At 54.5% G+C, this 40,673-nt stretch carries 38 protein-coding genes and 1 pseudogene; 22 read left to right on the plus strand and 17 right to left on the minus strand.

Annotated elements, in window-relative coordinates:
• Positions 1-584: 584 nt before the first annotated feature.
• Positions 585-728, plus strand: a pseudogene (locus tag CKW15_RS25720) (transposase domain-containing protein); the annotation flags it as partial.
• 221 nt (positions 729-949) lie between these two features.
• Here the strand turns inward: CKW15_RS25720 and CKW15_RS25725 are convergent.
• From CKW15_RS25725 to CKW15_RS25765, 10 genes are all read right to left on the minus strand, one after another.
• Entirely contained in the window at positions 950-2,125 is a 1,176-nt protein-coding gene (locus CKW15_RS25725; RefSeq protein WP_095152887.1) for a glycosyltransferase, read from the minus strand.
• 44 nt (positions 2,126-2,169) lie between these two features.
• Positions 2,170-4,197 carry a hypothetical protein gene (locus CKW15_RS28285; protein ID WP_143498518.1) on the minus strand — a complete coding sequence of 676 codons (2,028 nt, stop codon included), beginning with the start codon at positions 4,195-4,197 and terminating at the stop codon, positions 2,170-2,172.
• A 21-nt stretch (positions 4,198-4,218) separates the two neighbouring features.
• On the minus strand, positions 4,219-5,271 hold the full coding sequence (locus CKW15_RS25730; protein WP_095152888.1) for an FkbM family methyltransferase: 1,053 nt from the start codon (positions 5,269-5,271) through the stop codon (positions 4,219-4,221).
• A gap of 12 nt (positions 5,272-5,283) precedes the next feature.
• Positions 5,284-5,607 (minus strand): hypothetical protein, encoded by a 324-nt coding sequence (locus CKW15_RS25735; RefSeq protein ID WP_095152889.1) that lies wholly within the window; start codon positions 5,605-5,607, stop codon positions 5,284-5,286.
• 3 nt (positions 5,608-5,610) lie between these two features.
• Positions 5,611-6,342: a glycosyltransferase family 2 protein gene (locus CKW15_RS25740; protein WP_095152890.1), complete on the minus strand. Its 732-nt coding sequence runs from the start codon at positions 6,340-6,342 to the stop codon at positions 5,611-5,613.
• Positions 6,335-6,967, minus strand: coding sequence for an HAD family phosphatase (locus CKW15_RS25745; protein WP_095152891.1), 633 nt, complete (start codon positions 6,965-6,967; stop codon positions 6,335-6,337). Before CKW15_RS25745 ends, CKW15_RS25740 begins: the two co-directional genes overlap by 8 nt.
• Entirely contained in the window at positions 6,964-7,593 is a 630-nt protein-coding gene (locus CKW15_RS25750) for a phosphodiesterase (RefSeq protein WP_095152892.1), read from the minus strand. The genes CKW15_RS25745 and CKW15_RS25750 overlap by 4 nt, the downstream gene beginning before the upstream one ends.
• Positions 7,584-8,348 (minus strand): glycosyltransferase family 2 protein, encoded by a 765-nt coding sequence (locus tag CKW15_RS25755; protein WP_095152893.1) that lies wholly within the window; start codon positions 8,346-8,348, stop codon positions 7,584-7,586. The genes CKW15_RS25750 and CKW15_RS25755 overlap by 10 nt, the downstream gene beginning before the upstream one ends.
• Before the next feature lie 103 nt (positions 8,349-8,451).
• The gene (locus CKW15_RS25760) at positions 8,452-9,195 is read right to left on the minus strand and encodes an ABC transporter ATP-binding protein (RefSeq protein ID WP_095152894.1); all 744 of its coding nucleotides are present in this window, start codon (positions 9,193-9,195) and stop codon (positions 8,452-8,454) included.
• Positions 9,196-9,210: 15 nt separating this feature from the next.
• A complete protein-coding gene (locus tag CKW15_RS25765) occupies positions 9,211-10,011 on the minus strand; it encodes an ABC transporter permease (protein ID WP_095152895.1) in 801 nt (266 codons plus the stop codon).
• Between the two features lie 731 nt (positions 10,012-10,742).
• On the opposite strand from CKW15_RS25765, the gene gmd reads away from it, so the two are divergent.
• The 10 genes from gmd (at position 10,743) to fabF (ending at position 21,866) form a co-directional block, all read left to right on the plus strand.
• The gene (gene gmd / locus CKW15_RS25770) at positions 10,743-11,774 is read left to right on the plus strand and encodes a GDP-mannose 4,6-dehydratase (protein ID WP_095152896.1); all 1,032 of its coding nucleotides are present in this window, start codon (positions 10,743-10,745) and stop codon (positions 11,772-11,774) included.
• Positions 11,774-12,670, plus strand: a complete 897-nt coding sequence (locus CKW15_RS25775; protein WP_095152897.1) for a GDP-mannose 4,6-dehydratase — start codon at positions 11,774-11,776, stop codon at positions 12,668-12,670. The genes gmd and CKW15_RS25775 overlap by 1 nt, the downstream gene beginning before the upstream one ends.
• On the plus strand, positions 12,671-13,813 hold the full coding sequence (locus CKW15_RS25780) for a glycosyltransferase family 1 protein (protein ID WP_095152898.1): 1,143 nt from the start codon (positions 12,671-12,673) through the stop codon (positions 13,811-13,813). It abuts the gene before it with no gap.
• Positions 13,813-14,922 (plus strand): glycosyltransferase family 4 protein, encoded by a 1,110-nt coding sequence (locus tag CKW15_RS25785; RefSeq protein ID WP_095152899.1) that lies wholly within the window; start codon positions 13,813-13,815, stop codon positions 14,920-14,922. Before CKW15_RS25780 ends, CKW15_RS25785 begins: the two co-directional genes overlap by 1 nt.
• Before the next feature lie 56 nt (positions 14,923-14,978).
• Positions 14,979-15,950 (plus strand): SDR family oxidoreductase, encoded by a 972-nt coding sequence (locus CKW15_RS25790; protein WP_095152900.1) that lies wholly within the window; start codon positions 14,979-14,981, stop codon positions 15,948-15,950.
• Positions 15,947-16,975: a glycosyltransferase family 4 protein gene (locus CKW15_RS25795; protein ID WP_095152901.1), complete on the plus strand. Its 1,029-nt coding sequence runs from the start codon at positions 15,947-15,949 to the stop codon at positions 16,973-16,975. Before CKW15_RS25790 ends, CKW15_RS25795 begins: the two co-directional genes overlap by 4 nt.
• Positions 16,976-17,080: 105 nt before the next feature.
• Positions 17,081-19,075, plus strand: coding sequence for a nucleoside-diphosphate sugar epimerase/dehydratase (locus CKW15_RS25800; protein WP_095152916.1), 1,995 nt, complete (start codon positions 17,081-17,083; stop codon positions 19,073-19,075).
• Between the two features lie 112 nt (positions 19,076-19,187).
• Complete coding sequence (locus CKW15_RS25805) at positions 19,188-19,523, plus strand: helix-hairpin-helix domain-containing protein (RefSeq protein ID WP_095056699.1); 336 nt, start codon at positions 19,188-19,190, stop codon at positions 19,521-19,523.
• 240 nt (positions 19,524-19,763) lie between these two features.
• Complete coding sequence (locus CKW15_RS25810) at positions 19,764-20,558, plus strand: SDR family oxidoreductase (protein WP_095152902.1); 795 nt, start codon at positions 19,764-19,766, stop codon at positions 20,556-20,558.
• Positions 20,559-20,591: 33 nt separating this feature from the next.
• Positions 20,592-21,866, plus strand: coding sequence for a beta-ketoacyl-ACP synthase II (fabF, locus tag CKW15_RS25815; protein ID WP_095152903.1), 1,275 nt, complete (start codon positions 20,592-20,594; stop codon positions 21,864-21,866).
• On the opposite strand, the gene CKW15_RS25820 is transcribed toward fabF, so the two are convergent.
• From CKW15_RS25820 to rfbC, 3 genes are all read right to left on the minus strand, one after another.
• Positions 21,863-22,420 (minus strand): TetR/AcrR family transcriptional regulator, encoded by a 558-nt coding sequence (locus tag CKW15_RS25820; protein ID WP_095152904.1) that lies wholly within the window; start codon positions 22,418-22,420, stop codon positions 21,863-21,865. The genes fabF and CKW15_RS25820 overlap by 4 nt on opposite strands.
• 266 nt (positions 22,421-22,686) lie before the next feature.
• A complete protein-coding gene (locus CKW15_RS25825) occupies positions 22,687-22,854 on the minus strand; it encodes a DUF2897 family protein (RefSeq protein WP_095056703.1) in 168 nt (55 codons plus the stop codon).
• Positions 22,855-23,003: 149 nt separating this feature from the next.
• Entirely contained in the window at positions 23,004-23,549 is a 546-nt protein-coding gene (rfbC, locus tag CKW15_RS25830; protein ID WP_095152905.1) for a dTDP-4-dehydrorhamnose 3,5-epimerase, read from the minus strand.
• Between the two features lie 193 nt (positions 23,550-23,742).
• Here rfbC and kdpF point away from each other — a divergent pair, with 193 nt between their 5' ends.
• The 6 genes from kdpF to CKW15_RS25860 all read left to right on the plus strand — a co-directional run bounded on the left by kdpF (position 23,743) and on the right by CKW15_RS25860 (position 31,794).
• On the plus strand, positions 23,743-23,832 hold the full coding sequence (gene kdpF, locus CKW15_RS25835) for a K(+)-transporting ATPase subunit F (RefSeq protein WP_007899818.1): 90 nt from the start codon (positions 23,743-23,745) through the stop codon (positions 23,830-23,832).
• Positions 23,833-23,840: 8 nt separating this feature from the next.
• Positions 23,841-25,535, plus strand: a complete 1,695-nt coding sequence (gene kdpA, locus CKW15_RS25840; protein ID WP_095056705.1) for a potassium-transporting ATPase subunit KdpA — start codon at positions 23,841-23,843, stop codon at positions 25,533-25,535.
• A 10-nt stretch (positions 25,536-25,545) separates the two neighbouring features.
• Positions 25,546-27,603, plus strand: coding sequence for a potassium-transporting ATPase subunit KdpB (kdpB, locus tag CKW15_RS25845; protein ID WP_095152906.1), 2,058 nt, complete (start codon positions 25,546-25,548; stop codon positions 27,601-27,603).
• Between the two features lie 195 nt (positions 27,604-27,798).
• A complete protein-coding gene (kdpC, locus tag CKW15_RS25850) occupies positions 27,799-28,344 on the plus strand; it encodes a potassium-transporting ATPase subunit KdpC (RefSeq protein ID WP_095152907.1) in 546 nt (181 codons plus the stop codon).
• A 51-nt stretch (positions 28,345-28,395) separates the two neighbouring features.
• Positions 28,396-31,047 carry a sensor histidine kinase KdpD gene (locus tag CKW15_RS25855; protein ID WP_095152908.1) on the plus strand — a complete coding sequence of 884 codons (2,652 nt, stop codon included), beginning with the start codon at positions 28,396-28,398 and terminating at the stop codon, positions 31,045-31,047.
• A gap of 48 nt (positions 31,048-31,095) precedes the next feature.
• Positions 31,096-31,794, plus strand: a complete 699-nt coding sequence (locus CKW15_RS25860) for a response regulator (RefSeq protein ID WP_095056709.1) — start codon at positions 31,096-31,098, stop codon at positions 31,792-31,794.
• A 143-nt stretch (positions 31,795-31,937) separates the two neighbouring features.
• Here CKW15_RS25860 and CKW15_RS25865 read toward each other — a convergent pair whose 3' ends face one another.
• Positions 31,938-32,984, minus strand: coding sequence for a patatin-like phospholipase family protein (locus CKW15_RS25865; protein ID WP_095152909.1), 1,047 nt, complete (start codon positions 32,982-32,984; stop codon positions 31,938-31,940).
• Positions 32,985-33,206: 222 nt separating this feature from the next.
• On the opposite strand from CKW15_RS25865, the gene CKW15_RS25870 reads away from it, so the two are divergent.
• The 3 genes from CKW15_RS25870 (at position 33,207) to CKW15_RS25880 (ending at position 35,372) form a co-directional block, all read left to right on the plus strand.
• The gene (locus tag CKW15_RS25870) at positions 33,207-33,485 is read left to right on the plus strand and encodes a hypothetical protein (RefSeq protein WP_095056711.1); all 279 of its coding nucleotides are present in this window, start codon (positions 33,207-33,209) and stop codon (positions 33,483-33,485) included.
• Positions 33,486-33,598: 113 nt separating this feature from the next.
• Complete coding sequence (locus CKW15_RS25875; protein WP_095152910.1) at positions 33,599-34,357, plus strand: CHAD domain-containing protein; 759 nt, start codon at positions 33,599-33,601, stop codon at positions 34,355-34,357.
• A gap of 217 nt (positions 34,358-34,574) precedes the next feature.
• Positions 34,575-35,372 (plus strand): acyl-CoA thioesterase II, encoded by a 798-nt coding sequence (locus tag CKW15_RS25880; protein ID WP_095152911.1) that lies wholly within the window; start codon positions 34,575-34,577, stop codon positions 35,370-35,372.
• Here CKW15_RS25880 and CKW15_RS25885 read toward each other — a convergent pair whose 3' ends face one another.
• From CKW15_RS25885 to CKW15_RS25895, 3 genes are all read right to left on the minus strand, one after another.
• Positions 35,373-35,738: an Mpo1-like protein gene (locus tag CKW15_RS25885; protein WP_095152912.1), complete on the minus strand. Its 366-nt coding sequence runs from the start codon at positions 35,736-35,738 to the stop codon at positions 35,373-35,375.
• Between the two features lie 161 nt (positions 35,739-35,899).
• Positions 35,900-37,381: a methyl-accepting chemotaxis protein gene (locus CKW15_RS25890; RefSeq protein ID WP_095152913.1), complete on the minus strand. Its 1,482-nt coding sequence runs from the start codon at positions 37,379-37,381 to the stop codon at positions 35,900-35,902.
• 126 nt (positions 37,382-37,507) lie between these two features.
• Entirely contained in the window at positions 37,508-38,317 is an 810-nt protein-coding gene (locus CKW15_RS25895; RefSeq protein ID WP_095152914.1) for a TatD family hydrolase, read from the minus strand.
• A 234-nt stretch (positions 38,318-38,551) separates the two neighbouring features.
• Here CKW15_RS25895 and CKW15_RS25900 point away from each other — a divergent pair, with 234 nt between their 5' ends.
• Both CKW15_RS25900 and CKW15_RS25905 read left to right on the plus strand, forming a co-directional pair.
• Positions 38,552-39,973 (plus strand): transglycosylase SLT domain-containing protein, encoded by a 1,422-nt coding sequence (locus CKW15_RS25900; protein WP_095152915.1) that lies wholly within the window; start codon positions 38,552-38,554, stop codon positions 39,971-39,973.
• A gap of 104 nt (positions 39,974-40,077) precedes the next feature.
• On the plus strand, positions 40,078-40,512 hold the full coding sequence (locus CKW15_RS25905; RefSeq protein ID WP_095056718.1) for a DoxX family protein: 435 nt from the start codon (positions 40,078-40,080) through the stop codon (positions 40,510-40,512).
• The last annotated feature ends 161 nt before the right edge of the window (positions 40,513-40,673 follow it).

Consider the following 40,673-nt stretch of genomic DNA (forward strand, 5'->3'; position numbering starts at 1 on the left):
CACTTGAATGGCTGCCACAGGTAATCTCAGTTGAAGATTACGAAGCCTTGATCCCTTGGAACTGCTCACTTACATCGCCTCGCTAAGCGCGCCTATTTTGAATGGGTGGGGTTCATGGAGCGCTTACGGTTTATGTGTATTTTCAGCGCGTATAAATTCATATGCAAGTAAGAATTGGCTGCTGTGGCTAGGTGCAATATCATACCCGTTGTATGCTATTCATACTGCGGTAGTTGAGTTGATGATTTTTTTAAGCCCCGCCGCAACCCCTAGTGCTTTAGTGCTTCGCTCATTAGTAATCTCGTTGGCTGTAGCTTATGCGCTTCATTTGTTTATCGAGATGCCCATCCAAGCTTGGTCGAAAAGAATAACAAGAAAATTTTAATTTGCTTTTCTATCCGTCATTCTAAAAAACGGTAAGCGCTCCATAAACCCCACATTCAAAGCGCTTAGCTGATCCCGGATGCTGTGCTCCCGATTCCTTCAGGAGCCAGCTCGCCATGATGCGACCCGATGCCAAAGTCGAAAAAGTGTATCTGTACCCCAAGCCGGTCGACTTCCGAAAATCCATCGACGGCTTGGCGGCGCTGGTCGAGCTGGATAAAGCCAACGGCCAAGAACCCTATGCGTGGCTGCGCCACGCACTTGAACGGTTACCGCAAGCCGCCGCAGTAGAAGACTTCGAAGCCTTGCTGCCGTGGAACTGCACACCGCAAATACCAAGATAGCTATACACCCCACCTTTAAAATGTGGGGTTCATGGATCGCATACTTTGAAGAACTCAACATGCACTGGATCAAACTCCGCGACTTTGACGTCCAGTTCGTCATCAGGTGCGGGCTCCATAAAGGTGTCGGGAGCACAGCATTGAGTATCGGTATTTACGTTTTCTGGATGTGTATATTTTCTACTGTGGTTGGATGTGTTTTTGATTGAAATTTATTCTACTTAAAATACGTTAAGGCTGTTGACGGTGTTTAAAAATGTGATTTGCGCAGAGCGTAACTCCTCACCTTTAAGTACAGTTCGAGATCCTGTCAGGACCTCCTTCAATAGAACTGCAAATTTAGAATGATCAGATGGTTCAGCAGTTAGCTCTGGGTTTAAATTTATTTCTTTGCAAGATGAGTTGTTTGAGGATATTACAGGCAATCCTTTTGCTTGTGCTTCTAGAATAGGAAGCCCCAGGCCCTCGTAGAAAGAGGGGAAAAAAAGTATATTTGATTTTGACATCAATTGCTCTAGTTGTATGTCGTTTGGAGATCTAAACCATTCAACAGTCTCGCAAGTTGAAGATATTTCATCAAAGAAGTCTGTTACATCCTTAAGAGACATTCTCTCTTTGCCAACTATAATCAGTTTGAGTGGTATTTTGCTGCTCGCGGATTTGATTGCACTTGCCACGGCTGTAAAGTTCTTTCGGTGGTCCAGTACGTTAATAAGTAGTACCGTATTAGATGGAGTATTACTAACAATGCCATTGCCAAAGTCTTCGAAAGGGATAGACACAGTTAGCGGGCTGGCTATCCGGTCCTGATAGAAGCTTATGAAGTCGTTTTTTGTGCTTTCGCTAATGCATACTATTTTTTCTACATGTTTCAAATAGAAATCATATCCCAAGCTATGTCTATAGGCAAACTCGTAGGCATTCACGAAGCGAGGCATTCTGAGCGCCCCTATAGCTAATAGGTTTGGCACCATATCATATACTATACCGATTGAGTATTTCGCTTCTGGCAAGTTATCAATCCCTGTACACATCCATGGTGTAGTAATAATTGATATGGTGTATTCCTCTGGTGATATGTTGTCAGAAGAGTTCCAAATGTCATCTGAGTATTTTAAGAGGGGTGGATCTGTTTCTGTTATTACGATTTCAGATGTTGGGTATGTGGACCTCCATGTCGGCTTTAGATTGATGCTACTGATGGATTCTTTTTTCATCAAATCATAAGCAACGGTTTGACAGCAAGACGACAGCTTCCCATTAATGGGTGAGGCGAGAGTTACGCTGTAACCTTCCTGCAACAGAAGGTGCCAGTAATGGTGTATGACCCTTTTAACACCAACATGAGTTTGAAAGAAATTTCTCTCGACGATCAATAAAGCTGATTTGCTGTTCATACGTTAGTTTCGCAATGAGATGTAGTTGGGCTAGTAGGTGTTTGTTAAATGGTTCTTAGCCTTTTGGCATCTATACTTATTATTCCTATGCCGAGTAGACGATTGTCTTTGGATGCATTTTGCTCTGCTGGTGAAGATGGGTGCTGTATCTTAAGCTTAATATGAACAAAGCCTCGCTCATTAATCAATGTCCTCGGAATTCGAAACTTCATCTTCTTTGAGCGTTTGCTTTTTTTTAATTTTATTAGAGTAATAGGCAAGCCGTTGCACTCAACTCCAACTAATTGTGTTTCAATGCTTTTCGGTGCGTATGCTATAGCGTTGAGTGTAAACTCTATATCAGTATTGCGTCCTGATTCTGGTATTGGGAGATACAGCTCGGACTCTTTTCCGTCGGACCAACCTCCCCATGTTTCTCGCACACACCACCCAGTTCCAAATATGGAATGAGGTAGCTCTCTTTTACTGGAAAAAGATATAGGGTAGTCAATGTGGGTAGGATAAGTGGAGGAAGTCGAAGTTGGTTTTTCATTAGAAGATAGTATTTTTTGCAGGATATAATTTTTGCTAGTGTTAATTGTTAGATTTGTGTTTCTGCATGTGTTGCTGTTCTCTATTGCCTCCGATAGGGAAATGCCTACAGAGTGGGAGTCAACTTTGTATAGTTCAAAAGCTATTGATTTTCCATTCAAAGATAAGGCTAAGTCGGCTTTTTTTAACTCTCCCAATAGAATTAGCGATAGAGTAAATTTTTCATTTTGTAAAGGTTCAATTCCAAACGCAAGATCAACACTATCCTTTTTTGGGATAAGACCGTCAGGAGTATAAAAAAAACAATCCTTACTGGGATTAATCCCATGCATAGCTAGTTGGGCGATGGTTAAATGTTTGAGTTCTAAGCTGATGCCCGTAGAGAATGCCCCCATAGTAAATTGAGTTGATTTAGGGCTCCCATTAGGGGAGGTGTAGGCATTGTCAATAGATGCCAAGTTTGCAAAATCGTATGTATAGCCTGGTCGCGCGTCAGTTGCTCTGAGTGTGACTACCCTCGATAGCCGAGGTGTAATTCCATTTTCGATTAAGCATCTCGATAGTTCAATGTCTTCACCTTGGTTCCAAAACAAAAGATCATTCCAGGGTGTCTCGATTAGCACTGATCGTTTACTGATAATTACTCCACCATTTATGTAAATATTGGGGTTATAGTCATCATAGCTCAACATCCCGCATGGAGCCCAAGACCATTGACTACCAAAGGAAACCCAGTCTGGGAAACGATTTCCTTTTTGGTCAATTTGGGCAGGCACTAATACAGAAAAATCTGGTCCGTATTCGAACATGGCGTCGAGAAAGTCTGGCGGAATTTCATACCGATCATGTGCAATGATTAGGTTTTCTGATCTTGAAGTTTCAACTATTAAATTTTTTTTGCGCGTTATCCATCCCTTTTCAGCGTGAGACAAAGGTGCATCGATATAACGAACTCGATTTGAAAGTGCTTCCGTCTGTTGGCGGGTGCCTATGGGGCCACATATAGCGATGGTCCAATCTATATTGTCAATGCCTCTGATGTTAGCAACGCTTTCAATGAAGCGTTTGACATGGGTGGGTCGCTGTCCATTTGTAATGAGAGCAAATTCAAACGTAGACAGAGATGGAGGAGGGGAAGATCGATGGCATTCTAGACTATAGATGTATGTGCCATTTGGGTCCTGCTCTTGATAGTTGAGCAGGATCTTAAAGTCGCTCTTTTTTCTGAGAAATGCAGTTAAAGCAAATATGCTTAAAAGATCATTTTGGGTAAATCTAATGAATAGTAACGTTTTTCCACCATGTGCCAATAGTCTTAACGCTTCATCCATAATTAACGGCCACTGCTTTATTTGGCCGAGATCAATTTCAGTTAAATAAACAGCGCTATATTTTCCGTGATCGTTTGGTAATTGCCGAAAGTCATACCTCTCATCAAGAATTCGAGTCGAGGATTTAAAGGCGCTCGTAGGGGGGAATAGTCCTGCCCAGAATACTAGTTTGGAGTCGCATATTTCGCTCAGTAATTTTGAGTCAAACATTTTGTTTATTGCGCCTCTGTATCAAAAAAGTTTTCTTAGTGTTCGAAGAAAGGCTGTGAGTCGCCAGCTCGTGGATCTGTGAATGGCTTCAATTTGTGATTTGAGGCTATTATTTTCGCTTAGTAAATTATTGTATTCACTTGTGTTCACTTGGAGTTGGCTGCTTGGCGATTGGTGTAGGTTGTTTAAGCCTAAGGAGGTTCCTTTAGCTTCTAGGGAGAGAGCTTGTGCTTTTTCCTTGAAGAAATTAGCTTCAGCCTGCCAGTGAGCGACCCTAGTCCAAGCAGCAGAGTTTTCGGCAGATAGAGTAGATATGACAGACATCGTAGCTGAGTCGCCAGCAGGATCTGTCGGAGATGAAGACGGTGTGTGCCAATAATGCTTTCCGTCGTAAATAGGTATTCCCCGTAAGTTAAGACGACTTTCTATCTCTTGCCAATCTAAGCCGACACGGTTGAAAAAAATATTAACCTCGGCACATGCAGGGTCATTTGGTTTTATTGCATAAGGCTCAAAGTTGTTTCTTTCTAGAAAAATTAAAACGTCTTTAAGTGTTGGTTCGTTGCAGTAAAGTGCTGAATTGGGAGTTGTCGGTGCCTCTAACATTCCAGCGTCAACATTTTTTAGTAGGTCTCCTAGTGACTCGAGTACCTTGATGTCAACGCCTTGCGCATCTATTTTTATAAAGTCAATATGGCTGTAGCCAGCTTCTTTTAAATATGCGTCTAAGCGCGTGACTTCAACTTCTATTTCGTCCTCAAAGTAAAGATCAGATCGTTGTGACCAGTACTCATTTTTTGTTAAGTTTTCACTGTCGAAATTTAACAGACTGGAAACCCCCCAGTCAGCATGACGAGCTACGTGAAAGTTTTCGAAACCTTCATTTGTATTGATCGCTTTTTTTAGAAGCTCGACGTTGAACAGGTTTAGCGACTCTTTTTTTACTTTGAGCTGGTCATACAGCTCAGGGATAGGTTCTATGCCTATAACTGCCATAGAGGGGGAACGGGCCGCCACCTGAAAAAGAAAATCTCCTCCATTTGCCCCTACGTCGATTATGCAGGTTTTAGTCATTTGTGCGCTCAGTTAATCTGCTAGGTATTTGTCGTTCAATGCCCCAGGGTGCTTAACCACAACTGTAAGGGTATCTGTAAGTGCCAGGAAGTCAGTTTTCTCTCCGGGGTTAATAGTTATAATGTCACCTGAGGTCCACTCCTTACCACACATTCTGACAGAACCTTCTACTATTACCGTTATCTCAGTAGCAACTTTGTGATAGTGACTACTTTCTGCCTCGCCTTTTGAATAGCGCTTAATTGCGACTTCACAAGCTTGAGTGTCGAAAGCGGTTGGGCTAAAGCCGCCTATGAACCACCCTTTCACCATGTTTTCTAGTTTATCGTGTTTCATTTTTCAGTGTTTTCCAGAGTCAATTAGTGTCTCAAGACGCTCAATCTGTCTTTCGGATTTCAATGGATGAAATTTCTGAGTGTCTATGCGGTATACGCCTAACTTCAATTGACGTAAAATTAATTCATTCATCGTTGGGCAGATGTAATACTGACCATCAACGTGTGCGCTCTTAATTATTGCTTGTTGAGCCGCTTTGACAAAGTCACTGCCGTGTTTAAACCAGTAAAAACCGACGGTGGCGTTGTTGCTTATAGGGTTCTTTTCAGCGCACTCAACAACTAGATCTTCTTCGCTCAATCGTACGTATGAATAGCGAGGGTGGACGGAAGGGAAAATGATGACACCAGCATCAAAATTTGAGTTTACAAAGCCAGAAATTACTGTCGAGAAATCGATATCAATAAGCTCATTGCCATTGATAATCAACAGTGGTTCTTCACTGTTTATAGTCGCTATAGCCAATAGTGCCGTGCAAGCCGCTCCACCAGTTTTACGGCGGACATTTAGAACTTTTGCATCTGGTGATAACAATCGCAGCACGTTATCTAGATGCCAGCGCTTGCAATCCAGGTCTCGTACGGCAAGTGTCAATTTTACGTTGGGAATGGCATTGCATTTTTCGCTGAGATGTTGAATAAGTGGTTTTCCATCGACCTCAGTCAAACAAAGCGGGTAGCCGCTGTCACGATCATCATGCGGTTCATTAGCAGCTAGAATAAGTACATTAGTCATTTGATTTACCTTCAGCACGTTTAATGGCGTTCATAATGTTGTTGTAGTTAACGTCGCTTACATCACTTACAACAAGCACGTGCGCGCCCGAGGCTCGTGCAGCCTGAATGCCATGTTCATTGTCTTCCACGATCAAGCATTGCGATGGTTCAAGCTGAAGTTGTTGCATGGCTTTGATATAAATATCAGGAGACGGTTTCGGTTCTTTCACGTCTTCGTTCGACAGCATAGTATCCAAATAACGCTCGAGATCTGCCTTTTGCATCATCGTTTGAACAGTGGCTCTAATCGAATTCGAGGCCACGCCCAACTTATAGCCCTGAGCCTTTAAGGTGGAAAGTGCATACTCGTGGATAAAAGTTGGCCGGCATTTTTCAAATACCATATCCATGGTGTAGTTTTGTTTTAATGTGTTGATAAAGCCATGTAGCTCGTGAGGTAGATTACTCGTCTTGCTTAACATGTTTAGTTTTTTGCTGGTTGGTAGACCATCGAAGGTTGTCAGATGATCATATCGGGATATTTCAAACCCGAACAACGCCAACGCTTTATTCAGAGCTTCGTAATGCCATTCTTTAGCATCAATCAGGACTCCATCCATATCAAATATAATCGCCTGAATCATGCTTTCACCTTAAAAAAATCAACCGCTTGTTCGGGAATGTCTGTGCAGAGCACGACAAGATCGCTGTTATGTAAGCCGCTATTTTTAAGCAGCAGCCAAAAATCACCGTGATCACGTTTATGTAGTTCTGGAGATACAATGCAAACTTTGATGTTTGCAGTAATTAATCGCCGAAGCTCTTCGATTCGCCATTCATCGGACTTGAATGCGTCAAGCCAGACACCCGCTGCGTGCGGTTGCATTGGTGACTCTGTTTCAAATTCGCTAATTCTGAGATAGGTCGGATTACCGGCAGCGAGTTGTCCGCGAGTATCGGGTACTGACATATCGAACACGAACCAATTTTTATAGTCGTGGCGTCTCATAGTCTCTTTTAGGGTATCAGCCAAACCATCGGATTTAATATTGATGGCAAGTGTTGGTTGTGCAGATCCTGCCAACATCAGGAGTTCGTCCAAGGTAAGCTCTTCGCCTTTAGGCGGATCGTGTGAGATAACCAGGGTGCCAGCCAAGTCCCGAACGTCGGTTTCCGTACCGAACCCGAGAGAGAATGATCGCTTGAAGGCCTCAACGGTGTTTTTTTCACTCGCCTTTAACCAATATCCCCGATGGCTGATTATTTCCACTTGATCTGCTCCACACGCTCTAGGGATAAGGGTTGTTTAAGAAAGGCTGCCAAGTCCTGAGGTGTACCAAGACCATACATTCCCTCACCATCTGTACCGATACCGTAAACACCTATTTTACTGCCGTTTGAGATCATTCGATTATATACGGGGGCTACATAAAATTCGTTATTGACGCGCTCGTTGGCTTCAATCATGGCTTCCGCGGCGCTTACAAAATCCGATCCCTTGAAGAAGTTGTATATGCCAACAGTTGCGTCTTCGGATATAGGATTTTTTTCTGCAACCAGGGTTACGTGCCCTTCGGCATCAGTGGCAGCAAAAGACCATTTAGGGTCGGTAGCGGTCATAGTCATGATCAAACCGTCTAAGGATCGTTGCTCCATTTCTCTCAAATAAGCATCGATTGAGGTATCGACGTATTGATCGCTATTCGCAATCATCAGCGGGTCACTGCTGTTGATGAGGTGCTTGGCGGCCAAGACAGTGCAAGCTGCGCCTTGGGTGATACCGTCAAGTAAGACGACTTCGAAATTTTTTGTCCACTGTGGAAGCAAGACGTCTAAACCGTATTCGGAAAAGTGCTCGCGTTGGCAAACAAAAATAAAACGGTGCTCTACCTTAGGGCTAAGGTTTTCGATGACCAATCGGATCATTGGGATTCCATGAATAGGAATCAGTGGCTTAGGATCGATAAAACCAGCGTTTGCGAAGCGGCTACCGCGTCCTGCCATCGGAATGATGATGTTTAGCATTTTCGAAGTCTGTCTTCTAGGTCGGTCTAAATGAAAGTGGGTTCTTCACGAACCCAGTCGGATCATCAGCTTAACTTAGATAGCAGGGGGGCAGACAAGCATTTTAGTTACCGAAATAGGCTCGTGTGACCGTTTCGGGATCAGAATCCATCCGTATTTTTCCGTGTTCGAGCCAAATCACACGATTGCATGTATGCATTACCAGTTCGCGCGAATGGCTAGCGATGACCAGAATATTGGTAGCTTTGACTAGCTCTGCCATTCTAGCCTCCGCTTTGTGTTTAAAGCCTTCATCGCCCACGGAGAGCCATTCATCCATAATGAGGATTTCTGGTCTGACAGTGGTGGAAACGGCAAAGGCCAAGCGAAGATGCATGCCTGTAGAGTAGGTTCTGACCGGCATTTCAACGAACTCACCGAGCTCAGAAAACTCAATGATTTCATCGAGTTTTTCCGATATTTCACCTTTGCTCATTCCCAGGAGTGCGCCGCGAATAAAGATATTTTCCTTGCCTGTTGCTTCAGGGTCAATTCCCAGAGAAATATCGATGAGTGAGCCAATCTCGCCGCAGATTTTGGTGGTGCCAGATGAAGGGGCGTAAACGCCGCTCAGTAACCTTAATAGGCTACTTTTGCCAGCACCATTATGGCCTAGCAAACCGACTCGGTCGCCGTCCGTCATTGTAAATGTTAAGTTTTCCAAAGCTCGAACGATGACGCGACCCTGGTCATTCGCTCCGAGTTGCCCGCCTGTCGCTACTTGGACCAGGCGCTTTTTTAGCGAGCGTCCACTAGCGTTGTAAATCGGAAAGTCAACGCACGCGTTGTGAAATTCAATAGAAGCCATTGTATATATTCTTCTTCAAAGCCAATAAGCAATGCGGCGCTTATAACGCCCGTAAAAAATTATTGCTGCGCTCCACCCTAGTAATGCCATCACTCCGGATATGCCCCAGCTAAGGGTGCTTACCTCTTGGCCTAGCAATGGCGCTCTGACAACCTGTATCAGGTGGTAAATTGGATTAAAATCAAGAAGGTAAGTGGTTGATTTTTGAGGTAAAAGGCTTGGTAGCCACATAATAGGGGTAAGATAAAAAGCAATTTGAAGAAGGCTGCTCACAATTTGTGCAAGGTCGCGATAGCGCGCGCAGAGAATAGCTAATATCAGGCTAATCCAAGCTAAATTAAAAATTAGAAGGGCAAAGCCAAAAATGCTAAGTAGAGAGTAAAACCCTAGCGGCTGTTGAACAGCTAAAAGCACCAGCGGAAAAATTATAATATTGTGGCCAAGTATTATTATATTTCGCCAGAGTGTTCGTAGTATGTGAACGAATAAAGGGATCGGAAGTTGTTTGATAATGCCTTCCGCAGCAATAAGGCTGGCACAGGCCTCGGTAATACTAGTTGCGATAAAACCCCACAGAATCATCCCGGCAGCGAGGAAAGGGAGGAACTCTTTGATGGGGGCGTTAAATATTTGCCCGAATACTATACCAATCGTCCCGATCATCACACCCATACTGATGGTGAGCCAGAATGGCCCGATTGCGGATCGTCGGTAGCGCTGACGGACATCCTGCCATCCGAGCATTCCCACAAGGGAGTAGCGCTTTACTGCTGCGGCTACGTCCATCAGGGCAACGTTTATTGTGCTGTAGAGCATTCGAAACACCGGGTTGTAAAATCAGCTGCTGATTGTAACCTTGATGGGGGTGGTGATGTCACCCTATTCGTGCTCGCTCCTAATGTCCGAAAGCGCGGGGTCTCCTTGAGTGGGCTCGTCCCCGCTGGGCGCGATTTTTTAGTAACGGCTCGTTGGGGTGGCGGTGCGACGCGGTGCATGATTTTTGTTGTGTGGCGAGCTGAGCGGTTCTTGGAAAGGAGGTGGCTTTCGTGACTACCTTTTTTGTTTTTTTGAGGGGGGGGGGGAGGGGGTTGCGAAGTGGTGGCGATTTGCAGTCCGCTATAAAGTTCTATCGCTAGTTTGTTTGAGCTTGGTCAATTAGGTGTGTGCTTTGAGTGTTATAAAAAATTATTAGTTTCTTAATTTATGGGTGTTGGCATGATATTACTGATATTAGATTGGGGTTAATGCATGTTTCTTATTTTGTTTTTTGGGGCTAAAGTTTCGTGGTAATTGCTTTCCTTGTGATGGCTTCTTTTTCAAGTTTCTCTGTTAGCGTGATTGCTTGATGAAATACGAGCTTTAACAAGTCCCATTGGTCGGGCTCGGTGAGCAACCCGATTTATCGAAATGCTGGTAGTGTGCTCTGACAGGCGAGGATGTATGATGGGGCGGCCACTGAGGGGCTTCGCAGCTTGATAAGCCAAACTCAGTTTGATCGGTAAAAGGTGTGCCCGCTTGGGCCTTCAAATGGAGTTTAGAGGATTCGCATGAAAGCAATCGTTACTGGCATCACTGGTCAAGACGGCGCCTACCTGGCGGAACTGCTGCTGGAGAAGGGGTACACCGTTTACGGTACCTACCGTCGTACCAGTTCTGTCAATTTCTGGCGTATCGAGGAGTTGGGCATTCAGTCCAACCCTAACCTGCATTTGGTCGAATACGATCTGACCGACCTGTCGGCCAGCATCCGTCTGCTGCAAACCACCGAAGCCGCCGAGGTCTACAACCTTGCTGCGCAGAGTTTCGTGGGTGTTTCGTTTGAACAGCCGCTGACCACCGCGGAAATCACCGGTCTCGGCGCGGTAAACCTGCTTGAAGCGATTCGAATCGTTAACCCGAAGGTTCGTTTCTACCAAGCCTCTACCTCCGAGATGTTCGGCAAGGTTCAAGCGATTCCGCAGATCGAAAGTACGCCTTTCTATCCGCGCAGCCCTTATGGCGTGGCCAAGCTCTACGCTCACTGGATGACCATCAACTATCGTGAGTCGTACGGGATTTTCGCTACCAGCGGCATCTTGTTCAACCACGAGTCTCCGCTGCGTGGCCGTGAGTTTGTGACCCGCAAAATCACCGACTCCGTCGCCAAGATCAAGCTGGGTTTGTTGGACAAGATGGAACTGGGCAACCTCGACGCCAAGCGCGATTGGGGTTTTGCCAAGGAATACGTTGAAGGCATGTGGCGCATGCTGCAGGCCGATGAGCCGGATACTTTCGTTTTGGCGACCAATCGTACCGAAACTGTTCGCGATTTCGTTTCCATGGCGTTTAAGGCAGTGGGGATCACCATTTCCTGGGCGGGCACGGCAGAAGACGAGCAGGGCACTGATGCAGCAACCGGTAAGGTGCTGGTCACGATCAACCCGAAATTCTACCGCCCAACGGAGGTTGAGTTGCTGATCGGTAACCCTGCCAAGGCCAAGGAAGTTCTTGGTTGGGAGCCAAAAACTTCCCTGGAAGAGCTGTGCCGCATGATGGTCGAAGCTGACCTGCGTCGTAATGAACAAGGATTCTCGTTCTGATGACCATTGCTGGCAAACGCGCGCTGATTACGGGTATTCAAGGCTTCACCGGTCGTTACATGGCTGATGAACTTCGGGCACAGGGCTACGAGGTTGTCGGGTTGGGCAGTCAGCCTTCCGATGAGCCTAATTATCATCAGGTCGACTTGGCTGATGGCCCGGGCTTACGCGCGTTGCTGGCAAAGATTCAGCCCGACGTTGTGGTGCATCTCGCCGCATTGGCGTTTGTCGGCCATGGTGCCGCGGATGCGTTCTATCAGGTCAACCTGATTGGCACGCGCAATTTGCTGGAAGCCGTCGCAGCTAGTGGCAAATCGCTGGATTGCGTATTGATCGCCAGCAGTGCCAATGTCTATGGCAATGCTTCAGGTGGGCTGCTGGCGGAGACTACTTCACCATCACCAGCCAACGATTATGCGGTCAGTAAGTTGGCCATGGAGTACATGGCCAACCTTTGGCATGACCGTTTACCCATTGTCATCACTCGTCCTTTCAACTACACAGGTGTTGGCCAGGCTGAGAACTTCCTGCTACCAAAAATTGTTTCACATTTCCGTCGCAAGGCGCAGAAAATCGAGCTGGGCAACCTTGATGTCTGGCGCGACTTCAGTGATGTTCGTGCGTTGGTTGCTGCCTATCGAGGATTGATCGAGGCGAAGCCGCTAGGTCAGACGATCAATGTCAGTTCGGGGCAAACCCATTCGCTGCGTGAAGTGATCGAAATGTGCAAAGGATCTACCGGGCACGATATCGAGGTTGAGGTGAACCCTGCCTTTGTACGGGCCAATGAGGTGAAAACCCTTTGCGGAGACAACAGCAAATTGCGGGCGCTGGTACCTGGTTGGGCAACTCCATCCTTGGGTGAAACCCTGAGCTGGATGCTGACGGCCGATTAAATGAAGTTAATTCTCTCTGTTGAGCCGGTTCGCTTCCCGCTAACCGGTATTGGTCGCTACACCTATGAATTGGCGCTGCGACTGCAGCAGAGTCCGGAAATCGCCGACCTGCTGTTTTTTGCTGGTCGACGATTTTTACCTGCGTTGCCGACGGCTGCCGAAGCGTCGGGTAGCGGTTACGGCCTGAAACGAGCGGTGCAAAAAAACTTCCTGGCTGTCGAGGCCTATCGGCTTCTTATGCCATTGCTAAGGAAGCATGCTTTAAAGGGACATGGTGATTTTCTTTACCACAGCCCTAATTACTATCTGCCGCCTTTTGCCGGCCGCAGCGTTGCCACGTTCCACGATTTGTCGCCCTTTACCTGGTCTCACTGCCATGCGCCGCAGCTTGTGCGTTATTTGCAGAAAGAGCTTAAAACCACTCTGGTAAGAGCGGATGCGCTGATCACTGATTCTGAATACACGCGTAAAGAATTAGCTGATTACTTTTCCTGGCCTATCGAGCGTATCCATACGGTGCCGCTCGCCAGTTCCGCCGAGTTTTATCCTCGGAGGGTAGAAGAGCTCAAAAGAACTCTTTTGCGCCACGGACTGGAAGTGGGTGGTTACAGTCTGTTTGTAGGGACAATAGAGCCTCGCAAGAACATCGAGACGTTGCTTGATGCCTACTCCCGGCTTCCGCTCGAAGTTCGCAAGCGCTGGCCGTTGGTGTTGACCGGTTATCATGGATGGCGAAACGAGACCATTCATCAGCGTCTGGAAAGTGCTAAACGTGAAGGCTGGGCTTATTACCTGGGTTTTGTACCCAGTGAAGATCTTCCGTTGTTGTTTGCGGGTGCCCGCCTTTTTACCTTTCCGTCGCTTTATGAAGGGTTTGGATTGCCGGTACTTGAAGCGATGAGCTCTGGTGTACCGGTGGTCTGCTCAAACAGTTCTTCGTTACCGGAGGTCGCCGGAGAAGCCGCCTTGATGTGTGATGCCAAGGATACGGAAGCGCTGACCTCGCTTATTCAGCGAGGCCTGGAAGATGATTTGTGGCGTGCCAGTGCCATCGAGCAAGGCTTGCTGCATGCAGCCAGGTTTTCGTGGGAACGTTGTGCAATGGAAACTCTTGAGGTTTACCAGAAGGTGGTCAGGGGATAATGATCAAGGTTCTGCACTTCTTCAAGACGTACTACCCGGAGACCATGGGTGGTATTGAACAAGTCATTTTTCAGATTGCCGAGGGCGGGATTCGCCACGGATTCGAATCTGAAGTGCTGTATCTCAGCGAACGAGGTGCGGCACGTAATGAGAAGGTTGGGCACCATCTGACTCACCGCTCAAAACTCGATCTGCATGTGGCCTCCACCGGTTTCTCGCTATCGGCGTTCAAAGATTTTGCCGAGTTGGCAAAAAAGGCAGACATAGTTCACTACCACTTCCCGTGGCCTTACATGGATCTGGTGCATTTTCTCAGTCGTATCCAAAAGCCAGCCGTCGTCAGTTATCACTCGGATATCGTCAAGCAAAAAACGCTTCTCAAGCTTTATCAGCCGTTGATGAATCGCTTCTTGTCCAGTGTTGACTGTGTCGTCGCTTCTTCACCGAACTATGCTCAAAGCAGTCCCGTGTTAACGCGTTTTAAAGACAAAGTCCGAGTTGTGCCCTACGGCTTGGACCGCGAAACTTACCCGACGCCTTCTGCGGAGAAGCTTGCCTTGTGGCGATCGCGTCTGGGTGAACGTTTTTTTCTGTTTGTCGGCGCATTGCGTTACTACAAGGGGTTGGATTACCTGCTTGAGGCCGCCAAAACGACTCAACTCCCCGTTGTCATTCTCGGGGGCGGGCATCTGGAAGCGGAGCTCAAAGCTCAGGCCGATCAATTGGGAGTGACCAATGTCCATTTCCTTGGCGGATTACCCGACGAGGACAAGGCTGCTCTTTTGACGCTGTGCTACGCGTTTGTTTTTCCTTCACACCTGCGATCCGAGTCTTTCGGCATTTCCTTGCTTGAAGGGGCGATGTACGGCAAACCGATGATTTCTTGTGAAATAGGCTCTGGCACCACTTACATCAACATCGCAGGGGAGACCGGCCTGGTTGTTCCTCCCCGTGATTCCGTCGCGCTGGCAGCGGCAATGACGCAACTCTGGAATCAACCGGAAGTTGCCGCATCGATGGGAGAGGCAGCCGGACGGCGTTTTGAAGCGGTGTTCTCCTCCGATTCGATGGCTAAGTCCTATGCCGAGATTTATCGCTCTCTGCTTTGACAGGTTGCGGCACAGTGCCCAGGCATTGATGTACTTTTGTATTCCAAGGGCCACTCATGAGAGCTAAGGCATTTCTGGTTACTGGCGGCAGCGGCTTTTTGGGGCGGGCGCTGATCAATCGATTGGTGCTGTTTCCCGGGTATTCCGTTGTTGCGCCGCTGCGTACTCTGTCGGTGCCGTTCGCCGCGAGTGTGCGTTCAGTGCCGATGGGCAACCTCGATGGCACAAATGATTGGTCGGCAGCCCTGACTGGCGTCGATGTGGTTATCCATGCGGCTGCCCGTGTTCATGTCATGAAAGAAGTGGCTCTCGACCCGTTGACGGCGTTTCGTGAAGTCAATGTCGAGGCGACATTGAACCTCGCCCGTCAGGCTGCGGCGTGCGGCGTGCGGCGTTTCATTTTTATCAGTTCAATCAAGGTAAATGGGGAAAAAACCAAACCTGGCACAGTATTCCGTGCTGATGATGTGCCCGAGCCCATTGACCCTTACGGGATTACCAAGCTAGAGGCCGAACAAGGATTGCAGGCGCTCGCTGCTGCCACAGGCTTGGAGTTGGTCATCATCCGGCCGGTACTGGTCTATGGCCCTGGTGTCAAAGCGAACTTCCTCAGCATGATGCACTGGCTGAATCGTGGCGTTCCGCTGCCTTTTGGCGCGATTCACAACCAGCGTAGCCTCATTGGCATAGACAATCTGGTGGACTTGATCGTGACCTGCTCCGATCATCCGGCGGCTGCCAATCAAGTGTTCCTGGCCAGCGATGGTGAAGATGTTTCGACCACTCAATTGTTGCGAAAGCTTGCGGCATCCTTGGGGAAAGGTGCGAGATTGTTGCCTGTGCCAGCCGGACTCATGATGGGTGCAGCATCGTTAATAGGCCAGCAAGCACTGGCTGACCGTATTCTCGGGTCCTTGCAGGTCGACATCAGCAAGAACCAACAAGTACTGGGCTGGAAACCTCCGGTCACTCTCGATCAAGCGTTGGCCCTGACTGCGCAACATTTTTTGGACTCCCGTAAATCATGAGTTTTGGCTGGTTTATCCCTGTCATTGTCGCCGTGTCTTTTTTACTGACCTGGGCTCTGCGTCGTTATGCGCTTTCGCGGAGCCTGATGGACATACCCAACGCCCGTAGCTCTCACTCGATCCCGACACCTCGAGGGGGCGGTGTGGCAATTGTCCTCGCCTTTACGTTGGCGCTGTTCATGCTCCTGTTTGCAGGACTGATGACTTTTTCGGTGTTTCTGGCTATTGCCGGGGCCGGCGCACTCATCGCCATTATCGGATTTATGGATGACCACGGACACATTCCCGCCCGTTGGCGTTTGTTAGGTCATTTCGCCGCTTCGGCAGGGTTGCTGTTCTGGATCGGTGGCTTGCCCGTTATCGAGTTCTTTGGGCATACATTTGACCTGGGGTGGTTTGGTCATGTGTTGGCGGCGTTTTACCTGGTGTGGTTGCTTAACTTGTATAACTTCATGGATGGAATTGACGGTATAGCCAGCGTCGAGGCGATCTGCGTGTGCCTTGGGGCTTGTCTTCTGTACTGGGTATCGGGAGAGCTCACGCTGATTTGGGCTCCTTTGTTACTGGCGGCTGCCGTGGCGGGGTTCCTTTGCTGGAATTTCCCGCCTGCGAAAATTTTCATGGGTGATGCCGGAAGCGGCTTTCTCGGGATTGTGCTGGGTGGACTTTCACTTCAAGCCGCTTGGATCTCCACCGATTTTTTGTGGGGGTGGTTGATCCTGCTTGGCGTGTTTATTGTCGATGCTACGTTCACTTTGTTTCGGCGTCTGCTCAGGGGGGATAGGGTCTACGAAGCGCACCGTAGTCACGCCTACCAATATGCCTCTCGTCTGTTTGGCAGTCATTTGAAGATTACTTTTGTCGTTTCGTTGATCAATTTGCTTTGGCTGTTGCCAATCGCATTAGGCGTCGTGCAATTTGGCTTGAATCCAGGCTGGGGGCTGATCCTGGCCTATGCTCCTTTGACTGCGTTGGCAATCAAGTACCGCGCAGGTGAATTGGAAGGTCCACCGGTGAAAAACTGAGACACGACTCTGTCATTCGGTTTTGAATTGGACGAGATGTGTTTATAAAGCCCCACCAAGGTCATTCGGCAGTTGAGGGAGAAAACTGAGGTGTTTGAAGAGTTTATGGAGAAGGTCAGAGCACGCTTGTTAGCGCTTCCCCGGCGTCGTAAACGCCTGATTCAAGTTACGACAGACATCGTTCTGGTCTGGGTAGCTCTGTGGCTCGCGTTCATCGTGCGTTTGGGCATCGACGATATGTACAACCCCTTCCGCGTGCATTTCTGGCTCTTTGTCAGCGCTCCGGTGGTGGCCATTCCTCTGTTTATCCGCTTCGGCATGTACCGGGCGGTCATGCGCTATTTTGGTAATGATGCGCTGATCGCGATCATCAAGGCTGTCAGCCTGTCATCACTGATTTTGGTCGTGGTGGTTTATTGGTACAGCAACCACCAAGCTGTCGTCCCGCGTTCCATTATCTTCAACTACTGGTGGTTAAGCCTCGTCATCATTGGCGGTCTGCGCCTGTGCATGCGTCAGTACTTCATGGGCGACTGGTTCACGGGGGCTCAGCACGTATTCTTTACCAGTCGCGATGACGGTCTGACCAAGGTTGCGATTTACGGTGCAGGCGTGGCCGGTAATCAGTTGGCCGCTGCGCTTCGCATGGGCCGGGTCATGCGCCCCGTGGCTTTTATCGATGATGATTCGAGCATCGCAGATCGGATAATTGCCGGGCTGCAAGTCTACAAGCCCAAGCATATTCAACAGATGATCAAAGAAACCGGGGCGCAGGAAATCTTGCTGGCGCTGCCGTCATCGACCCGCGCCCGTCGTCGGGAGATCCTGACTGTTCTCGAGCGTTTCCCGCTGCATATTCGCAGCGTTCCAAACTTCACCGACTTGGCCAGTGGACGGGTGAAGGTCGAGGACATCCAGGAAGTGGATATCGCCGATTTGCTCGGACGCGATTCGGTGCCGGCGCAGCCGGATCTGCTGGAGCGTTGCATCAAAGGCAAGGTGGTCATGGTCACCGGTGCCGGTGGTTCGATCGGTGCTGAGCTTTGCCGGCAGATTTTTGCCTTGGGTCCCACCACGCTGTTGCTGTTCGACCACAGTGAATTCAATCTCTACAGCATTCTGACGGAGTTGGAGCAACGCAGTTCTCGGGAGGCAGTTCCCGTGCAGCTACTGCCGATTCTTGGTTCCGTCCGCCACCCGCACAAGCTGTTGGATGTCATGAAGACCTGGGGCGTGGACACCGTCTATCACGCCGCCGCGTATAAACACGTGCCCATGGTCGAGCACAACATTGCGGAAGGTGTGCTGAACAACGTCATTGGCACGCTCAACACTGCCCAGGCAGCATTGCAATCGGGTGTTACCAACTTCGTACTCATCTCCACCGACAAGGCGGTTCGTCCCACGAATGTGATGGGCAGTACCAAACGCTTGGCCGAATTGACCCTTCAGGCCTTGAGTCGCGAGATCGCGCCGGTGCTGTTCGGCGACAAGGCCAATGTGTCCCGGGTCAACAAGACCCGATTCACGATGGTTCGTTTCGGCAATGTTCTGGGGTCGTCCGGCTCGGTGATTCCGCTGTTCCATAGTCAGATCAAGGCCGGTGGGCCGTTGACTGTGACTCACCCTAAAATCACCCGCTACTTCATGACCATCCCCGAAGCCGCGCAATTGGTGATCCAGGCCGGTTCCATGGGGCAGGGCGGTGACGTGTTCGTGCTCGACATGGGTGAGCCGGTAAAGATCGTCGAGTTGGCGGAGAAGATGATTCACCTGTCAGGCCTGAGCGTTCGCTCCGAAAAGAATGTGCAGGGCGATATAGCCATTGAATTCACTGGCCTGCGTCCTGGCGAGAAGCTTTATGAGGAGTTGCTGATCGGTGACAACGTGTCGGCAACGCAGCACCCAATGATCATGAGCGCCAGCGAAGATCATTTGCCTTGGGATGTTCTCAAGGGGCGTTTGACCGAGTTGCTGGCGGCTGTAGAGGAGGACGATTACTCTCGTGTCCGCCAACTCCTTCGCGACACCGTTAGCGGCTATACCCCCGATGGCGAGATCGTTGACTGGATCTACCAGCAACGCCGTCTCGAACCCTGATTGTTTCACATCCTGTAACGGACACATTTTTGACAGGCTCCAGACATCGCCTAAGTTTGGAAGGCAGCTTTGGAAAAGCTGCTTTCTCAATCGATGTCATGGAGCGTCATTTATGCGTACTGGCTATTTCAATTCTCTGCTTTTTGCCCTGCTGACCAGCGTCTCAATTGCTGCGGCCGCCGCGCCTTCGGTGAAACCAGAAGTGAACACTCCGCCGGTGGGGTTGGAGGTTTCTGCGAAGGAGCAGTCCGGCAAGATCGATCTCAATACGGCCGATGCAGTGGTCCTCCAGCGGGAGTTGTCCGGTGTCGGGGAAGCGAAGGCCAAGGCGATTGTTGCTTATCGTGAGGGGAATGGGCCGTTTGCCTCTGTCGATGAACTGCTCGAAGTGAAGGGGATAGGGAAAGCGATTCTGGATAAAAATCGCGAGAAGCTTGAGGTGCACTAAGCTTGTAATTCAGCGCCAAGGGGCCGGTCATTGACCGGCCTTTTTCGCATCTGGCGAGTGGAGTCTCCTTGCACAATCCCAGGCATGTAGAGGTGTGAACAACACGCACCTTTCGTCGGCGCCACTAAAATTACGGCTATCATATTAATAATGGATTATGCCTATAATAAAATCTCCATCGACACTGCGCCGGGTTTTTCAGACGCAGGTCATTCATGAGTCAATTCCAGGAGTACCGTCATGAACGCTGTCCAATCCCAGGGTACCGCCCTCGTCACTGGCGCTTCATCGGGCATCGGGGCGATTTACGCCGAGCGTTTGGCTGCCCGCGGCTTTGATTTGTTGTTGGTCGCTCGCGATCAGGATCGCCTGGAAGCCGCTGCCGGCAAGTTGCGCGTCGAACATGGGGTTCAGGTGGAAGTGCTCAGGGCCGATCTGACGCAAAGCGAAGATGTTCTGAAGCTGGAGCAACGGTTACGCAGTGACTCGAGTATCAGCCTGTTGCTCAACAACGCGGGCGTCGCGGCGGACGGGTTACTGGCCAATGCCGATCTGGATCAGATGGAACGCTTGATTCAGTTGAACGTCACAACTGTCACGCGGCTTGCCTCTGCGGCTGCGGCGAGTTTTGCCAAGGCGGGGCGAGGGACGATTATCAATATCGCTTCAGTCGTGGCGCTCTTTCCCGAGCGCTTCAACGCCATTTACAGCGCGAGCAAGGCGTACGTCCTGAGCCTGACTCAATCGTTGAACGCGGAGCTGGATGGCACGGGTGTCAGGGTTCAAGCGGTTTTGCCAGGTGTCACGCGCACGGAGATCTGGGAACGCTCTGGTATCGATGCTTCACAGATTCCAGCGGAGATGGTCATGGACGCGGGGGAGATGGTCGATGCGGCGTTGTCGGGCCTGGATCAGGGGGAGTTGGTCACGATTCCTTCGTTGCCGGATGCGGCCGATTGGGACGCTTTCGTGGCTGCGCGCCATGTTTTGGCGCCGAACCTTTCCAAAAGCAAAGCGGCCCCACGTTACAAGTGAGGCGCCATTCAATGGGTTTGAGGTGTGAGCGGTATGAGTGATCGTCGAGTGGTTGTAACGGGGATGGGTCTGGTCTCTCCCTTGGGCAGTGGCGTTGGAGCCGTCTGGGCGCGTCTGTTGGCGGGACGTTCAGGTCTGCGAAACTTGCCTGACGACGTGGTTGCCGATTTGCCGGCCAAGGTCGGCGGCGTGGTGCCGACGCTGGCAGAGGATGCCGAGGCGGGTTTCGACCCGGACCTCGCGACGTCGCCCAAAGAGCAGAAAAAAATGGATCGATTCATTCTGTTCGCCATGGAAGCGGCGCGTCAGGCGCTGGAACAGGCGGGCTGGAAGGCGCGGGATGCCGAGGGTCAGGAGCGCACCGCGACCATTATCGGTTCCGGTGTCGGTGGTTTCGGCGCGATTGCGGATGCCGTACGCACAACGGATAGCCGTGGGCCGAGACGTTTGTCACCTTTTACAATTCCTTCATTTCTGGTCAATCTTGCCGCTGGCCATGTCTCGATCGAGCATGGTTTCAAAGGCCCCTTGGGTGCGCCGGTCACGGCGTGCGCGGCCGGGGTACAGGCGATTGGCGATGCTGCCCGCTTGATTCGTGCCGGTGAGGCAGACATTGCTGTATGTGGCGGTGCGGAAGCAGCGATTGATCGGGTCAGCCTGGCCGGGTTCGCGGCGGCTCGTGCCCTGTCGAGCGGCTACAACGAAACCCCGGAGCGTGCCTCTCGACCCTTCGACAGCGCACGTGATGGCTTTGTGATGGGCGAGGGTGCCGGCTTGTTGGTGATTGAATCTCTGGATCACGCGCTGGCCCGCGGTGCGCTGCCGCTCGCAGAGTTGGTCGGGTACGGCACCAGTGCCGACGCCTATCATCTGACGGCCGGACCTGAAGACGGCAGCGGTGCTCGCCGGGCGATGTCGCTGGCGTTGGCTCAGGCCGGAGTCACGCCGGCGCAGGTGCAGCATCTCAATGCCCATGCAACGTCGACACCGGTGGGGGATCTCGGCGAGTTGGCGGCCATCAAGTCGTTGTTTGGTTCAGACAACAAGATTGCGGTCACGTCGACCAAATCGGCGACTGGTCATTTGCTCGGCGCAGCAGGCGGGATTGAGGCGATCTTCACGCTGTTGGCCATTCGCGATCAGATCGTTCCGGCCACGCTCAATCTCGATAACCCCGACCCTGCGGCTGAAGGTGTTGACATTGTTCATGGCAAACCGCGGCCTATGGCCATCGAGTACGCCCTGTCCAATGGCTTCGGATTCGGCGGGGTGAACGCCAGCGTTTTATTCAAGCGTTGGCAGGGTTAATCCTGTGGTTGTTTGAGATGGTCGCGTGCGACGTCGAGTATTCGTTGGGCAAACTCGACGTCGGCAACGCTGCGCGATAGCAGTAAAGCGCCGACCAGTGTCGACATGATGACGACGCTGCGATCGGCGGCGTTCTCTCCTTTGAGGGTGCTTTCGATCTGATCAAGGCGGGCCTTGAGCACCACATCGCTGGTCGGGCTGGGTTGACCGCGCAATCCCAGCTCCGAAGAAATGGTCAGCAGCGGGCAACCTTCATGGGGGGAGGTCTGGTGCCATTCGGAGAGGTACGTGTCGATAAAGGTTTCGAGGGGATGTTCCTCGGAGAAAATTTGCGCGCACAAGCCGTCGACTTGCTCGCCGGCTTCTTGCAGGGCCTTTTCTACCAGTTCGTCCTTGGACTTGAAGTGCGAGTAAAAGCCACCGTGGGTCAAGCCCAGTGCTTTCATCAAAGGTTGCAGGCCGGTCGCACCGATACCGTCGCGTCGAAATCGCGCGGAAGCTTCCTTGATAATGCGTTTGTGGGTCTGGGCTTTATGGTCCTGCGAGTAACGCATTTGATATCTCCACATCAATGCGCAACATATTAACCAATGAAAATTTGATGGTGACTGTACTTCTACTTCTAAAAAGCATGCAGATGCTTCGATCTTGATCCAAACCGGTCATGAGAGTGACACGAACGGTGATTTCGACCGGATGATAAAAGGCTCGATCCGCCCAGAAACCGGCTGATAAAAGGCAGCAGGGGCTGAGGATTGGATATGGCCATGCACACGTGTGAAAAAACAAACCCCGCCAATGTTGACGGGGTTTTTTTCTGTCAGCGGTCCTGCGCTTCCTTGGCGTCCATTTCCGCATTGCGTTCGGCGACGCGTTTACGTTGCTCTTCGGTCAGTTCGACTTTGTTGGCCGTGTCGCGCAGCAGCAACAAGCCACCCACGATCGAGCCAATGGCAACGACCAGAATTAACCAGGCATACCAGGGCATAGGACTCTCCTTGAAGGCAGGTGGGCGAGGGTTCGCCAACCGATCGTGCATATCGTTTTGAGTGATGGGGTTTCACCGCAGTTCCATCGCTATCACCCCATTCTATGCCGGTTGTTCAAGGTTCACTCGAACGCTTTAGACATCGTGGATCAGGAAAAAACCTCTGCCTCTTTGAAGTACGCCGCTGCCAGGTCTTTTGCCGACAGTTGCGGTGCTTCGCTCAGTTGCCAGTCGATAGCCAGGTCCGGGTCATCCCAACGGATGCTGCGTTCGGCGGATGGGGTGTAGTAGTCGGTGGTCTTGTAGAGGAATTCGGCGAAATCACTCAACACCACGAAACCGTGGGCGAAACCTTCCGGCACCCATAGCTGACGATGGTTCTCGGCAGACAGGCGCACAGCGACCCATTTGCCGAAATGCGGCGAGCTGCGACGGATATCAACGGCAACGTCGAGGACTTCACCGACGGTGACACGAACCAACTTGCCTTGAGTGTTTTCCAGCTGGTAGTGCAGGCCGCGCAATACGCCTTTTTGCGAGCGCGAATGATTGTCCTGGACGAATTGTGTATTCAGGCCAGTCGCCTCTTCAAAAGCCTTGGCATTGAAGCTTTCATAAAAGAAGCCTCGCTCATCACCAAATACCTTCGGTTCGATGATCAGAACACCGGGCAGATCGGTGGTGATTACATTCATGGGTGATTCTCCAGCGATGGGCTCAATGGCCGACATTCTTGCGCAAAGTGCGCACCGAAGCGAGTGATGGCTCGGCTTCTCACTCTTTACGCCTTCTTTATGCCACGTCCCCATCCCCGATCTCGCGCCTTTACACCCTCCCTCCCGACAATGACCCCACACGCGGCAATACGCCGTAACAGGGAGAACTTCCATGAGCGTTCTGGACGGGGTGTCGCTGCTGCTGGCAGTGGGGCTGTTCATTTATCTGTTGGTTGCGCTGTTGCGCGCGGACCGGAACTAGGAGCGGCTATGCACAGTTATGACTATTGGCTGATCCTCGCATTTTTCGCGGTGGTATTGGTTCCGGCACCGTTTCTCGGGCGCTTCTACTACAAGGTCATGGAAGGTCAGCGCACCTGGCTGACGCCGATCCTGGGGCCGGTGGAGCGCGGCTGTTATCGGGTGGCCGGGGTTGATCCGCAGGCCGAACAGAGTTGGCAGAAGTACACGCTGGCCTTGCTTGCATTCAACCTTGCAGGCTTCTTGCTGTTGTTCTCGGTCCTGTTGTTCCAGGGTTACTTGCCGCTCAATCCGCAACATCTGCCGGGTCAGGAATGGACGCTCGCGTTCAACACCGCGGTCAGTTTCATGACCAACACCAACTGGCAGGGCTACAGCGGTGAAGCATCCCTGAGCTATCTGAGCCAGATGATCGGGCTCACCGTGCAGAACTTCGTCAGCGCCGCCACCGGGCTCGCGGTTCTGGTTGCGTTGTGCCGCGGTATCGGGCGCAAGTCGACCAAAACCCTGGGCAATTTCTGGGTCGACATGACCCGCGCCACCCTCTATGGCTTGTTGCCGCTGTGCCTGTTGCTGGCGCTGTACCTGGTGTGGCAGGGCGTGCCGCAAACCTTCGCGCAGTATGTGAATGCGCTGACGATGCAGGGCGTCGATCAGGTGATTCCGCTTGGGCCGGCCGCGAGCCAGATTGCGATCAAGCAACTGGGCACCAACGGTGGCGGTTTCTTCGGCGTGAACTCGGCGCATCCGTTCGAGAACCCGACGGCGTGGAGCAACTTGTTCGAAGTCGCTTCGATCATTCTGATCCCCGTGGCGCTGGTGTTCACCTTCGGCCATTACGTGAAGGACCTGCGTCAGAGCCGCGCAATCATCGCCTGCATGCTGGCGCTGTTCCTGATTGGCGGTGCGACGTCGCTGTGGGCTGAGTATCAACCGAATCCGACCTTGAACAACACCGCCGTCGAGCAGACAGCGCCGCTGGAAGGCAAGGAAGCGCGCTTTGGCACCACCGCCACCGTGCTGTGGTCGGTGACCACCACGGCGGCCTCCAATGGTTCGGTCAACGGCATGCACGACAGCCTCAACCCGCTGAGCGGCATGGTGGCGATGGTCAACATGATGGTCGGCGAAGTGATCTTCGGCGGCGTCGGTGCCGGGCTCTACGGCATGTTGCTCAACGTGTTGATCGCGGTGTTCCTCGCCGGCCTGATGATTGGCCGCACACCGGAATACCTCGGCAAAAAACTGCAAGCCAGGGAAGTGCAACTGCTGGTGCTGACCCTGATGGTCATGCCGATTGGCGTGCTGGTGCTCGGTGCGATTGCCGCCAGCCTGCCGGGACCGGTGGCCTCGGTGAGCAACCCCGGCGCCCATGGTTTCAGTCAGTTGCTCTACGCCTACACCTCGGCCAGCGCCAACAACGGTTCTGCGTTCGGTGGCTTTGGCGCCAACACGCCGTTCCACAACTTGATGCTGGGGTTGGGCATGTTGATCGGCCGCTTCGGTTACATCCTCCCGGTACTGGCTTTGGCCGGCAGCCTGGCGATGAAGAAAACCGCCCCGATCGGTCAGAACAGCTTCCCGACCCACGGCCCGCTGTTTGTGACTTTGTTGACTATGACCATTTTGCTGGTGGGCGGCCTGACATTCCTGCCGACCCTGGCGCTGGGCCCTATCGCTGAACATCTGAGCATGGGCTTCTGAGGACTGGACGATGAATATGCCTGCAATCAAACCGGTAGCCGTGAAGGCATCGGAGCAACCCAAAACCGCGATCTCGGCCCTGTGGCGTCCGGCGCTGGTGCAAGCCTTCGTCAAGCTCGACCCGCGGCAACTCAAGCGTGCGCCGGTGATGTTGGTGGTCGAGTTGACCGCGATCCTGACCACCGTGCTGTGCTTCATTCCCGATCCGGCGGTGCCGACCTTCGTCGCCGCGCAAATCGCCGTGTGGCTGTGGTTCACCGTGTTGTTCGCCAACTTCGCCGAAGCCTTGGCCGAAGGTCGTGGCAAGGCCCGCGCCGACAGTCTCAAGGCCGGTAGCGAAGGCCTCAGCGCCCGTTGCAAAACCGCTAACGGCAGTTTTCAAATGGTGCCTGCCGCCAACCTGCGCAAAGGCGATGTGGTGCGCGTCGAAGCGGGGGAGATGATCCCCGGTGACGGCGAAGTGATCGAAGGTATTGCGGCGGTCAACGAAGCGGCGATCACCGGTGAATCTGCGCCAGTGATTCGCGAGTCCGGCGGTGATCGTTCCGCCGTCACCGGCAACACGCGTCTGGTCTCGGACTGGCTGCTGGTGAAGATTACGACCAACCCTGGTGAGTCGACCCTGGACCGCATGATCGCCCTGGTCGAAGGCGCTAAACGCCAGAAAACCCCGAACGAGGTGGCGCTCGATATCCTGCTGATCGGCCTGACCCTGATCTTCCTGTTGGTGGTCGTCACCCTGCAACCGTTCGCCCATTTCGCCAATGGCAGCCTGCCGCTGGTGTTTCTGGTAGCACTGTTGGTGACGCTGATTCCGACCACCATCGGTGGTCTGTTGTCGGCCATTGGTATCGCCGGGATGGACCGTCTGGTGCGCCTGAACGTGATTGCCAAATCCGGCCGGGCGGTGGAAGCGGCGGGGGATGTGCACGTTCTGCTGTTGGACAAGACCGGCACCATCACCTTTGGTAACCGTCGTTGTTCAGCGGTATATGCCGCGCCCGGCGTGACCGCGAAAGAACTGGCCGAAGGTGCGCTGTTCGCCTCGTTGGCCGACGACACTGCTGAAGGTAAATCCATCGTCGAATATCTGCGCGGGCTTCATCCGCAACCGGAACCCTCCGCTGAGCTGCTGACGGCGGTACCGTTCAGTGCCGAGACTCGGTTGTCCGGTGTCGACTATCAGGGCCGGGTTTATCGCAAAGGCGCAGTGGATTCGCTGCTGGCGTTCGTCGGCCTGAAACGCGCCGACCTGGCCCCGGCACTGTCCCGGGAAATCGACAAGATCGCCCAGAGCGGCGGCACCCCGTTGCTGGTCTGTGCCGACGGCAAATTGCTCGGTGCGATTCACCTGAAAGACGTGGTCAAACCCGGCATTCGCGAGCGTTTCGCCGAGTTGCGCAAACTGGGGATTCGCACGGTCATGGTCACCGGTGACAACCCGTTGACTGCCGCCGCCATTGCCGCCGAAGCAGGCGTGGATGACGTGCTGGCCGAAGCTACACCGGAGAAAAAGCTGGCGCGCATCCGTCACGAGCAGAACGACGGTCGTCTGGTGGCGATGTGCGGCGACGGCGCCAACGACGCCCCGGCACTGGCTCAGGCGGACGTCGGCATGGCGATGAACGACGGTACGCAAGCGGCGCGTGAAGCGGCGAACATGGTCGATCTCGACAGCGACCCGACCAAGTTGCTGGACGTGGTGCAGATCGGCAAGGAACTGCTGGTGACTCGCGGCGCGTTGACGACGTTTTCCATCGCCAACGACGTGGCCAAATACTTCGCGATTTTGCCGGCGCTGTTTGCCGTGATTTACCCGCAACTGGGGGTGCTCAATGTCATGCATTTGAGCAGTCCGCAGAGCGCGATTCTCTCGGCGATTGTGTTCAACGCCTTGATCATCGTGGTGTTGATTCCGTTGGCACTGCGTGGTGTGCGGGTGCAGGCGGCGAGTGCTGCGGCGTTGTTGCGACGCAATCTGCTGATCTACGGGCTGGGCGGGATTCTGGTGCCGTTCGTGGGCATCAAGGCCATCGACATGCTGTTGACGGCGTTGCATCTGGTTTAGCGATCATTCGGATTGTGTGGCTTTTGTGGCGAGGGGGCTTGCCCCCGTTCGACTGCGGAGCAGTCGCCAGCTGTATGTAGACATGTGGTTGCAGGGGGCTGCTTTGCAGCCCAGCGGGGGCAAGCCCCCTCGCCACAATATCTGCTGGTGACTTCAAGAGTTGTTTCTGTTTTCAATGAATTCGAGGATTTTGAAATGTCCACATTGATACGCCCGGCCCTGAGCCTGTTGGTCCTGATGACCCTGATCACCGGCGTTGCCTATCCTTTGGTTGTCACCGGTGTGGCCCAGGTTGCCTTCCCGGATCAGGCCAATGGCAGTCTCGTTCGCGATGCCGAGGGCAAGGTGCGAGGTTCGTCGTTGATTGCCCAGGATTTCGTCGGGGATGCGTGGTTCCATCCGCGACCATCGGCGGGTGCCTTTGCTACCGTGTCGAGCAGCGCCAGCAACCTGGCGCCCAGCAATCCGGCGCTGGCCAGCCGCGTGATTGATGAAGCCAATAAATTGCAGGTGCCAGGCCAGGGGCCGGTACCGCTGGCGCTGGTCACTACGTCCGGCAGCGGGCTTGATCCGCACTTGCCACCGGCCGCAATTGCCTATCAACTGGCGCGTGTTGCGGCGGCGCGCAATCTGCCGGTGGCAACCGTGCAAAACCTGCTGGACGCGCACATCGAGCAGCCTCTTGTGGGCCCGCCAGTGGTAAATGTGCTTGAGTTGAATCGGGCGCTGGAAAATCTGTAGATCAAAAGATCGCAGCAACCTCTCAAGTCAAATCAAACAAGGCAACGATCAATGAGCGACTCCGGCCGCGCCGACGCGCTGTTAGCAGACCTGCCCCGCGATGGCCGTGGCCGGCTCAAGGTTTTCCTGGGGGCTGCGCCGGGTGTTGGCAAGACCTACGCCATGTTGCAATCGGCCCACACCCAATTGCGCCAAGGCGTGAAAATCATCGCCGGTGTCGTCGAAACCCATGGCCGGACCGAAACCGAAGCGCTGCTCAGCGGTCTGCCGCAGCAGCCTTTGGTGCGCTCGGAATACCGTGGCGTGATGCTGGAGGAAATGGACCTCGACGGTCTGCTGGCGGCTAAGCCGAAACTGGTGCTGGTGGACGAACTGGCCCACACCAACGCCCCCGGCAGTCGTCACGAAAAACGCTGGCAGGACATTCAGGAACTGCTCGCCGCCGGCATTGACGTGTACACCACGGTCAACGTCCAGCACCTGGAAAGTCTCAACGATCAGGTGCGCGGCATCACCGGCGTGCAGGTTCGCGAAACCTTGCCCGACTGGGTGCTGCAAGAAGCCTATGAGTTGCTGCTGATCGACTTGCCACCACGTGAGCTGCTTGAGCGTCTGCGCGATGGCAAAGTCTACGTGCCGGAGCAGGCGCGGGCGGCCATCGACGCGTTTTTCTCCCAAACCAATCTGACTGCTTTGCGCGAACTGGCGATGCAAACCGCAGCGGCTCAGGTCGATAACGATCTGGCCCAGGGTTATCGCCAACTCGGGCAAGCCGCGCCAGCCGTGCGCGGACGTTTATTGGTGGGCATCGACGGCGATGTCCAGGCTGAGCGGCTGGTGCGTCACGCCAGTCGAGTGGCCCAGCGTCGTCATCTGCCGTGGAGTCTGGTGCACGTCGACAACGGCAGCGTGCGAGACGAGCAATCGCGTCTGCGCCTGCAAAGTGCCCAGCAATTGGCTGAACGTTTGGGCGGGGAGGTGGTGCTGCTGCGAGCGGGTGAGGTGGCGAAAACCTTGATCCAGCATGCCGTCGAACGTCGCGCCAGCCTGGTGCTGGTCGGCCAGTCCCGACCACGTCTGCGTCGTCGATTGTTCGGCGGTGGTCTGGCGGCGCGCCTGCTGCGCAATGCGCGCGGCCTGGAAATCAACGTCCTCGACTGTGACCATGAACAGCATCCACCTCGCCAACGTTCAATGCAGTCGCTGGTGTGGTTCGACTATGCCCTGGCGGTGGCCGCAACTGTTTTAGCCAGCGCCTTGGCGTGGGCGGTGGTGAGTGTGTTGCCGCTGCCGAATATCTCACTGGTGTTCCTTGCCGCGGTCCTGCTGGTGGCGGTGCGCAGCAGTCTCGGCCCGGCACTGGTGTGTGCGGCGCTGTCGTTTTTGACTTATGACTTCCTGTTCATTCCGCCGAATTTTTCTTTCAGCATCCAGCGCGAAGAAGACGTGCTGACCTTGCTGTTTTTCCTGTTGATGGCAGCGCTCACCGGCAATCTTGCCGCGCGTCAGCGTCGGCAATTGCAGGTCCTGCGCGATACCCAGGAAGAGACCACCGAACTGCTCGGCCTGTCGCGCAAGCTCACCGCCGCCACCGACCGTCAGGCCGTGATCAGCGCCGCAGCCCAGCACCTCAATGGCTGGAGCGATCTGCAACTGTGCCTGCTCAATCGCGATGGTCAAAACGGCTGGAAAGTCGAAACCGGTGGCCCGCTGGAATTTTCTGAAGCGGAACGTGCGGCCGCCGATTGGGCCTGGCAACACGATCAACCGGCCGGCGTCGGCACCGGTACTTTGCCGTTCGGGCGTTGGTGGTGGTGGCCATTGTCGGTCGAGGACGGTCCGTTGGCATTACTCGGTGTCTGCGCCAAAGAGGGCCAGACCCTCACGGGCCAGCGTCGACGCTTATTGACCGCTTTGAGTCAGCCATTGGCCCAGGCGCTGGCCCGCGCGCAGCTGGCCGACGACCTTGAGGCCGCGCGGCTGCACGGCGAAACCGAACAACTGCGCAGTGCTTTGCTGGCCTCGGTGTCCCACGATTTACGCACACCGCTGACCTCGATGCGCGGCAGCATCGACAGTCTGCTAGCGCTTGGCGAGGCGATTCCATTGGAGGACCGCCGTGAATTGCTCGAAGGCACTCGTGATGAAGCCGAGCGTCTGGACCGCTATATTCAAAACCTGTTGGACATGACCCGCCTCGGTCATGGCGCCCTGAAACTCTCGCGAGACTGGGTGTCGCCGGCCGATATCGTCGGCAGTGCACTCAATCGCCTGCGCGCAGTTCTGTCTTCGTTGCAGGTCAGCACGGATGTGCCCGCCGAGTTGCCGCTGCTGTATGTCCATGCCGCACTCATCGAACAGGCCCTGGTCAACGTGCTGGAAAATGCCGCACGCTTCTCGCCATCCCGCGGCCGTCTGCAATTGTGTGCCGGGGCCGACGAAAAGGAGCTGTTCTTCTCGGTCAGCGACGAAGGGCCGGGGATTCCGGAAGCGGAGAGGGCGAAGATTTTCGACATGTTCTACACCGCTGCCCGTGGCGATCGTGGCGGGCAGGGCACCGGGCTGGGGCTGGCGATCTGTCAGGGCATGGTCGGTGCCCATGGTGGGCGCATCAGTGTTGCGGACGGCATCGAGGGGCGCGGCACCTGCATCACCTTGCACCTGCCGTTGCAGGCTCAGCCGGGATATGAAAGTGAAGCCTGATCGTGCATGCGCTACTCTCTTGCCTCTTCTACGTGTTGATGTGAATTCATGAGCCAGACTGCGACCATTTTGGTCATCGACGACGAGCCGCAGATCCGCAAATTCCTGCGCATCAGCCTCGTTTCCCAAGGCTACAAAGTGCTGGAGGCCGGCACCGGCAGCGAAGGCCTGGCGCAGGCCGCGCTGAACAAACCGGACCTGTTGGTGCTCGACCTCGGCTTGCCGGACATGGACGGCCAGCAAGTGTTGCGCGAATTTCGTGAATGGTCGACGGTGCCGGTGCTGGTGCTTTCGGTGCGCGCCGGTGAAGGGCAGAAAGTCGATGCCCTCGATGGTGGTGCCAATGACTATGTGACCAAGCCGTTTGGCATTCAGGAATTTCTGGCACGGATTCGCGCGTTATTGCGTCAGGCCCCGATGGGCGAGCCCCAGCAAGCCGCACTGAGTTTCGGCCCGCTGACGGTCGACCTGGCGTATCGCCGGGTGTTGCTGGACGGTGTCGAAGTGGCATTGACCCGCAAGGAATACGCCGTGCTCGCGCAACTGACACGGCATCCCGGGCGGGTGATCACCCAGCAGCAACTGCTCAAGGACATCTGGGGGCCGACCCACACCGAAGACACCCATTACCTGCGGATTGTGGTTGGTCATCTGCGCCAGAAACTGGGGGACGACCCGACTCAGCCACGGTTTATCGTGACCGAAGCGGGGGTGGGGTATCGGTTGTTGGGTGAGGCTAGCCTTTAGTTTTGTGCTGAATGATCGTGCCTCATCGCGAGCAGGCTCGCTCCTACAGTGAGTTTTCGGTGTTCACAAAATTTGTGTCTGTCCAAAATCCAGTGTAGGAGCGAGCTTGCTCTCGATGAGGCCCTCACAATCAATCGAGCATTTCAGCCATCGCGATTCTGCTCATTTTCATACCGATCCAGCGTATCCCGCGCAATCTCCCGCCCCAGCGCGATCAGTTCTGGCGCCTTGTAGAATTCGAAAAACCGGCACACCCGCTTCGGTACGTTGATCAGGATGTCCGGCGGATACCCGGCAATCTTGTACTGCGCGAGCGACGTTTGCATCACCTCGAAGCTCTGGTTGATCAAGTCCAGCAACGACGCCGGCCCGACGTTATCGATGATGAATGAACCGGTGGCGGATCGTGGCGCACCTGGGGATTCAGGCGCGGCGGCCGGTTGCTGGGCTTCGGGCTCGGCGGACTCGATCCAGGAATTGATATTCGCGCTCTGGGCCCTCAAGGCCTCCTGTTCCAGAATCAACAGTTGTTCGGCCTGTTTGCGCCGGAACGGCATCTTCGAACCCAGAGAATTGATCAGGCTGTCGAAGCGCGACTTGAACGCGGCGGGTCGCTGGATCACCGGCAGTTGGTAGTGGCGCTGGTTGGTGGAGTTGAGGTTGACCGCGATGATCAAGTCGCAGTGGCTCGACACCACCGGCACGATCGGCAGCGGGTTCAGAATACCGCCGTCCACCAGCATGCGATTACCCTGCATGACCGGCGTGAACAGGCTGGGAATCGCCGCCGAGGCGCGCATGGCCTGATGCAGGCAACCTTCCTGAAACCAGATTTCCTGCTGGTTGGTGAGGTCGGCGGCGACCGCCGTGTAGGGAATGCGCAGGTCTTCGATGTTGATCTCGCCGACGATCTTGCGGATCTGGCCGAAGACTTTTTCACCGCGTATCGCCCCCAAACGAAAACTGACGTCTACCAGGCGCAACACATCGAGATAGTCCAGGCTCTCGATCCAGTCGCGATAATCATTGAGTTTGCCGGCGGCGTAGATCCCGCCCACCACGGCGCCCATGGAGCAACCGGCGATGCAGGCGATGTCGTAACCGCGCCGTTCAATTTCTTCGATAACACCAATATGCGCATATCCCCGGGCTCCACCCGAGCCCAGCACCAGTGCGACACGCTTTTTCATGAATCGCCCTCGTATGACCAGGTTCAACAATGCACCCATCGAGGGGCGCGCTTCAATCGCAAAAGTCGTTCGTAGCGGCGAAGGCGTCGTATTTTCGACACTCCATGGTGGCACAGGGTTGTCCTCAGCAGCGCTATAGTGAGCGCAGCAGACCAACGGCACTTTTTAAGCGCCGGACCGTCTTACCTGCATGATTGTTGACCTATCTTTGAGGTGTGAGTGATGAAAGCCTGGATCTGTGTACCGCTGATTGCCCTGGCGCTTGCCGGTTGTGCCGGTAAAACCGCCTACCGAGACAGCTGCGGTAGCCAACTCGACGCCGCGTGGCGTGAGCTGGACCTGGCCAAGGCCGAGGGTTTCGCCGGGACTGTCAGCTACTCCAAAGCCTTGTCACTGTTGACCGCGGCCAAGACTCAACAGCAATTCGAAGGGTTCGAAGGTTGCAGCCAAAAAGCCGAGAAGGCCCGTTTCTATATTCGTGAGTCCCGCGCCGGGCGATGAAGCGATCCGGCTTGCCGGTGGGAGTACATTGAGATCACAGTGAGCTCCATACCGCCATCGCCGGCAAGCCAGCTCCTACAGTTGGTGTAAGGGACTATCTACGGAGTAAACCCATGATTGATCGCTTGGTGGCTCATGTTCTGGGCCTGGAGATTCGTCTGCTGGCCTGCCAGGCACGTTTGAATGCGTGTACTGACCCTGAGGCGTTGCACGATCTGCGCACGACAATACGTCGATTGCGCAGCCTGTTGCGGCCGTTGCGCGGCTTGCCGGGCGTCGAGCAATTGGAAGAGGCGGCATCGCGGGTGGGTGAGCTGACCACGCCGTTACGGGATCGCGAAGTCATGGCAGCGTACCTGCTTGAACACGGTCAAGCCGAAGCTGGACGCAGGCGCATGGCCCAGATGGCCGAGGCGTATCCGGCCGTTGCGAGCAGCACCGAACTGTCACAGTTGCTGATCGTCCTCGATGCTTTTCCGCGTTTTTTGCGTGCGTCCCAGCGTCAGGGTTTGCTCAAGGGCGTGCGCCAGCACATCGAAAAACGCTTGGCCAAACAATGGAAAAAACTCGACAAGGCACTGCACGATCCCGCCCACGACCGGCATCGACTAAGGTTGCTGATCAAGCGCGTGCGCTATGGCATTGATGCCTATCCGGAGCTGGATCGCTTACCGAAAAAAGCCATGCCTCGGTTGAAAGCGGCGCAAGGCGCGTTAGGTGACTGGCACGACTGCGTGCAGTGGCTGGCCCTGGCCGAGCATGAAGCGGATCTGCAACCTTGTGTGGCGGTCTGGAAAGCCAATATGGCCAAAGCGGAAACCCGCTCTGATCGCGTGCTGGACAAGCTCAGCGCGGATTGCTTCAAATCCTGAACCTAATGCATCCCCTGTAGGCGCGAGCTTGCTCGCGATTGCGGTGGCACATCCAACATTGATGTGACTGAAACGCCGCTATCGCGAGCAAGCTCGCTTCTACAGGGGGGGAGTTGAGCACGGCCCATCTGTCAGTCAATTTGGCCGGAATGAGTGCTGTATAGCCTCCGCCTGATCGTTAATATTCCTTCATCTTTTTCCGATCCTTGAGGTTTTCATGCGTTTTTCCGAACTGCTCGATGCCGTCCGCCGCCAGCCACTGGTGCTGTCTATTCCGGCTTCCTGGGCACAGGGGCGAGCCAGTTTCGGCGGCCTGGTGGCCGCTCTGCAATTCGAAGCCATGCGCGCAAAGGTTCCGTCGGATCGTTCGGTTCGCTCATTGGCGATCACCTTCGTTGGCCCGGTCGAGTCTGATGTTCCCGTCAGTTTTGAGGTCGACGTGCTGCGTGAAGGCAAGGCCGTCAGTCAGGTGCTGGGCAGAGTGGTGCAGAAGGGCCAGGTGGTGACGCTGATCCAGGGCAGCTTCGGCGCCTCGCGTCCATCGGAAGTGGCGGTGAGCGCGGAGCCAGCGCCGGAAATGAAGCATTGGGAGGAGTGCCAGGAGTTGCCGTTCGTCGAAGGTCTCCTCCCTGAGTTTATGCGGCATCTGGCGATGCGCTGGAGCGTCGGTGGCATGCCGTTCAGCGGCAGTACATCGCGTCAGATGGGCGGCTGGGTGCGGTTGCGTGATGAGGCAAAAGCAGAGGCGCTGAGCGAAGCGCACATTCTGGCGCTGGTGGACGCGTGGCCACCGTCTGTGCTGCCGTTTTTGAAGAAGCCGGCGATGGGCAGCACGCTGACCTGGACCATAGAATTCGTTCAGCCATTGCTGGATCTGAGCACGCTGGACTGGTGCAAATACCAGGTCGAAACCGAGTATGCCGTCGACGGGTATGGCCATGCCGCCGCGAGGTTGTGGAGCGCGGACGGTCGATTGATTGCGATGAGTCGGCAGACCGTGACGGTGTTCGCCTGATCAATGCCGACGGTGACGATCCCGCCAGGCGCGCCACCAGCCACCGCTCAGAAAAAACCGTGGGAAGGTCAGGAACTGCTCGACCATCAGGCGCGACACGGCGTCTTTGCGATCGGTGAACGGCTCGGAGGCTTGCGCTTCCAGGCTGTGACCGTGGCGTTGCAAACCCAGCGCGGCGATCACACCGATCACCCCGATGGCGACATTCGCCAGGTTCAGGCCGAACACCCCGGACACAATCAACAGAAATGCCACGATGAACAGCGGCACCGCGATCAGGTGCAGCACCAGATTGGTCGGGTGCTGATGATTGTTCGGGTACGCGCGCCATTGCCAGGCGGGAAGGTTGGGGTGACGTTTGCCCATGATGCTGATCCTCGATCCATGTTGAACACATGATTGGAGAATAGGCCCGGTCTTTGTTGGCGGCGAATCAAGGCTGGCTATCGATGTGATAGGGGTCATGGTCAACATCGATCTTGATCGGGTTGACGCCATCGCGAGCAAGCCTGCTCGCGAAGAGGCCGTCAAAGCTTGAGCTGACCGATCGCCTTGCTCAGTTCCCCGGCCAGCGCCGCCAACTCATTGCTGGTAGTCGCCGAGCTCACCGTCTGCTGGACCGTGTTCTCGGTCACGTCACGAATGCTCACCACCGACCGGTTCATCTCTTCGGCGACCTGGCTCTGCTGCTCGGCCGCTACCGCAATTTGCGTATTGCTTTCACGCATTTGCGCCACGGCGCCGGTGATTTCTGCCAGCGCGACACCCGCCTCCTGCGCCTGTTGCACGCAGTCGTCCGCCTTGAACGAACTCTCCTGCATAAAGTCCACCGCGTCACGGGTTCCGACCTGTAAAGCCGACACCATGAGCGTGATTTCGTCGGTGGAGGCCTGAACCCGCTTGGCGAGGTTGCGCACTTCATCGGCGACCACCGCAAACCCGCGCCCCATCTCACCGGCCCGGGCCGCTTCGATGGCTGCGTTCAGGGCCAGCAGATTGGTTTGCTCGGCGATGCTATGGATCACGTTCACCACGCCGTTGATTTTCTGGCTGTCCTCGGCCAGGCGCTGGATCATCTCGGCGGTTTGTTGCACCCCGGTGGACAACCCGGCAATCGACTTCTGAACCCGAAGCACCACCTCCTGCCCGCTGCCAGCCAGGGTGTCGGCCGATTGCGACAGGTCGCGGGTGGCTCCGGCGTGTTGGGCGATGTGATAGACCGTGGCCGTCATTTCGTTGATCGCCGTGGCGGCCTGATCGGTTTCGCTTTGCTGACCGAGCATGCCTTGGCGCACGTCGTTCATGCTCGACGCCAGCCGGGCGGCCCCCTCATCCAGTTGCCGGGCGGTGCTGGCGACGGTGTTGACCACTCGCTGATAACCGGCCTGCATGGCGTTGAAGGCATTGGCCATTTGCCCGACTTCATCGCGACAGGCCAGTGGAACGCGGGCTGACAGATCACCGGTTTTCTCGACATGCAGCATCACGTCTTTCAACGTGTTCAGCTGGCTGAGCAGGAATCGGATCAACAACTGCGACGCACCCAGCATCGCCAGCATCAGGATCATTACCGCCACCGCGTATTGGCTAAAGCGTTCAGCGAAGACTTGTTCCAGGCTCGGTGCATAGGCGATCACTGCAATTTGCTGGTCACCTGCGCCGGTGAACACTTCGGCACCCATCAGCGGGTTGTCACCGAGCAGCGGCATGGCATTGATCTCGACCCAACCTTTTGCATTGCTCAGTTCCGGTACCGGTTGTTTGTTCAACATCGGCACCTGTGCGCGACTGAAGGTCAGCAGGTTATCGTGCCGGGGCAGCGGCTGCCCGGCAGGCCAGGCGCTGAGCAATCGCGCCTGCGCCTGAGCCGAGGCCTTGGCGGCCTGACTGCGGGCCTGTTGTTCGAGATGCACGGCAAACAGCACCAGCAGCAATGTGGTGACAAAAGCGACGGCATTGACTGCCCAGAATTTGTATTTCAACGAGATATTGCTAAGCCAGGCACCCATGGAGGTCTTCTCTGATAGCGGAAACAGTATTGGCAAGGTGCCAGCATTGTGCCGCCATGCAGAAATCGGCTCTTGATGCAGGTCAAGGTGGGAGCAAGCAAGCCCGCTCCCCCAGGGGGCAGGTGATTACTGGAGGATTGGCGGTAAGCCGAAGAATGCTCTCGCAGTTGCAGTGCTGTGCGCCGCCAGATCTTCAATGGTTTCCCCGCGATGCAGTGCGACCTCTCGCAACACTTCGGTCAGGTACGCTGGCTCATTGCGCCCGTTCTTCGGTTTGGGGCGCAGGCTGCGCGGTAGCAGATACGGCGCATCGCTCTCCAGCATCAGGCGTCCGCGCTTGATCTCTTTTACCAATGGATGCAAGTGCGTGCCCCGGCGCTCGTCGCAGATCCAGCCGGTAATGCCGATGTGCAGGTCCAGATCGAGGTAGCTGAACAGCGCTTTCTGTTCGCCGGTGAAACAGTGCACGACAGCGGCGGGCAATTGATCTCGGTAGTCGCGCAGGATTTCCAGCAGGCGCTGACTGGCATCACGTTCGTGCAGAAACACGGGCAACTGCAATTCGACCGCCATCGCCAGATGTTCTTCGAGGACTTTTTCCTGTTGCGGGCGCGGTGAGAAATCTCGATTGAAATCCAGCCCGCATTCACCCACGGCCACCACGTTCGGCTCTTTGAGCAAACCGCGCAGGCGTCGGGCGCTGTCGGCATTCCAGTCGCTGGCCGAATGGGGGTGAATGCCCGCGGTGGCGAACAGCCGCTGCGCGCTTTCGTCCAGTTGCTGGCACAGCTCCAGGGCTTGTTCGCTACCCTCGACGCTGGTGCCGGTGAGCACCAATTGGCACACCCCGGCCGCGTAGGCGCGGTCGAGTACCGCTTGGTGTTTGTCGGCAAAACTGGGGTTGGTCAGGTTGACGCCGATATCGATGAGTTGCATGGTGCTACCTCGGACCAAAGGCCGGAAAGCATATCAGAGCTGTTGATTGATAAGAAAAGCCAAGAACTACAAGGAGTTAACGCTGTCTCTTGAGCCGCGAACGAAACTGGACTGGTAGCTTTGCCATCAATGTGCCGGTTTCTCGCACCTTGCCAGCGCTTCAGGCGCTCTGTTTTTGTCGATTGATCGCATGACTTATTCATGTGATCAACCCGAATTCTTTCCGGAGAGTGGATGATTCGTCCCTCGGTTTTGCTACTGCTGTGTTGTTCGTTGCTACTGCCGCTGTCGGCGGTTGCGCGGCTGCCCGGACCACAGCAAGCGGTACCGGCCGCAAAAGTTCGTGATCTCCCGGACATTCGTAGCAGCCGCGTGCTGCGGGTGCTGGTCAACCAGAGCCGCAACAGTTCCGGCGAAGTCCAGGGCCAGGCCATTGGCGTCGAGTACCACCGCTTGCGAGCGTTCGAGCAATACCTCAACGGCCATGCCCGCGACGGTCAGGAAATCACCCTCAAGATTATCCCCAAGGGCAAGGACCAGCTGCTCGGCGCTTTGCAGCGCGGGGAGGGTGATCTGGTAGCCCCGGGCGAATTGCTCGACCTGCAACCGGGCTACGCCGTCAGCACCAGCGAACCGCTTGCCAGCAACATTCCATTGGTGCTGGTGGGGATCAAGGGCGAGCGTCGCTATACCCGTCTCGAACAGCTATCGGGCAAGACCGTGGCATTGCCCACCGGCAGTGCTGCCGGTGACGCCGTCAGCCAGATCAATCAGAAACTTGCCTTGCACAAGCTGCCTCCGATAACGATCGAGTGGGTCGATCCGAGTCTGGCGGTCGAGGATGTGCTGGAAATGGTCCAGGGCGGCATCTTTCATCTGACCATCGTCGAGCAACCGATTGCCGAGCGCTGGGGCAAGATCCTGCCGAAACTTAGATTCGACAAACAAGTGCTCATCAGTGATCCGGGCGAAGAGTTCTGGTTCGTGCGCCGCGATGCGTCAATGCTGCGTGCGAGCATTGATCGCTTCCTGACCGGTTACAAAAAACCATCGGACCAGGACGTTGCGTTCCTGCGGATCTATCGGCGCCTGTACCAGGTTCACTACCCCTTGGCCAAGGCGGACCGGCAGCGACTGGAAAAACTGCGTCCGGTGCTGCAAAAGCACGCTGACGCCCAAGGCATGGACTGGCTGAACCTGGCGGCGCTGGCGTTCAAGGAGTCCGGCCTGCAACCCGCGGCGCGCAGTGGTGGTGCGCCGACTGGCCTGATGCAGATCACGCCGTCTGCAGCCCAGCGGGTAGGGGTCAACAACATTCAAGACCTCGACGGCAATGTGCAGGCCGGCGCCAAGTACCTCGCCCTGATCCGGCGTAAGTTTTTTGCCAGCACCAAACTCAACGAACGCGAGCGCATGGCCTTCGTGCTGGCGGCCTACAACATTGGGCCGGAGCGAGTGCAAGGCATGCGTGCCGAGGCGCGGCGGCGCGGCTTGAATCCGAATCAATGGTTCTTCCAGGTCGAGCGGATTGCCATGGAGCAAGTCGGAATGGGACCTGTCAGCTATGTTAATAGCGTGAACAAGTACTACTTGGCATTCGATCGAGAACGGGAATCGCTGGAGCCTCAGGGGCCAAACGTCACTTCGCGAAAGTAATCGAATAAACTGATTGGATTGGTGGGTTTTTTGCGCTTTTAACATGATATTTACTGATTAATATAGCGGCCAACCCACACACACCTCACGATGGAAGACACAGCATGAGCACTCTGATCAACAAGGTTCTGTTCACCCGCGCGGGCTACGGCCTGACAGTTCTGCGAATTGTCGTCGGCATCATCTTCGCTGCTCACGGCTCGCAGAAACTCTTCGGGGCATTCGGTGGTTATGGTCTGGCCGGGACCGCGCAATACATGGAAAGCATCGGCCTGGCACCGGGCTACTTGATGGCGACGCTCGCGGGCGGCACCGAGTTCTTTGCCGGTCTGGCCTTGATCATCGGCCTGCTGGCACGTCCAGCCGCACTGGGCCTGACCTTCCTCTCGCTGGTCGCTATTTTTTCGGTGCACATCAGTAACGGTCTGTTCATGGCCAACAACGGTTATGAATTCGCCCTGGCCCTGCTCGGTGGCAGTATCGCGGTACTGATCGAAGGGGCCGGCAAGCTCTCGGCCGATCGCGTCATCGCGGGCTGACGGCTCTGGCTCAATGAAAAGGCCCGCATTGCGGTAATGCTGTTCACTTAAGCATTTGAGCTCGCGCAGGGCTTCCTAGAAAATCCGATGCCAGACCTCTGGCATCGGATTTTTTATGTCTGTTCAACAAGACCTGCTCGACCTCGGCGACCTTTTCAACT

This window comes from Pseudomonas sp. Irchel s3b5 (assembly GCF_900187435.1).
Classification (GTDB): Bacteria; Pseudomonadota; Gammaproteobacteria; order Pseudomonadales; family Pseudomonadaceae; genus Aquipseudomonas.

Excerpts from the sequence above, each read along its gene's own strand:
- gmd (WP_095152896.1), top strand. The coding sequence starts at position 10,743 with ATGAAAGCAATCGTTACTGGCATCACTGGTCAAGACGGCGCCTACCTG.
- CKW15_RS25760 (WP_095152894.1), bottom strand. The coding sequence starts at position 9,195 with ATGGCTTCTATTGAATTTCACAACGCGTGCGTTGACTTTCCGATTTAC.
- CKW15_RS25740 (WP_095152890.1), bottom strand. The coding sequence starts at position 6,342 with ATGACTAATGTACTTATTCTAGCTGCTAATGAACCGCATGATGATCGT.
- kdpC (WP_095152907.1), top strand. The coding sequence starts at position 27,799 with ATGTCCACATTGATACGCCCGGCCCTGAGCCTGTTGGTCCTGATGACC.
- CKW15_RS25790 (WP_095152900.1), top strand. The coding sequence starts at position 14,979 with ATGAGAGCTAAGGCATTTCTGGTTACTGGCGGCAGCGGCTTTTTGGGG.
- CKW15_RS25880 (WP_095152911.1), top strand. The coding sequence starts at position 34,575 with ATGCGTTTTTCCGAACTGCTCGATGCCGTCCGCCGCCAGCCACTGGTG.
- CKW15_RS25805 (WP_095056699.1), top strand. The coding sequence starts at position 19,188 with ATGCGTACTGGCTATTTCAATTCTCTGCTTTTTGCCCTGCTGACCAGC.
- CKW15_RS25865 (WP_095152909.1), bottom strand. The coding sequence starts at position 32,984 with ATGAAAAAGCGTGTCGCACTGGTGCTGGGCTCGGGTGGAGCCCGGGGA.
- CKW15_RS25745 (WP_095152891.1), bottom strand. The coding sequence starts at position 6,967 with ATGATTCAGGCGATTATATTTGATATGGATGGAGTCCTGATTGATGCT.
- CKW15_RS25900 (WP_095152915.1), top strand. The coding sequence starts at position 38,552 with ATGATTCGTCCCTCGGTTTTGCTACTGCTGTGTTGTTCGTTGCTACTG.
- CKW15_RS25855 (WP_095152908.1), top strand. The coding sequence starts at position 28,396 with ATGAGCGACTCCGGCCGCGCCGACGCGCTGTTAGCAGACCTGCCCCGC.
- CKW15_RS25875 (WP_095152910.1), top strand. The coding sequence starts at position 33,599 with ATGATTGATCGCTTGGTGGCTCATGTTCTGGGCCTGGAGATTCGTCTG.
- CKW15_RS25725 (WP_095152887.1), bottom strand. The coding sequence starts at position 2,125 with ATGAACAGCAAATCAGCTTTATTGATCGTCGAGAGAAATTTCTTTCAA.
- CKW15_RS25890 (WP_095152913.1), bottom strand. The coding sequence starts at position 37,381 with ATGGGTGCCTGGCTTAGCAATATCTCGTTGAAATACAAATTCTGGGCA.
- CKW15_RS25820 (WP_095152904.1), bottom strand. The coding sequence starts at position 22,420 with ATGCGTTACTCGCAGGACCATAAAGCCCAGACCCACAAACGCATTATC.
- kdpF (WP_007899818.1), top strand. The coding sequence starts at position 23,743 with ATGAGCGTTCTGGACGGGGTGTCGCTGCTGCTGGCAGTGGGGCTGTTC.
- CKW15_RS25885 (WP_095152912.1), bottom strand. The coding sequence starts at position 35,738 with ATGGGCAAACGTCACCCCAACCTTCCCGCCTGGCAATGGCGCGCGTAC.
- CKW15_RS25755 (WP_095152893.1), bottom strand. The coding sequence starts at position 8,348 with ATGCTAAACATCATCATTCCGATGGCAGGACGCGGTAGCCGCTTCGCA.
- CKW15_RS25780 (WP_095152898.1), top strand. The coding sequence starts at position 12,671 with ATGAAGTTAATTCTCTCTGTTGAGCCGGTTCGCTTCCCGCTAACCGGT.
- CKW15_RS25860 (WP_095056709.1), top strand. The coding sequence starts at position 31,096 with ATGAGCCAGACTGCGACCATTTTGGTCATCGACGACGAGCCGCAGATC.
- rfbC (WP_095152905.1), bottom strand. The coding sequence starts at position 23,549 with ATGAATGTAATCACCACCGATCTGCCCGGTGTTCTGATCATCGAACCG.
- CKW15_RS25870 (WP_095056711.1), top strand. The coding sequence starts at position 33,207 with ATGAAAGCCTGGATCTGTGTACCGCTGATTGCCCTGGCGCTTGCCGGT.
- kdpA (WP_095056705.1), top strand. The coding sequence starts at position 23,841 with ATGCACAGTTATGACTATTGGCTGATCCTCGCATTTTTCGCGGTGGTA.
- kdpB (WP_095152906.1), top strand. The coding sequence starts at position 25,546 with ATGAATATGCCTGCAATCAAACCGGTAGCCGTGAAGGCATCGGAGCAA.
- CKW15_RS25775 (WP_095152897.1), top strand. The coding sequence starts at position 11,774 with ATGACCATTGCTGGCAAACGCGCGCTGATTACGGGTATTCAAGGCTTC.
- CKW15_RS25800 (WP_095152916.1), top strand. The coding sequence starts at position 17,081 with ATGGAGAAGGTCAGAGCACGCTTGTTAGCGCTTCCCCGGCGTCGTAAA.
- CKW15_RS25765 (WP_095152895.1), bottom strand. The coding sequence starts at position 10,011 with ATGCTCTACAGCACAATAAACGTTGCCCTGATGGACGTAGCCGCAGCA.
- fabF (WP_095152903.1), top strand. The coding sequence starts at position 20,592 with ATGAGTGATCGTCGAGTGGTTGTAACGGGGATGGGTCTGGTCTCTCCC.
- CKW15_RS25895 (WP_095152914.1), bottom strand. The coding sequence starts at position 38,317 with ATGCAACTCATCGATATCGGCGTCAACCTGACCAACCCCAGTTTTGCC.
- CKW15_RS28285 (WP_143498518.1), bottom strand. The coding sequence starts at position 4,197 with ATGTTTGACTCAAAATTACTGAGCGAAATATGCGACTCCAAACTAGTA.
- CKW15_RS25795 (WP_095152901.1), top strand. The coding sequence starts at position 15,947 with ATGAGTTTTGGCTGGTTTATCCCTGTCATTGTCGCCGTGTCTTTTTTA.
- CKW15_RS25730 (WP_095152888.1), bottom strand. The coding sequence starts at position 5,271 with ATGACTAAAACCTGCATAATCGACGTAGGGGCAAATGGAGGAGATTTT.
- CKW15_RS25825 (WP_095056703.1), bottom strand. The coding sequence starts at position 22,854 with ATGCCCTGGTATGCCTGGTTAATTCTGGTCGTTGCCATTGGCTCGATC.
- CKW15_RS25810 (WP_095152902.1), top strand. The coding sequence starts at position 19,764 with ATGAACGCTGTCCAATCCCAGGGTACCGCCCTCGTCACTGGCGCTTCA.
- CKW15_RS25735 (WP_095152889.1), bottom strand. The coding sequence starts at position 5,607 with ATGAAACACGATAAACTAGAAAACATGGTGAAAGGGTGGTTCATAGGC.
- CKW15_RS25905 (WP_095056718.1), top strand. The coding sequence starts at position 40,078 with ATGAGCACTCTGATCAACAAGGTTCTGTTCACCCGCGCGGGCTACGGC.
- CKW15_RS25785 (WP_095152899.1), top strand. The coding sequence starts at position 13,813 with ATGATCAAGGTTCTGCACTTCTTCAAGACGTACTACCCGGAGACCATG.